This window comes from Streptomyces sp. NPDC050546 (genome assembly GCF_044457425.1).
In the GTDB taxonomy this organism is placed as follows: domain Bacteria; phylum Actinomycetota; class Actinomycetes; order Streptomycetales; family Streptomycetaceae; genus Streptomyces.
The window spans coordinates 1-56702 of the sequence record NZ_JBITGX010000026.1; the positions used below are offsets into that span (position 1 = coordinate 1).

At 70.5% G+C, this 56702-nt stretch carries 51 protein-coding genes, 2 pseudogenes and 1 riboswitch (1 of these 54 running past the window's edge); of the genes and pseudogenes, 34 read left to right on the forward strand and 19 right to left on the reverse strand.

Features of this window, described 5'->3' with window-relative positions; genetic code table 11:
* Positions 1-91: 91 nt before the first annotated feature.
* From ACIBK5_RS40430 to ACIBK5_RS40445, 4 genes are all read right to left on the reverse strand, one after another.
* Positions 92-772, reverse strand: coding sequence for a response regulator (locus ACIBK5_RS40430; protein ID WP_399027971.1), 681 nt, complete (start codon positions 770-772; stop codon positions 92-94).
* Positions 772-2442: an ATP-binding protein gene (locus tag ACIBK5_RS40435; protein WP_399027972.1), complete on the reverse strand. Its 1671-nt coding sequence runs from the start codon at positions 2440-2442 to the stop codon at positions 772-774. The genes ACIBK5_RS40430 and ACIBK5_RS40435 overlap by 1 nt, the downstream gene beginning before the upstream one ends.
* Positions 2443-2580: 138 nt before the next feature.
* On the reverse strand, positions 2581-3525 hold the full coding sequence (locus ACIBK5_RS40440; protein ID WP_399027974.1) for a sucrase ferredoxin: 945 nt from the start codon (positions 3523-3525) through the stop codon (positions 2581-2583).
* 53 nt (positions 3526-3578) lie between these two features.
* A complete protein-coding gene (locus ACIBK5_RS40445) occupies positions 3579-4835 on the reverse strand; it encodes a citrate synthase (protein WP_399027976.1) in 1257 nt (418 codons plus the stop codon).
* A 110-nt stretch (positions 4836-4945) separates the two neighbouring features.
* On the opposite strand from ACIBK5_RS40445, the gene ACIBK5_RS40450 reads away from it, so the two are divergent.
* Together ACIBK5_RS40450 and ACIBK5_RS40455 are read left to right on the forward strand one after the other, a co-directional pair.
* A complete protein-coding gene (locus tag ACIBK5_RS40450) occupies positions 4946-6109 on the forward strand; it encodes a citrate synthase/methylcitrate synthase (protein WP_399027978.1) in 1164 nt (387 codons plus the stop codon).
* 261 nt (positions 6110-6370) lie between these two features.
* The gene (locus tag ACIBK5_RS40455) at positions 6371-6610 is read left to right on the forward strand and encodes a hypothetical protein (protein ID WP_399027980.1); all 240 of its coding nucleotides are present in this window, start codon (positions 6371-6373) and stop codon (positions 6608-6610) included.
* Positions 6611-6684: 74 nt separating this feature from the next.
* Here ACIBK5_RS40455 and ACIBK5_RS40460 read toward each other — a convergent pair whose 3' ends face one another.
* Complete coding sequence (locus ACIBK5_RS40460) at positions 6685-7242, reverse strand: DUF6082 family protein (protein WP_399027982.1); 558 nt, start codon at positions 7240-7242, stop codon at positions 6685-6687.
* A 322-nt stretch (positions 7243-7564) separates the two neighbouring features.
* Here ACIBK5_RS40460 and ACIBK5_RS40465 point away from each other — a divergent pair, with 322 nt between their 5' ends.
* Positions 7565-8623, forward strand: a complete 1059-nt coding sequence (locus tag ACIBK5_RS40465) for a CobW family GTP-binding protein (protein WP_399027984.1) — start codon at positions 7565-7567, stop codon at positions 8621-8623.
* Between the two features lie 29 nt (positions 8624-8652).
* On the opposite strand, the gene ACIBK5_RS40470 is transcribed toward ACIBK5_RS40465, so the two are convergent.
* Complete coding sequence (locus ACIBK5_RS40470; protein ID WP_399027986.1) at positions 8653-11109, reverse strand: DNA topoisomerase (ATP-hydrolyzing) subunit A; 2457 nt, start codon at positions 11107-11109, stop codon at positions 8653-8655.
* Positions 11110-11359: 250 nt separating this feature from the next.
* Here ACIBK5_RS40470 and ACIBK5_RS40475 point away from each other — a divergent pair, with 250 nt between their 5' ends.
* The 4 genes from ACIBK5_RS40475 (at position 11360) to ACIBK5_RS40490 (ending at position 16182) form a co-directional block, all read left to right on the forward strand.
* On the forward strand, positions 11360-12742 hold the full coding sequence (locus tag ACIBK5_RS40475) for a M16 family metallopeptidase (protein WP_399027988.1): 1383 nt from the start codon (positions 11360-11362) through the stop codon (positions 12740-12742).
* Positions 12739-14127, forward strand: coding sequence for a M16 family metallopeptidase (locus tag ACIBK5_RS40480; protein ID WP_399027989.1), 1389 nt, complete (start codon positions 12739-12741; stop codon positions 14125-14127). Before ACIBK5_RS40475 ends, ACIBK5_RS40480 begins: the two co-directional genes overlap by 4 nt.
* 201 nt (positions 14128-14328) lie before the next feature.
* Positions 14329-14493, forward strand: a riboswitch (cyclic di-AMP (ydaO/yuaA leader).
* Between the two features lie 12 nt (positions 14494-14505).
* Positions 14506-15291, forward strand: coding sequence for a M23 family metallopeptidase (locus ACIBK5_RS40485; RefSeq protein ID WP_399027991.1), 786 nt, complete (start codon positions 14506-14508; stop codon positions 15289-15291).
* Between the two features lie 195 nt (positions 15292-15486).
* Positions 15487-16182 carry a GntR family transcriptional regulator gene (locus ACIBK5_RS40490; protein WP_399027992.1) on the forward strand — a complete coding sequence of 232 codons (696 nt, stop codon included), beginning with the start codon at positions 15487-15489 and terminating at the stop codon, positions 16180-16182.
* A gap of 147 nt (positions 16183-16329) precedes the next feature.
* Here the strand turns inward: ACIBK5_RS40490 and ACIBK5_RS40495 are convergent, their stop codons facing one another.
* On the reverse strand, positions 16330-16611 hold the full coding sequence (locus ACIBK5_RS40495) for an HPr family phosphocarrier protein (protein ID WP_071381868.1): 282 nt from the start codon (positions 16609-16611) through the stop codon (positions 16330-16332).
* Positions 16612-16790: 179 nt separating this feature from the next.
* Between ACIBK5_RS40495 and ACIBK5_RS40500 the strand changes: the two genes are divergently transcribed.
* From ACIBK5_RS40500 to ACIBK5_RS40515, 4 genes are read left to right on the forward strand one after another with little or no spacing between them, the layout of a single operon-like run.
* Positions 16791-19613, forward strand: coding sequence for a GNAT family N-acetyltransferase (locus ACIBK5_RS40500; protein ID WP_399027994.1), 2823 nt, complete (start codon positions 16791-16793; stop codon positions 19611-19613).
* 51 nt (positions 19614-19664) lie between these two features.
* Positions 19665-20252 (forward strand): DUF5998 family protein, encoded by a 588-nt coding sequence (locus ACIBK5_RS40505; protein ID WP_382591913.1) that lies wholly within the window; start codon positions 19665-19667, stop codon positions 20250-20252.
* Positions 20252-21448, forward strand: a complete 1197-nt coding sequence (locus tag ACIBK5_RS40510; protein WP_399027997.1) for an alkaline phosphatase family protein — start codon at positions 20252-20254, stop codon at positions 21446-21448. The genes ACIBK5_RS40505 and ACIBK5_RS40510 overlap by 1 nt, the downstream gene beginning before the upstream one ends.
* A 44-nt stretch (positions 21449-21492) precedes the next feature.
* The gene (locus ACIBK5_RS40515) at positions 21493-22143 is read left to right on the forward strand and encodes a thymidine kinase (RefSeq protein ID WP_399027998.1); all 651 of its coding nucleotides are present in this window, start codon (positions 21493-21495) and stop codon (positions 22141-22143) included.
* 71 nt (positions 22144-22214) lie between these two features.
* Here the strand turns inward: ACIBK5_RS40515 and ACIBK5_RS40520 are convergent, their stop codons facing one another.
* Positions 22215-23018 carry a VOC family protein gene (locus ACIBK5_RS40520; protein WP_399028000.1) on the reverse strand — a complete coding sequence of 268 codons (804 nt, stop codon included), beginning with the start codon at positions 23016-23018 and terminating at the stop codon, positions 22215-22217.
* A 252-nt stretch (positions 23019-23270) separates the two neighbouring features.
* Here ACIBK5_RS40520 and ACIBK5_RS40525 point away from each other — a divergent pair, with 252 nt between their 5' ends.
* Positions 23271-24119 (forward strand): sulfurtransferase, encoded by an 849-nt coding sequence (locus ACIBK5_RS40525; RefSeq protein WP_399028002.1) that lies wholly within the window; start codon positions 23271-23273, stop codon positions 24117-24119.
* 82 nt (positions 24120-24201) lie between these two features.
* Here ACIBK5_RS40525 and sepH read toward each other — a convergent pair whose 3' ends face one another.
* A complete protein-coding gene (gene sepH / locus ACIBK5_RS40530) occupies positions 24202-25251 on the reverse strand; it encodes a septation protein SepH (protein ID WP_399028004.1) in 1050 nt (349 codons plus the stop codon).
* A 471-nt stretch (positions 25252-25722) separates the two neighbouring features.
* Here sepH and ACIBK5_RS40535 point away from each other — a divergent pair, with 471 nt between their 5' ends.
* The gene (locus ACIBK5_RS40535; protein ID WP_399028006.1) at positions 25723-26550 is read left to right on the forward strand and encodes a hypothetical protein; all 828 of its coding nucleotides are present in this window, start codon (positions 25723-25725) and stop codon (positions 26548-26550) included.
* Here the strand turns inward: ACIBK5_RS40535 and ACIBK5_RS40540 are convergent.
* Entirely contained in the window at positions 26474-27793 is a 1320-nt protein-coding gene (locus ACIBK5_RS40540) for a D-arabinono-1,4-lactone oxidase (protein ID WP_399028008.1), read from the reverse strand. The two genes, ACIBK5_RS40535 and ACIBK5_RS40540, sit on opposite strands and share 77 nt — an antisense overlap.
* Positions 27753-28994, reverse strand: a complete 1242-nt coding sequence (locus ACIBK5_RS40545; protein WP_399028009.1) for an MFS transporter — start codon at positions 28992-28994, stop codon at positions 27753-27755. Before ACIBK5_RS40545 ends, ACIBK5_RS40540 begins: the two co-directional genes overlap by 41 nt.
* A 161-nt stretch (positions 28995-29155) precedes the next feature.
* On the opposite strand from ACIBK5_RS40545, the gene ACIBK5_RS40550 reads away from it, so the two are divergent.
* Positions 29156-30283 (forward strand): ferrochelatase, encoded by a 1128-nt coding sequence (locus ACIBK5_RS40550; RefSeq protein WP_399028011.1) that lies wholly within the window; start codon positions 29156-29158, stop codon positions 30281-30283.
* 8 nt (positions 30284-30291) lie between these two features.
* Positions 30292-31107: an inositol monophosphatase family protein gene (locus ACIBK5_RS40555; protein ID WP_399028013.1), complete on the forward strand. Its 816-nt coding sequence runs from the start codon at positions 30292-30294 to the stop codon at positions 31105-31107.
* Between the two features lie 120 nt (positions 31108-31227).
* Here the strand turns inward: ACIBK5_RS40555 and ACIBK5_RS40560 are convergent, their stop codons facing one another.
* Positions 31228-31401, reverse strand: a complete 174-nt coding sequence (locus tag ACIBK5_RS40560; protein ID WP_215118091.1) for a hypothetical protein — start codon at positions 31399-31401, stop codon at positions 31228-31230.
* 426 nt (positions 31402-31827) lie between these two features.
* Between ACIBK5_RS40560 and ACIBK5_RS40565 the strand changes: the two genes are divergently transcribed.
* From ACIBK5_RS40565 to ACIBK5_RS40580, 4 genes are all read left to right on the forward strand, one after another.
* Entirely contained in the window at positions 31828-32481 is a 654-nt protein-coding gene (locus tag ACIBK5_RS40565) for a response regulator transcription factor (RefSeq protein WP_003993508.1), read from the forward strand.
* Positions 32482-32486: 5 nt separating this feature from the next.
* Entirely contained in the window at positions 32487-33719 is a 1233-nt protein-coding gene (locus ACIBK5_RS40570; RefSeq protein ID WP_399028016.1) for a sensor histidine kinase, read from the forward strand.
* Positions 33720-34125: 406 nt separating this feature from the next.
* Positions 34126-34422: a DUF4193 domain-containing protein gene (locus ACIBK5_RS40575; RefSeq protein WP_003993510.1), complete on the forward strand. Its 297-nt coding sequence runs from the start codon at positions 34126-34128 to the stop codon at positions 34420-34422.
* Positions 34423-34435: 13 nt separating this feature from the next.
* On the forward strand, positions 34436-35401 hold the full coding sequence (locus ACIBK5_RS40580) for a hypothetical protein (RefSeq protein WP_399028018.1): 966 nt from the start codon (positions 34436-34438) through the stop codon (positions 35399-35401).
* Between the two features lie 41 nt (positions 35402-35442).
* On the opposite strand, the gene ACIBK5_RS40585 is transcribed toward ACIBK5_RS40580, so the two are convergent.
* Positions 35443-35910, reverse strand: a complete 468-nt coding sequence (locus ACIBK5_RS40585) for a DUF3093 domain-containing protein (RefSeq protein ID WP_399028020.1) — start codon at positions 35908-35910, stop codon at positions 35443-35445.
* A 58-nt stretch (positions 35911-35968) separates the two neighbouring features.
* Between ACIBK5_RS40585 and ACIBK5_RS40590 the strand changes: the two genes are divergently transcribed.
* From ACIBK5_RS40590 to ACIBK5_RS40625, 8 genes are all read left to right on the forward strand, one after another.
* Positions 35969-36553 (forward strand): PaaI family thioesterase, encoded by a 585-nt coding sequence (locus ACIBK5_RS40590; RefSeq protein WP_399028022.1) that lies wholly within the window; start codon positions 35969-35971, stop codon positions 36551-36553.
* A 158-nt stretch (positions 36554-36711) separates the two neighbouring features.
* Positions 36712-37263: a dUTP diphosphatase gene (gene dut / locus ACIBK5_RS40595; RefSeq protein WP_382498495.1), complete on the forward strand. Its 552-nt coding sequence runs from the start codon at positions 36712-36714 to the stop codon at positions 37261-37263.
* A 1-nt stretch (position 37264) separates the two neighbouring features.
* Positions 37265-38014 (forward strand): DUF3710 domain-containing protein, encoded by a 750-nt coding sequence (locus ACIBK5_RS40600; protein ID WP_399028024.1) that lies wholly within the window; start codon positions 37265-37267, stop codon positions 38012-38014.
* Between the two features lie 177 nt (positions 38015-38191).
* Entirely contained in the window at positions 38192-39358 is a 1167-nt protein-coding gene (locus ACIBK5_RS40605) for an alginate lyase family protein (RefSeq protein ID WP_399028025.1), read from the forward strand.
* A 130-nt stretch (positions 39359-39488) separates the two neighbouring features.
* Entirely contained in the window at positions 39489-42032 is a 2544-nt protein-coding gene (locus ACIBK5_RS40610) for an ATP-binding protein (RefSeq protein ID WP_399028027.1), read from the forward strand.
* On the forward strand, positions 42029-42712 hold the full coding sequence (locus tag ACIBK5_RS40615) for a response regulator (protein ID WP_399028029.1): 684 nt from the start codon (positions 42029-42031) through the stop codon (positions 42710-42712). The genes ACIBK5_RS40610 and ACIBK5_RS40615 overlap by 4 nt, the downstream gene beginning before the upstream one ends.
* Positions 42713-42799: 87 nt before the next feature.
* Entirely contained in the window at positions 42800-43198 is a 399-nt protein-coding gene (locus ACIBK5_RS40620) for an OB-fold nucleic acid binding domain-containing protein (RefSeq protein WP_382581020.1), read from the forward strand.
* 3 nt (positions 43199-43201) lie between these two features.
* Entirely contained in the window at positions 43202-43933 is a 732-nt protein-coding gene (locus tag ACIBK5_RS40625) for a DUF3159 domain-containing protein (protein ID WP_399028031.1), read from the forward strand.
* A 63-nt stretch (positions 43934-43996) separates the two neighbouring features.
* Here the strand turns inward: ACIBK5_RS40625 and ACIBK5_RS40630 are convergent, their stop codons facing one another.
* Complete coding sequence (locus tag ACIBK5_RS40630) at positions 43997-44674, reverse strand: potassium channel family protein (protein ID WP_399028033.1); 678 nt, start codon at positions 44672-44674, stop codon at positions 43997-43999.
* A complete protein-coding gene (locus tag ACIBK5_RS40635; RefSeq protein WP_215118079.1) occupies positions 44674-45345 on the reverse strand; it encodes a TrkA family potassium uptake protein in 672 nt (223 codons plus the stop codon). The genes ACIBK5_RS40630 and ACIBK5_RS40635 overlap by 1 nt, the downstream gene beginning before the upstream one ends.
* A 284-nt stretch (positions 45346-45629) precedes the next feature.
* Here ACIBK5_RS40635 and ACIBK5_RS40640 point away from each other — a divergent pair, with 284 nt between their 5' ends.
* The 3 genes from ACIBK5_RS40640 to ACIBK5_RS40650 all read left to right on the forward strand — a co-directional run bounded on the left by ACIBK5_RS40640 (position 45630) and on the right by ACIBK5_RS40650 (position 50321).
* The gene (locus ACIBK5_RS40640; RefSeq protein ID WP_399028035.1) at positions 45630-46544 is read left to right on the forward strand and encodes an adenosine kinase; all 915 of its coding nucleotides are present in this window, start codon (positions 45630-45632) and stop codon (positions 46542-46544) included.
* Between the two features lie 265 nt (positions 46545-46809).
* Positions 46810-48861, forward strand: a complete 2052-nt coding sequence (locus ACIBK5_RS40645) for an APC family permease (RefSeq protein WP_399028037.1) — start codon at positions 46810-46812, stop codon at positions 48859-48861.
* A gap of 131 nt (positions 48862-48992) precedes the next feature.
* A complete protein-coding gene (locus tag ACIBK5_RS40650) occupies positions 48993-50321 on the forward strand; it encodes a class I SAM-dependent RNA methyltransferase (RefSeq protein WP_399028039.1) in 1329 nt (442 codons plus the stop codon).
* A gap of 422 nt (positions 50322-50743) precedes the next feature.
* Here the strand turns inward: ACIBK5_RS40650 and ACIBK5_RS40655 are convergent.
* Positions 50744-50998: pseudogene (locus ACIBK5_RS40655) on the reverse strand (hypothetical protein); the annotation flags it as partial.
* Positions 50999-51037: 39 nt separating this feature from the next.
* A pseudogene (locus ACIBK5_RS40660) lies at positions 51038-51845 on the reverse strand (IS5 family transposase); the annotation flags it as partial.
* Positions 51846-52116: 271 nt separating this feature from the next.
* On the opposite strand from ACIBK5_RS40660, the gene ACIBK5_RS40665 reads away from it, so the two are divergent.
* Positions 52117-52323 carry a helix-turn-helix domain-containing protein gene (locus ACIBK5_RS40665; RefSeq protein WP_399028041.1) on the forward strand — a complete coding sequence of 69 codons (207 nt, stop codon included), beginning with the start codon at positions 52117-52119 and terminating at the stop codon, positions 52321-52323.
* A gap of 61 nt (positions 52324-52384) precedes the next feature.
* Entirely contained in the window at positions 52385-53473 is a 1089-nt protein-coding gene (locus tag ACIBK5_RS40670; protein WP_399028043.1) for a tyrosine-type recombinase/integrase, read from the forward strand.
* 89 nt (positions 53474-53562) lie between these two features.
* On the opposite strand, the gene ACIBK5_RS40675 is transcribed toward ACIBK5_RS40670, so the two are convergent.
* Positions 53563-54387, reverse strand: coding sequence for an SDR family oxidoreductase (locus ACIBK5_RS40675; protein WP_399028045.1), 825 nt, complete (start codon positions 54385-54387; stop codon positions 53563-53565).
* Positions 54388-55114: 727 nt separating this feature from the next.
* On the opposite strand from ACIBK5_RS40675, the gene ACIBK5_RS40680 reads away from it, so the two are divergent.
* Together ACIBK5_RS40680 and ACIBK5_RS40685 are read left to right on the forward strand one after the other, a co-directional pair.
* Complete coding sequence (locus tag ACIBK5_RS40680) at positions 55115-55831, forward strand: DUF4839 domain-containing protein (protein WP_399028047.1); 717 nt, start codon at positions 55115-55117, stop codon at positions 55829-55831.
* A 122-nt stretch (positions 55832-55953) separates the two neighbouring features.
* Positions 55954-56562, forward strand: coding sequence for a hypothetical protein (locus ACIBK5_RS40685; protein ID WP_399028049.1), 609 nt, complete (start codon positions 55954-55956; stop codon positions 56560-56562).
* A 75-nt stretch (positions 56563-56637) separates the two neighbouring features.
* On the opposite strand, the gene ACIBK5_RS40690 is transcribed toward ACIBK5_RS40685, so the two are convergent.
* A protein-coding gene (locus tag ACIBK5_RS40690; RefSeq protein ID WP_399028124.1) for a transposase crosses the window boundary here: on the reverse strand, positions 56638-56702 show its 3' portion. Its footprint extends 706 nt past the window's final position; only the last 65 of its 771 coding nucleotides appear in the window; its start codon lies off the right edge, out of view; its stop codon occupies positions 56638-56640.

Below are 56702 nucleotides of genomic sequence, written 5' to 3' on the forward strand. Positions count from 1 at the left end.
TCCTCCACGCCTACAACCACCACCGCTGCCACACCGCACTCGCAGGTCAGCCACCCATCAGCCGTGTGAACAACCCCGCGGGTCAATACACCTAGGCGCGGGTCGCCCACACGTAACGGTGTTCCGGGCGGCCCGCGTCCCCGTACTTGAGGGTCAGTCTGGCCCGTCCCGTGCGCTCCAGGAGCTTCAGATAGCGCTGGGCGGTCTGGCGGCTCACCCCGGTGCGCTCGGCGATCTCCTGGGCCGACAGGGGCCCGTCGGCGTGCATCAGGGACTGACGGACCAGCTCGGCGGTGGTGGGGGAGTGCCCTTTGGGCAGATCGGGCTCCGACGGGGTCGACAGCGCCCCGAAGATACGGTCCACCTCGGCCTGCTCGGCCTCCCCGCCGCCGTCCAGGGTGCGGCGCAGCTCCGCGTACGCCTCCAGCTTGGCCCGCAGGCCGGCGAAGGCGAACGGCTTGACCAGGTACTGCAGTGCGCCCTGCCGCATGGCCGCCTGCACGGTGGACACGTCCCGGGCCGCCGTGACCATGATCACGTCGGTCTGGTGGCCGCGCCGCCGCATCTCGTGGACGACCTGCAACCCCGTCTCGTCGGGCAGGTAGTGGTCCAGGAGCACCAGGTCCAGCCGGGGCAGCGTCTCCAGCTGGAGCAGTGCCTCGGCGGCGCTGTGGGCCTCGCCGGCGACATGGAAGCCGGGCACCTTCTCGACGTAGGCGGCGTTGACCCGCGCGACTCTGGTGTCGTCGTCCACGACCAGGACCTCGATCATCACGACTCCTTCTTGGCGGTCTGCGGAGCTGACGGCACGGTCAGGGCCGGTTCGGGGCCCGGCTCGGCGAGCGCTTCGGGCAGGACGACGGTGAACTCGGCGCCCCCGCCGTACGCCTCGTCGACCGTCGCGCTGCCCCCCTGCCGCTCGGCGAGCCTGCGTACCAGGGAGAGGCCGATACCCCGCTCGCGGTGCGCCGGCGGCTTCTTCGTGGACCATCCGGCGGTGAAGATCAACTCCCGGTGTTCCGGCGGTATGCCCGGGCCCGTGTCGCGCACCCGGAGGATCGCCGTACGCCCCTCGGCGCGCAGTTCGACCTCCACGCGCGCGTGCGGCTTGCCCGCCACGGCGTCGAGGGCGTTGTCCACCAGGTTGCCGACGACGGTCACGAGCCCCTGGGGGTCGATGAGCCGGTCGGGCAGCCGGGTGCGGTCCGACACCCCCAGGGCGACACCACGCTCGGCCGCGACGGTCGCCTTGCCCACCAGCAGCGCGGCGAGCAGCGGGTCTTCGATCCGCTCGGTGACCTGCTCCGCGGTGGCCCGGTGGTCACCGACGACTTCGCCGACGAACTCGACGGCGTCGTCGTACATCTCCAGTTCGAGCAGCCCCAGAAGCGTGTGCATACGGTTGGCGTGCTCGTGGTCCTGGGCGCGCAGGGCGTCGATCAGACCACGGGTGGAGTCGAGTTCGCGGCCCAGTTGCTCCAGCTCGGTGCGGTCGCGCAGGGTGGCCACGGCGCCGCCGTCGTCGGTGGGCATGCGGTTGGCGACCAGCACGCGCTGGCCGCGCACGGTGAGCAGGTCCGTGCCGGTCACGCGCCCGGCCAGTACATCGGCCGTGCGGCCGGCGCCCAGCGCATCGTCGGGGGAGCTCCCCACCGCCGCGTCGCCGATGCTCAGCAGTCGCTGCGCCTCGTCGTTGAGGAGACGGATGCGGCCGGTGCGGTCCAGGGCGACGACGCCCTCCCGGATGCCGTGCAGCATCGCCTCGCGCTCCGACAGGAGTGCCGCGATGTCGGAGAAGGCCAGGTCCCGGGTCTGCCTGTGGACCCGCCGGGAGATGAGCCACGCGGCCAGCGCACCGACGGCCAGGGCACCGCCGGCGTACGCGAACAGTCCCGGGATCGCGTGGATCAGCCGGGCCCGGACGCTGTCGTAGGCGATGCCGACCGAGACGGCGCCGACGACGGAGCCGTCGCTGTCGCGCAGCGGGACCTTGCCCCGGGCGGAGCGGCCCAGGGTGCCGCTGTCGATCTCCATGACCTCCTTGCCGGCCAGGGCCTGGCCGGGGTCGGTCGAGACGATGCCGCCGATCTGCTTCTTGTCGGTGTGCGACCAGCGCACACCGCGCCAGTCCATCACCACGATGTACTCGGCCTGGGTGGCCTTGCGGATCCGCTCCGCCTCCTGCTGCACCGGGCCGGTCGGGGAGGGAGGGGTGTCCCGCAGGTCCTGTGCGAGGTCCGGCTGCTGTGCGGTCGTCTGCGCGATCGCGAGCGCGCGGCGCATCGCCTGGTCGTCCAGCTGGTTGCTCAGAGGCGCGAGGAACAGCCCGGTCGCGAGGACCGCGACTCCCGCGGCGATCGCCACCTGCATCAGCAGCACCTGCGAGAACACCCGCCGTGGGAGGCCGAGGCGCAGGCGGCGAGCGGGGGGAGTGGGGCTCATACCCAAGACGGTACGTGCGGCTGCCTACCTGCCGTAACGGGTGTGGCGTGGATCTCTTGATCAATGCTTGCGACGGCGGGATCGGGCGGAGGTGGCATCAATGCTTGATGGAGACGGCACCTCCCGGAGGCCGGCCGGTCAGCTCGCGAGTGCCGTCGTCACCCTCATCTCGCGCACCGCCACGACGTCCATCCGCGCGGGCGAACCGAGGACGGACGCCCCGCAACTCTCCGGACGGGGCGGCAGAGCCGCGCCCTGGGCCACCTCGACCTGCCAGCGGCGCCCGTCGGTGTGGGCGACGGTCACCTCCCAGCGCGGGGCGGCGCCCGCCGTCCGTACGACGCTCAGCGCCTCCGCGGCATACTCGCCGGTCGCGGTGCGCACGGCGAGTTCGGCCGCCTGACCGGGCCGTTCCCAGGCCGAGCTGCCCCGGCAGCCCTCCACGACGATCCGCCCCTCCCCGGCGCCGTGCAGGACCTCCTTGAGGGTGTGGGCCTCGGCCCGGCCGTACGCGTATCCGTACGGCAGCACGAGCACGGTCGGGGAGAAGCGGTGACCACCCAGATGGGTGACCTCCCAGACGCCCTCGACCCCCGACGTGGCGAGCTCGGCCGCCAGAGGCCGGCCCAGGAGGGCGCAGCAGCGGTCCCGCTTGCCGTTGGTGCAGACGAGGGCGAGCGGATCACCGTCGTGGGGCCGGCCGCCGAGCACCGCGTCGAACGTGTGGTGGTCGCCCCGGCCGAGCGCGGCGAAGTCGAGATCGAGCAGCTGCTCCGGGTCCGGGGTCGTGGCGCCGTGCAGCCACACCTGTCCCGGAACGGTGTGGGCCGCGTACACCCGGCGCGAGGCGGGCATGCGGCGGTCCGCGTGGCGCCCGGGGCGGCGGATGAGCGCGATCCGCACGCCCGTGTCCTTGGCCGCCGCCTCCAGGGCACGGCCCAGCGCGGGGTCCAGGTGGCTCGAGGTGAGCGCCTTGGCACCCCACGGACCTGGCTGTTCCAGCAACAGCCAGGTCCTCGCGGTGGCCGCGGTCGCCGAAACGGGCTCGTCGAAGTCCCGGGAGACGCTCGTGCACGTACTCACACAGGTGAGCCTAACCTGAGTTGGTTCTCGGCGGCGTCCGGGCCCGCCCTGCCCTACTCCGGCAGTGGCCGAGGCGGCTTCGGACCCCCGTAGAGACCGCTCGGACGCATGCGCAGGGGGCGTTCGCCGTACTCCTCCAGGGCGTGAGCGATCCAGCCCGCCGTACGGCCCACGGCGAAGATCGTCTCGCCCGCGGTCGAGGGCATGCCGCAGGACGCGGTGAGCACGGCGAGCGCCAAGTCGACGTTGGCGTGCAGCGGGGCGTGGCGGGCGGCGGTCCCGACGATGTCGCGGGCCGCGAGCAGGGCGGGCTCCGCGCGCGGGATCTGTTCCAGGAGGGTGAACAGGGCACGCGCGCGTGGGTCCTCACCGGGGTAGAGCCGGTGGCCGAGTCCCGGGATGCGGCGGCCGGCGCGCAGTTCGTCCGCGATCACGGGCGCCGCGTCGCCCTGGTCGAGGACGTCGAGGAGCAGCCGGTGGGCGAGCCCGCTGGCCGCGCCGTGCAGCGGGCCCTCGATCACACCCAGCCCCGCGGAGACCGCCGCGTAGGCGTGGGCACGGGCCGACGCGGCGACACGCACCGCGAGCGTGGAGGCGGCCAGATCGTGGTCGACGAGGAGGGCGAGAGCGGCGTCCAGGGCGCGCAGCGACGCCTCATCGGCGTCCCGCCTGGTCAGCCGGGTCCACAGGCGGTGGGCCAGGGGGCCCTCGTCGTGGCGGTCGTGCCTCACGGGTGGCAGAGCGGCGACGAGCGTGGGAATGAGCGTGCGCGCCGTGCCGAGCACGGCCTCCTCGGACAGGTCGAACCGCAGCGGGTCGGCGGTCGCGGCGGCGATCGTGGCGACGCGCAGCAGATCGGTGGGCGCGGCGTGTTCGGGCAGTGCGTCGACGGCGCGACGGGCCACGGCGACGGAGGCGGGGGGCGCGGTGAACGTGCCGCCCGGGTGCATCCGGCCGGTCCACAGCCACTCGGCGACCTCCTCGTAGGTGTGCCGTGCGGCCAGGTCCACCGCGTCGACTCCGCGGTAGTAGTAGCGGTCGCTCTCGATGAGCGTGATGCGGGTCCGTACGGACAGCTCCCCGCCGGATCCGGAACTGCCCGTGCCCTCTCGCCTGTTGCGCCGGGCGAGCGCCTCGACCTCCCCGGCGTCGAAGGTGCTGCCCCGGCCGCCGGCCACCCGCCGGCTGCTGAGCTGACCGCGGCTCACGTACGCGTACACGGTCTCCGGCTTCACGCCGAGCAACTCGGCGGCCTCCTTGGTGCTCAGCCGCCTGTCCGCGTCACGGGTGGCGGGTTCTTGATCGCGCATGGGGGTCACCGTATCCGCCTAGCGGCCCATTGACTGATGTATTGATTGAATCAATATTGACACGACTCAAGTCAATCATGGACAGTCGAATCAAGTCCAGGGAGGAAGACATGTCCGTCAACAGGTCCGCAGCCACTCTTCTCGACGTGCCACGAGGACTCGCCGGGGTCGTCGTCACCGACACCCGGATCGGTGACGTCCGCGGTCTCGAGGGCTTCTACCACTACCGGCAGTACTCGGCCGTCGACCTCGCGCGGGCCCGCGGGTTCGAGGACGTCTGGCACCTCCTCGTGCACGGCGAACTGCCGGACGCCGGGCGCGGCGCGGCCTTCGCCGCCGAGACCGCCGCGCTGCGGCGGCTCCCCGACGAGGTGCGAGCCGCTCTGCCGGCCATAGCGGCGGCCGGCGGGCGCTCCGGCCCACTCGCCGGGATGCGTACGGCACTGTCGCTGCTGGGTGCGGCGAAGGGGTTCCGTCCCGTGTACGACGTCGATGCCGAGCAGCGCCTGCGGGACACGCTCGAGGCGGCCGCCGCCGTACCCACGCTGCTCACCGCGCTGCACCGGCTGGGGCGAGGGCTCGAGCCCGTGGAGCCGCGCGAGGATCTGTCGTACGCGGCGAACTACCTCTACATGCTGACCGGTTCGGTACCGACCGAGCGGCACGCGCGGGCGATCGAGCAATACCTGATCTCAACCATTGATCACGGATTCAATGCATCAACCTTTACGGCCCGGGTCATCGCATCAACCGGCGCGGACGTGGCGGCGTGCCTCGCCGGTGCGGTGGCGGCGCTGTCCGGGCCGCTGCACGGAGGTGCGCCCAGCCGCGCCCTGGACACCCTGGACGCGATCGGCACCCCGGACCGGATCGACTCCTGGGTGCGTCAGCGGGTGCTCGCGGGAGATCGCATCATGGGCTTCGGACACGCGATCTACCGCACGGAGGACCCGCGGTCCCGGATGCTGCGCGAGGTCGCCCAGGCGTTCGGCGGGCCGCGCGTGGAATTCGCCGTGGAGGTCGAGCGTCACGTCGAGGCGATCCTGGCGGAGCTGAAGCCCGGCCGTGAGCTCCACACCAACGTCGAGTACTACGCGGGCGTGGTCATGGAACTCTGCGACCTGCCCCGAGAGATGTTCACCCCGACCTTCGCCGCCGCGCGCGCTGTGGGCTGGAGTGCCAACATCCTGGAGCAGGCGGAGGACACGAAGATCATCAGGCCGGTGGCGCGGTATGTGGGGCCGGAGGCCCCGGTGTCCGTGCCGACTGCATAAACGGCAACAACTGCCTTATACGGGCTGATGATCGATTCTTCGCTGCCTTCCGTCACTCTTGCGGATGTTCTCCAGGATCGCGCGTGGCTCCACCCTCGCGGGTGATAAAACAGGGCCGCATAGATGCCTTGCCTCCTTGGGGCGTGGGGGCGGACTGTGTGCGTGTCGCGCGGCGGCCAGGGCTCCGGCCTGCGAGGATGCCTCCGCTCGCGCGGCCGCGGGCGCAGGCGCTTGTGCCTTGAGAACAGAGGGAATTCAACAGTGAGTCAGATCATCCGCCGCCTTGGTGTCGCACCCCGCTATCGAGGCAGTACCGGTGGCGGGACATGTCCCGACATCTTTGAACTGGCCGACGGGAACTTCGCGGTCATCGGTACGGATGTCACTGACTCCCTCGACGCCCAGCTGCCCGCCGACGCCGGACGCGCCGACTACGAACGCATCGTCGTCATCACCCGGGAGACCCTGGTCAAGGCGAAGAAGGACATCCCCGACGCCTAGTGATGTCGTCGTGATGTCGTCGTCGTGAAGGAGCTGTCCCGTCTCGGCACTGCCGTGTGGGCCGGCTCCTTTCCTCATGGGTCGGTGGGAGGCTCACCGACCACCCACCACTCATCGGTGTCCGCTTCGTCGAGTTGTAGTAGCAGGTCGTCGACGAGCCGGCCGAGTTCCGCCTCCTCGGTGCCTGTGAGGCTCGCGCGCTGTCCCTGGGTCGCGTACCAGTACTCCCTGACGATCGGGTTCTGGAAGATGCCCCGGACGTGCTTGACGAACTCGTCCCTGCCCATGTTGCCGATGCGGTAGTAGCAGAGCAGGTTGGTGTACAGGGCGTTGGCGAAGAGGTACTGCCGACGCCGCTCAGGGGTGACGGGCCTCTCGAAGATGTCCAGGACCTCGGCGAGTTCGGTGTCGTCGATCGCCTTGCTCAACAGCTCCCAGTGCTGACGCTGCTGCCTGGCCAGATTGGAGCGCTGCTGCGTGCGGGCGTGCTGTTCCAGCTGCTCCAGGCGTTCGTGCAGTGTGTCCATCGCCTGCTTCTGTGCCGCCATGGCGACGAGGGCGCCGGCCACCACGCCGAGGCCGGCCGCGGCAGCGGAGCGCAGTCCCTGTATCCCAAAATTTCGTGTGGCCATGTCAACCCCCGAGTCAGGCGGCCGTCCGCCGGTCGTCGGTATGCGGGTCGACTGGAGGGGACCGGCGAGCAGTGGGCGGCGCTTGCCGTCTCCCCAGAGTGCCGAGCGGCGCTGATCGGCGGGGAGGCGGAGAGGCGGCGCACGGAGGGAAGCGAGGGTCGCACGATCCGGCGCCTTGCCGAACGTCTGCCCCGCAAGTGCTGCTAACAATCGTTCACTCAGGCGCGATTCCTGCGGCTCGTATCCTGGTCCGGCATTCATTCTTCGTCCCTGTGCCGAGAACGCGAGCCGGTGCACGCGTCGGCGTGAGAGAGGTCGCACGGTGAGTCAGCCGAGCCCGAGTCCGCGGCAGATCCCGGTCGTGGTGCTGGCCGGATTCCTCGGATCCGGAAAGACCACGCTGCTCAATCATCTCCTGCACCGCAGCGGAGGCAGCCGGATCGGCGCGGTCGTCAATGACTTCGGGGCCATCGAGATCGACGCGATGGCCGTCGCGGGCGCGCTCGGCGATTCGACCGTCTCGCTCGGCAACGGATGCCTGTGCTGTGCGGTCGACGCCGGCGAACTGGATCTCTACCTTGAGCGGCTCACGGAGCCCTCCCTCGGCATCGACGTCATCGTCATCGAGGCCAGCGGTCTCGCCGAGCCGCAGGAGCTCGTGCGGATGGTGCTCGCGAGCGAGGATCCGCGGATCGTGTACGGCGGGCTCGTCGAGGTCGTCGACGCCGCCGAGTTCGACGACACCCGGACCAGGCATCCCGAGATCGACCGGCATCTCGCGCTGGCCGACCTCGTCGTGGTCAACAAAGTCGACCGGGCGGCGGACTGCGAGGGTGTCCTCGGGCTGGTCCGGTCCCTCGTCGACCGCGCGGCCGTCGTCCCGGCCACCTACGGCCGGATCGACCCCGAGTTCCTCTTCGACTGCCGGCCGAGCGAGGAACGCGTCGGGCAGCTGTCCTTCGACGATCTGCACGAGACCGGCGCGGACGGCCATGCCGGGCATCTGCACAGCGCGTACGACAGCCTGTCGTTCGTCTCCCGGGAGCCCCTCGACCCACGCCGGCTGATGGAGTTCCTCGACAGCCGCCCCGAGGGGCTGTACCGGATCAAGGGCTACGTCGACTTCGGCCCCCATGACGTCCGGAACCGCTACGCCGTGCACGCCGTCGGACGGTTCCTGCGCTTCTACCCGGAGCCCTGGCCGGCCGGCGACGAACGCCTCTCCCAGCTGGTCCTCATCGGCTCCGGCATCGACACCGCAGCCCTCGACAAGCAACTCGATGTGTGCCGCAGCGAGGCCCCACACGCCGACGAGCACGGCATGTGGGGCGTCCTGCGGTATGTACCGGGCACCGAGGAGGATCTCGCGGAGCCTGCCTAGGTGTGCTGTCCGGACCCGCCGGAGTCTGCCTAGACCGGGCCTGCCACCACCCACACGGTCTTCGCCAGGGACACCCCCGAGCCGTCCCGCCGCGGGTCGATCTCCGGAAGGTCGACCGGAGTGCCGTTCTTCTGCGCGGCGAGGGCCGGGACCGGGCCCGCCCAGGCCAGGGACAGGCAGTCCTCGCCCTTCAGGAACCGCTGGCAGCGGACGCCGCCCGTGGCGCGGCCCTTGCGCGGGTACTGGTCGAACGGGGTCAGCTTGGCCGTCGTCTGGACGGAGTCGTCCAGCGTGCCGCGTGAGCCCGCGACGGTGAAGACGACGGCCTCAGCGGCCGGATCCACCGCCGTGAAGGAGATGACCTTCGCGTCCTCCGTGAGCTTGATGCCCGCCATGCCGCCCGCCGCGCGGCCCTGGGGACGGACCACCGAGGCCTGGAAACGCAGCAGCTGGGCGTCGTCGGAGATGAAGATCAGATCCTCGTCGCCGGTCCGCAGTTCCACCGCGCCGACGATCCGGTCGCCCTCCTTGAGGGTGATCACCTCGAGCTCTTCCTTGTGGGACGGATAGTCCGGCACCACACGCTTGACCACGCCCTGCGCCGTGCCGATCGCCAGACCCGGCGACGACTCGTCGAGGGTCGTCAGGCAGACCACCGTCTCGTCGTCCTCCAGGGAGACGAACTCCGCCAGCGGGGCACCCCCCGCGAGGTTCGGCGTCGGCATCGACTCCGGGAGCTGGGGCAGATCGATCACGTTCAGCCGCAGCAGCCGGCCCGCCGAGGTGACCGCGCCCACCTCGCCACGGGCGGTGCCGGGCACCGCCGAGACGATCACGTCGTGCTTCACGCGCTCGGCGCCGGCGTCCTCCGTGAACGGCTCGCCGTTCGCCGTACGGGCGAGCAGACCCGTCGAGGACAGCAGCACCCGGCACGGGTCGTCGGCCACCTGGAGCGGCACGGTCGCGACCGGTGTGCCGCCCGCCTCCAGCAGGTCCGTACGCCGGTCCGTGCCGAACTTCTTGGCGACGGTGGCCAGTTCGGAGGAGACCAGCTTGCGCAGCTCGGCGTCCGAGTCGAGGATCCGGGTCAGTTCCTCGATCTCCGCGTTGAGCCGGTCCTTCTCCGTCTCCAGCTCGATGCGGTCGAACTTGGTCAGACGGCGCAGCGGTGTGTCGAGGATGTACTGCGTCTGCACCTCGCTCAGCGAGAACTGCTCCATCAGGCGCTGCTTCGCCTGCGCGGAGTTCTCGCTGGAGCGGATGAGGCGGATGACCTCGTCGATGTCCAGCAGGGCCGTCAGCAGGCCCTCGACCAGGTGCAGTCGGTCGCGCTTCTTGCCGCGGCGGAACTCCGAACGCCGCCGTACGACGGTGAAGCGGTGGTCGAGGTAGACCTCCAGGAGCTCCTTGAGGCCCAGCGTGAGCGGCTGGCCGTCGACCAGGGCCACGTTGTTGATGCCGAAGGACTCCTCCATCGGCGTCAGCTTGTACAGCTGCTCCAGGACCGCCTCCGGCACGAAGCCGTTCTTGATCTCGATGACCAGGCGCAGGCCGTGCTGGCGGTCGGTGAGGTCCTTGACGTCGGCGATGCCCTGGAGCTTCTTCGAGCCGACCAGGTCCTTGATCTTGGCGATCACCTTCTCCGGGCCGACCGTGAAGGGCAGCTGCGTGACGACCAGGCCCTTGCGGCGCGCCGTCACGGTCTCCACGGCGACGGTCGCCCGCATCTTGAACGTGCCGCGGCCCGTCTCGTACGCGTCCCGGATGCCGGGCAGGCCGACGATGCGGCCGCCGGTGGGCAGGTCGGGGCCCGGGACGTGCTTCATCAGCGCGTCCAGATCCGCGTTCGGATACCTGATCAGGTGGCGGGCGGCCGCGATGACCTCGCGCAGGTTGTGCGGCGGCATGTTCGTGGCCATGCCGACGGCGATGCCCGAGGCGCCGTTGACCAGGAGGTTCGGGAAGGCGGCGGGCAGGGCCACCGGCTCCTGTTCCTGGCCGTCGTAGTTGGGGTTGAAGTCGACGGTGTCCTCGTCGATGGAGTCCGTCATCAGGCTCGTCGCCTCGGCCATCCGGCACTCGGTGTACCGCATGGCGGCCGGCGGGTCGTCGTTGCCCAGCGAGCCGAAGTTGCCGTGGCCGTCGACCAGGGGGACGCGCATCGAGAAGGGCTGGGCCATGCGCACGAGGGCGTCGTAGATCGACGCGTCGCCGTGCGGGTGCAGCTTGCCCATCACCTCGCCGACGACGCGGGCGCACTTGACGTACCCGCGCTCGGGACGCAGGCCCATCTCGCTCATCTGGTAGACGATGCGGCGGTGCACCGGCTTGAGGCCGTCGCGTGCGTCCGGCAGGGCGCGGGAGTAGATGACCGAGTACGCGTACTCGAGGAAGGAGCCCTGCATCTCGTCGACGACGTCGATGTCGAGGATCCTCTCCTCGTACGAGTCGTCGGGCGGCGGGGTCTTCGTGCTGCGGCGGGCCATCGCTGCCGGCTCCTTGCCTCTGCGATCCGGATCTGACGCCGACCATTGTGGACCGCCGCACTGACAACCGGGACCAGGACCCGGTCTCTGACGCCCGCCGCGCCGTCCGGCCCGGCACAGCGGGTCACTCGATCTCGCTCTCCGCGTACGCGCCCGGGAACTTCACCAGCGTTCCGCACGCTTGCATACAGTGGCAGGACCGGCAGGAATCCGCGGTCGGAACGACCGCACCGCGATCGAAGGGACGTACATGCCCATGGGTCACACGGCCACAGCCCAGGCAGGCTCCGGGGGCCTGACAGCGACCGAGCACCGCCTGGCCAACGGCCTGCGCGTGGTGCTCTCCGAGGACCACCTGACCCCGGTCGCGGCGGTGTGCCTCTGGTACGACGTCGGCTCGCGCCACGAAGTCAAGGGGCGTACCGGCCTGGCTCACCTTTTCGAGCATCTGATGTTCCAGGGTTCCGCGCAGGTGAAGGGCAACGGCCACTTCGAGTTCGTCCAGGGCGCGGGCGGCTCGCTGAACGGCACGACCAGCTTCGAGCGCACCAACTACTTCGAGACCATGCCCGCCCACCAGCTGGAGCTCGCCCTCTGGCTGGAGGCCGACCGGATGGGCTCCCTGCTGTCCGCGCTCGACGACGAGTCGATGGAGAACCAGCGGGACGTCGTCAAGAACGAGCGCCGCCAGCGCTACGACAACGTGCCCTATGGCACCGCCTTCGAGAAGCTGACCGCCCTCGCCTACCCGGAGGGCCACCCCTACCACCACACCCCGATCGGCTCGATGGCCGACCTGGACGCGGCGACCCTGGAGGACGCGCGGGCGTTCTTCCGGACCTACTACGCGCCGAACAACGCCGTGCTCTCCGTGGTCGGCGACATCGACCCGGAGCAGACCCTGGTCTGGATCGAGAAGTACTTCGGCTCCATCGCCGGCCACGACGGCAAGCCCGCGCCGCGTGACGGCGTGCTGCCGGAGACCATCGGCGAGCAGCTGCGCGAGGTCGTCGAGGAGGAGGTCCCGGCGCGCGCCCTGATGGCCGCCTACCGGCTGCCGCACGACGGCACGCGCGCGTGCGACGCGGCCGACCTGGCCCTCACCGTCCTCGGCGGCGGCGAGTCCTCCCGTCTCTACAACCGTCTCGTGCGGCGGGACCGTACGGCCGTGGCGGCCGGATTCGGCCTGCTGCGGCTCGCCGGGGCGCCCTCCCTGGGGTGGCTGGACGTGAAGACGTCCGGTGATGTCGAGGTGCCGGTCATCGAGACCGCCATCGACGAGGAGCTCGCCCGGTTCGCCGAGGAAGGCCCCACGGACGAGGAGATGGAGCGCGCCCAGGCCCAGTTGGAGCGCGAGTGGCTGGACCGGCTCGGCACGGTCGCCGGCCGCGCCGACGAACTGTGCCGGTACGCCGTGCTGTTCGGCGACCCGCAGCTCGCCCTGACCGCCGTGCAGCGCGTGCTGGCGGTGACGGCCAAGGAGGTCCAGGAGGTCGCCAAGGCCCGCCTGCGGCCCGACAACCGCGCGGTGCTCGTCTACGAGCCCGTCGCGGACGAGACCGGCGAGGACGCCGACAGCACCGAGGGCACCGCAGCCGCGGCCACGAACGAGAACGAGGAGGCGGCCAAGTGACCGAGCTCGCCACGATGGACTTCCACCCGCAGCCGCAGGCGGGCGACGCCAAGCCGTGGGCCTTCCCGGCCCCCGAGCGCGGCACGCTCGACAACGGCCTCACCGTGCTGCGCTGCCACCGCCCCGGCCAGCAGGTCGTCGCCGTGGAGGTGCTGCTGGACGCGCCCCTGGACGCCGAGCCGGCCGGCCTCGACGGGGTGGCCACGATCATGGCCCGGGCCTTCTCCGAGGGCACCGACAAGCACTCCGCCGAGGAGTTCGCCGCCGAGCTGGAGCGCGCCGGCGCCACCCTCGACGCGCACGCCGACCACCCGGGCGTCCGGCTGAGCCTGGAGGTGCCGGCCTCCCGGCTCGCCAAGGGGCTCAACCTGATCGCCGACGCCCTCAGGGCGCCCGCGTTCGCGGACAGCGAGGTCGAGCGGCTGGTCAACAACCGCCTCGACGAGATCCCGCACGAGCTGGCCAACCCCGCCCGCCGTGCCGCCAAGGAGCTCTCCAAGGAGCTGTTCCCGGCGGACGCGCGCATGTCGCGGCCCCGGCAGGGCAGCGAGGAGACGGTCGCCGCGATCGACTCCGCGGCCGTACGCGCCTACTACGAGAAGCACGTCCGCCCGGCGACCGCCACCGCCGTGGTCGTCGGCGACCTCACCGGCATCGACCTCGACGCGCTGCTCGGCGACACGCTGGGCGCCTGGACCGGCTCCTCGGCCGAGCCGCGGCCGGTGCCGCCGGTGACCGCCGACGACACGGGCCGGGTCATCGTCGTGGACCGCCCGGGCGCCGTCCAGACGCAGCTGCTCATCGGCCGGATCGGCTCGGACCGCCACGACCGCGTCTGGCCCGCCCAGGTGCTCGGCACGTACTGCCTCGGCGGCACCCTCACCTCCCGTCTGGACCGCGTCCTGCGCGAGGAGAAGGGATACACCTACGGTGTGCGGGCGTTCGCCCAGGTCCTCAGGTCCGCCCCGGACGGGACCGGTGCCGCGATGCTCGCCATCAGCGGCTCCGTGGACACGCCCAACACCGGCCCCGCCCTCCAGGACCTCTGGACGGTGCTGCGTACCCTCGCCGCCGAAGGGCTGACCGACGCCGAGCGGGACGTCGCCGTGCAGAACCTGGTCGGCGTGGCGCCGCTGAAGTACGAGACGGCGGCGGCCGTCGCGAGCACGCTGGCGGACCAGGTCGAGCAGCACCTGCCCGACGACTACCAGGCCGCGCTGTACCGGCAGCTCGCCGCGACCGGCACCGTGGAGGCCACCGCGGCGGCCGTCAGCGCCTTCCCGGTGGACCGTCTGGTGACCGTCCTGGTCGGAGACGCGGCGCAGATCAAGGGCCCGGTCGAGGCCCTCGGCATCGGTGAAGTCGCCGTGGTCGCCGCCGAGTAGCGGGAGGCGAGCGCCGCGCGCGTAGGGGCCCTGGTTGTCTTCTAAGGCACCAGGGCTCCTTTATGCCCGAATTGGGATGGGAGTTGCCCGTCTGCCCTGTGGGATGCGCTACAAAAGCCGGGATCCGTTTGGGAATTGAAAGTGGCGCCGCTTAGCGTCGTCCGGGCTGTTCGTCAGGCAGTGCGCCGCACCCGCGGCACCGGACAGTCATCGCCGAGTCCCCGTACGGCGCGAGCCAGGGGAGCCGGGGACCCACCGCAGTCCCTGGGGTGAATCGGACGCCCGCGCGAGTCGCGAGGGGGTCCGTAGGAGACCTTCCTGCTCCGAACCCGTCAGCTAACCCGGTAGGCGAGAGGGAAGGAAAGGAACAGCCACCACATGGCGTTCACGCGCGCCACCGGGAAGCACCGTCGTCCCAGCAGGATCCAGCGCCGCACGGCCCACGCAGCGGGCGTCGCGGCTCTCGCCACCACCGGCGTCGTCGGCACCGTGGCCGCCCCGGCCTTCGCCGCGGAGCCCGCCGCCGAGCAGACGGGCCTCACCCCGGTCGTGACCATGGGCGACACCGTGGCCCAGAAGATCGACGCCCAGGCCGTCGCCCAGAAGCAGGCGGCCGAAGAGGCCGCCGCCAAGAAGAAGGCCGAGGAGGCCGCCCGCAAGCGGGCAGCCGAGGCGGCCAAGGAGGCCAAGGAGAGGGCCGAGGAGGCCCGCGAGGCCAAGGAGCGCGCCGCCCGCGAGGCCGAGCGCAAGCGTCTCAACACCTTCGTGTCCCCGATCTCCGGCTCGTACGTCTCCACCGGCTACAAGTCCGGCGGTGCCGTCTGGTCCTCCGGCAGCCACACCGGTGTCGACTTCCACGCCTCCAGCGGCACGGCCGTCCACTCGGTCGGCATGGGTGAGGTCGTCGAGGCCGGCTGGGGCGGTTCCTACGGCAACCAGGTCGTGATCAAGATGAACGACGGGACGTACACCCAGTACGGCCACCTGTCGTCCAGCAGCGTCTCGGTGGGGCAGAAGGTCACGCCCGGCCAGCAGATCGGCCTGTCCGGCGCCACCGGCAACGTCACCGGCCCGCATCTGCACTTCGAGGCCCGCACCGGACCCGACTACGGCTCCGACATCGACCCCGTGGCCTACCTCCGCTCGCACGGCGTGGACGTCTGAGCGTCCGGCGGCGACTGCTCCGCTTCCCGAAAGCCCCGGCTCCCCGAGCCGGGGCTTTCGGCGTTCGCCACGGCCGGCTGTCCAAAAAATATCCCTGGATTCCTGTACGCCGTCGGAAATTCCGGCTCATTGCAATAGAGTCACGGAACACACGTCACCAGTCGACGTTTCACGGGGATTAAGCGGAGGTCGGTCATGCGTATTCCCGCGCACGCGGTGTGCACGGCCATCCGGGACGACATCGTCGCGGGTGTCTACGAGCGCGGCAGTCGGCTCACCGAGGAGCTGCTCGCGCGCCGCTACGGCGTCTCGCGTGTCCCCGTCCGGGAGGCCCTGCGCACGCTGGAGGCCGAGGGCTTCGTGGTCACCCGGCGGCACGCGGGCGCGTGCGTCGCCGAACCCACCGAGCAGGAGGCCGCCGACCTGCTGGAGATGCGCATGCTGCTGGAGCCGCTGGGTGCCGCCCGCGCCGCCCAGCGCCGCACCGAGGCTCATCTGAAGGTCCTGCGCGGCCTGGTCAGGCTCGGCCAGGAGCGCGCCCGCCGGGGCAACAGCGACGACCTCCGCTCGCTGGGCGGCTGGTTCCACGAGACGCTCGCCCAGGCCTCCGGCAGCCCCGCGCTGACCTCGATGCTCACCCAGCTCCGGCACAAGATCGCCTGGATGTACGCCGTGGAGGCACCGGCCGGACCCGTGGAGTCCTGGGCCGAGCACGGGGCGATCGTGGACGCGGTGGCGCGCGGGGACGGCGAGCGCGCGCGGGCGGTCACGGCGCTGCACACCGAGCGCGCGACGGCCGCGCACCGGCTGCGTTTCGGCTCCGCCGGGGAGCGCGCCGAGCGTGTGAGGAACTCGCAACATGCCGTAAACACGGCAAGCCTGCGGCATTAACACGGGAGCCGTATACAAAGAGCGGGGAATTCGTGGGGGATTATTTCCGCTGCCCGCCGACAGGAAATGCACGGAAAAAGCGAAGGGCTCGCCCGGTGAATTCGGACGAGCCCTTCAGGGTGCGCCGGGTCGGGCGCGGGGAAATACTCAGACGGTCTCGGGAAGCTCCTCGAGACCCTCGGAGACCAGCTTGGCGAGCCGGTCCAGGGCGATGTCCGCGCCCTCGGCGTCGGAGGCGAGGACGATCTCCTCGCCGCCCTGGGCGCCCAGGCCGAGGACGGCCAGCATGGAGGCCGCGTTGACGGGGTTGCCGTCTGCCTTGGCGATCGTCACCGGGACGCCTGCGGCCGTGGCGGCTCGGACGAAGATGGAAGCGGGGCGGGCGTGGAGGCCCTCGGCCCAGCCGACGTTGACGCGGCGCTCAGCCATGTGTTGCTGCCCTTCGGTGTTCAGGGTTGTCTAGACCAGTTTCCCATAACGTGAAGCTGTGCCGGAGCGGTCCTGATGACCCGCCCCGGGGTGCCGTCGGATCGCGGCCTCGACCCGACTGACGCCCTCCACAGACTGCCTCGCGCCCGCTGTCGGACGCTAGCCGTACTCTGGGGCCCATGCAGACCTCGCCGGACCGGCACGAGTATCCCGCCCACTGGGAAGCCGACGTGGTGCTGCGCGACGGGGGTACCGCGCGCATCCGGCCCATCACCGTTGATGACGCCGATCGCCTGGTCAGCTTCTACGAGCAGGTCTCCGACGAGTCGAAGTACTACCGCTTCTTCGCGCCGTACCCTCGCCTGTCCGCCAAGGACGTCCACCGCTTCACGCACCACGACTTTGTGGACCGGGTGGGACTCGCGGCCACGGTCGGCGGCGAGTTCATCGCCACCGTACGCTACGACCGGATCGGCGCCGACGGAACGCCCGCGTCGGCACCGGCCGACGAGGCCGAGGTCGCCTTCCTGGTCCAGGACGCCCACCAGGGCCGCGGCGTCGCCTCCGCCCTGCTGGAGCACATCGGCGCGGTCGCCAGGGAGCGCGGCATCCGCCGCTTCGCCGCCGAGGTGCTGCCTGCCAACAACAAGATGATCAAGGTGTTCACCGACGCCGGGTACACCCAGAAGCGCAGCTTCGAGGACGGCGTGGTCCGTCTGGAGTTCGACCTCGAACCCACCGACCGCTCCCTCGCCGTGCAGTACGCGCGCGAGCACCGTGCCGAGGCCCGCTCCGTGCAGCGGCTGCTCGCGCCCGGCTCGGTCGCCGTCATCGGCGCCGGGCGCACACCGGGCGGCGTGGGCCGCAGCGTCCTCGGCAATATCCGCGACGCCGGGTTCACCGGCCGCCTGTACGCCGTGAACAAGGCCCTCCCCGAGGATCAGAAGGAGCTCGACGGGGTTCCCGCCCACCGTTCGGTGCGCGACATCGACGGCCCGGTCGACCTCGCGGTCGTCGCCGTACCGGCCGAGTACGTCCCCGAAGTCGTCACCGAGTGCGGCGAGCACGGCGTGCAGGGGCTCGTCGTGGTCTCCGCCGGGTACGCCGAGAGCGGCCTCGAGGGGCGCGAGAGCCAGCGCGCACTCGTGCGGCAGGCGCGCACGTACGGCATGCGGATCATCGGGCCGAACGCGTTCGGCATCATCAACACCTCCCCGCGGGTACGGCTCAACGCCTCCCTCGCCCCCGAGACGCCCCGCCCGGGCCGGATCGGCCTCTTCGCCCAGTCCGGCGCCATCGGCATCGCGCTGCTCTCCCGGCTGCACCGCCGCGGCGGCGGCGTCACGGGCGTGACCGGCGTCTCCACCTTCGTCTCCTCCGGCAACCGGGCCGACGTCTCCGGCAACGACGTGCTCCAGTACTGGTACGAGGACCCCGACACCGACGTCGTCCTCATGTACCTGGAGTCCATCGGCAACCCCCGCAAGTTCACCCGCCTCGCCCGCCGTACGGCCGCGGCGAAACCGCTGGTCGTGGTCCAGGGCGCGCGGCACGCGGCCGCTCCCCAGGGGCACGCCGTCCGGGCGACCCGGCTGCCGCACGAGACCGTCTCGGCCCTGCTGCGGCAGGCCGGAGTCATCCGCGTCGACACCATCACCGACCTGGTGGACGCGGGCCTGCTCCTCGCCCGCCAGCCCCTGCCGGCCGGGCCCCGGGTGGCGATCCTCGGCAACTCCGAGTCGCTCGGCCTGCTCACCTACGACGCGTGCCTCGCCGAGGGCCTGAGGCCGCACCCCCCGCAGGACATGACCACGGCGGCGTCCGCGGCGGACTTCCACGCGGCCCTCTCGCGCGCACTGGCAGACGACCGGTGTGACGCGGTCGTCGTCACGGCCATACCGGCGGTGGGGGAGGTCTCGGTCGCGGACGCGGCCCTCGCCGAGGCCCTGAGGTCGGCATCGGCCGCCGCCCCGGCCAAGCCGGTCCTGGTCGTGCACGTGGAGCTCGGCGGCCTGGCCGAGGCCCTGTCGGCGGCGGTGAGCACGGCACCCCAGGCAGAGTCGGGCCCCCCACCGCAAACCGCTCCCCGGCCGCCGCTCACCGACGAGCGACCCCCCGCTGTCGAGGCCCCCGAAGGCGCCCATCTCATCCCCGCCTACCCCGCCGCCGAACGCGCCGTCCGCGCCCTCGCCCAGGCCGTCACCTACGCGCAGTGGCGGCGCGACGCCGCCGAGCCCGGCAAGGTGCCCGAGTACGACGACATCGACGAGAGGGGCGCCGCCACGCTGATCGACGGGCTGCTCGCGCGCGGGCAGGGACTCACGCTGGGCACGGAAGAGACCTGCGACCTGCTCGGCCACTACGGCATCCACGTCCACCGCGCCCTGCCCGCCCCGACCCCCGACGCCGCCGCCGAGGCCGCCCGCGCCCTCGGCTACCCCGTGGCCCTCAAGGCCACCGCCCCGCACCTGCGACACCGCGCCGACCTGGGCGGCGTCCGTCTCGACCTCGCGGACGAGGAACAACTGCGGCGCTCGTACACCGAGTTGACCGAGCTGTTCGGCGCACCGGACGAGCTGCGCCCCGTCGTGCAGCGGATGGCGCCACGCGGCGTGGACGTCGTCGTACGGGCCGTCATCGACCCCGCGGCCGGAGCGGTGCTCTCCTTCGGGCTCGCCGGCGCCGCCTCACAGCTGCTCGGCGACACGGCACACCGGCTGATCCCGGTCACCGACCGGGAGGCGGGCTCGCTGGTGCGGTCGATCCGCACCGCACCCCTGCTGTTCGGCTGGCGCGGCTCCGCACCGGCCGACACCCGCGCCCTGGAGGAGCTGCTGCTGCGGGTGTCCCGGCTGGTGGACGACCATCCCGAGGTCGTCGCGGTCACCCTGGAGCCGGTCGTCGTCGCCTCGCACGGCCTGAGCGTCCTGGGCGCCTCCGTCCGCCTGGCGACACCGCCCGCCCGCGACGACCTCGGCCCCCGGACCCTCCCCGCGTACTGACAGGGGGCGAGCTGTGCCTCGCAGTCAGTGGGCCCCCGTAGGATGGGCGTCATGGCCAAGACCAGTACGACGACCCAGGGGCTGCGGGCGGCGATCGAGCGCAGCGGCTACTACCCGGCCCTCGTGGCCGAGGCGGTGGAGGCCGCCGTGGGCGGCGAGCCCATGCGGTCGTACCTGGTCCACCAGGAAACGACGTTCGACCAGAACGAGGTGCGGCGGCACGTGACGGTGCTCGTCCTCACCGACAACCGCTTCATCGTCAGCCACACCGACGAGCAGGCCGCCGACAGCACCTCCCCGACGCCGTACGCCACGACCTCGACGGAGTCCGTGAAGATCGGCCGCATCTCGTCGATCGTGGTCAGCCGGGTCGTCGCCAACCCGGAGTCGTACAAGCCGGGCACCCTGCCCCGTGAGGTCGTCCTCACCATCGGCTGGGGCGCCGTCTCCCGCATCGATCTGGAGCCGGCCGCCTGCGGCGATCCCAACTGCGAGGCGGACCACGGCTACACCGGCAACTCGACGGCGGACGACCTCAGCCTGCGGGTCAGCGAGGCCGGGGACGGACCGGAGACCGTGCGCCAGGCGCTCGCCTTCGCGCAGGCCCTCTCCGAGGCGACCGCGGACGCCACCCGCTGATGGCACAGCCCGACACGGTGTGGGACCACTACCCCGAACCGCTCGCCGTCGCCTCCGCACCGGTCCCCGAGTACGGCAGCGGCTCCCTCGCCGACCTGCTGCCGACCCTGGCCGCCGGCCTCGGCGTGCCGGGGATGAGCGCCGCGATCTCCGAGCTGGCCCCCGCCGACCGGAACTGCGTGTTCCTGATCGACGGCCTCGGCTGGGAGCAGCTGAGGGCGCACCCCGAGGACGCCCCGTTCATGACGTCCCTGCTCGCCACCTCGCGCGGCGGCACCGGGCGCCCGCTCACCGCCGGCTACCCGGCGACCACGGCGACCTCCCTCGCCTCCGTCGGCACTGGCCTGCCGCCCGGCGCGCACGGCCTGCCCGGCTACACCGTGCGCAACCCGGACACCGGCGAGCTGATGAACCAGCTGCGCTGGCAGCCGTGGGCCCCGCCCGGCCCCTGGCAGCCGTACCCGACGGTGTTCCAGCTGGCGCACCAGGCGGGCGTGCACGCCGCGCAGGTGTCGTCCCCGACCTTCGAGAACACCCCGCTGACCAAGGTCGCGCTCAGCGGCGGAACGTTCCTCGGGCGACTGCCCGGCGAGGACCGCGTCGACCTGGCGGCCGAGCAACTCGCCGCGGGCGACCGCTCCCTGGTGTACACGTACTTCGCCGAGGTCGACGGCGCCGGCCACCGCTACGGCGTCGACTCCGACACCTGGCGCGGCCAGCTCATGTACGCCGACCGCCTGGTCCAGCGCCTCGCCGAACAACTGCCGCCCCGCAGCGCCCTCTACGTCACCGCCGACCACGGCATGATCGACGTGCCCTTCGACGAGCAGCACCGCATCGACTTCGACGAGGACTGGGAGCTGAGCGCCGGTGTCGCCCTGCTCGGCGGCGAGGGCCGAGCCCGGCATGTCTACGCGGTACCGGGTGCCGCGAACGACGTCCTGACCTGCTGGCGCGAGGTGCTCGGTGAGCAGTTCTGGATCGCCTCACGCGACGAGGCCATCGCGGCGGGCTGGTTCGGCCCGCGGATCGACGAGCGGGTGTACGGCCGTATCGGCGACGTCGTCGCCGCCGCACGGGACGATGTCCTGATCATCGCCTCCCAGCGGGAGCCCAACGAGTCGGCGATGGTCGGCAACCACGGTTCTATGACCCCTGCCGAGCAGCTGGTCCCCCTGCTCGAAGTACGCTCCTGACGTCCCGCCACATCCCCGCTTGACCGAAAGGTGCTCACCTTCCCATGCCCGAGCTGGTGTTCTTCTCCGGAACGATGGACTGCGGGAAGTCGACCCTGGCTCTGCAGATCGAGCACAACCGCTCGGCGCGCGGCCTGGCAGGCATGATCTTCTCGCGTGACGACCGCGCCGGCGAGGGCAAGCTGTCCTCACGCCTCGGCCTGGTCACGGACGCGGTGGAGGTCGGGGACGGGCAGGACCTCTACGCCTACCTCGTGGACCACCTCTCGCAGGGCGGCCGCGCGGACTACGTCATCGCGGACGAGGCGCAGTTCCTCGTGCCGGAGCAGATCGACCAACTCGCGCGCGTGGTCGACGACCTGGGCCTGGACGTCTACGCCTTCGGCATCACGACCGACTTCCGCTCCAAGCTGTTCCCGGGCTCCCAGCGGCTGGTGGAGCTGGCCGACCGGGTCGAGGTGCTCCAGGTCGAGGCCCTGTGCTGGTGCGGCGCCCGTGCCACGCACAACGCCCGCACGATAGGCGGCGCGATGGTCGTCGAGGGCGCCCAGGTGGTCGTCGGCGATGTCACCCACTCCGCGGACGAGGTCGGGTACGAGGTCCTGTGCCGCCGTCACCACCGCCGCCGGATGACAGCGGCGACCGCCCGTGCGGCGGCCCTGTCACCGGACGTGCTGCCGATGTCGTCCGCGTGACCGCGTGACCGCGTGACCGCGTGACCGCGTGACCCTGTGACGGTCTGACCGCCTGACCGGACGTCGGCACGTCAGCGCTGCCGTTGCAGCAGAGCGAATCGTGCCCCCTCCGGATCCGCCACGGTCGCCACCCGGCCGTGCGCGGTGTCGTGGGCCGGTCTGAGGACGTGCCCGCCCAGGTGGACGAGATGGTCCAGCGTGTCGTCGAGGTCGGCTGCCTGGAAGTACGTCACCCAGTGCGGACCCCGGTCACGGGGCAGGGACTGCCCCAGGCCGTGGATGCCGGCGACGGGCTCGCCGTCGCTGAGCAGGGTCACGTAGTCGAAGTCGGTGGAGACCACCGGCTCCTCCTCGTAGCCGAACACCGTCTGGTAGAACTTCGCGACGCTCGCCGATTCGAAGGTCAGCAGCTCGTTCCAGGCGGGTGTCCCGGGGACGCCCGCCACGGCTGTGCCGAGGTGCGCGGCGGCCTGCCAGATGCCGAAGACCGCGCCCGAGGGGTCGGACCCGATCGCGAGACGGCCGGCGTCGGAGGCGTCGAGCGGGCCGACGCCGATCGTGCCGCCGCGGCTGCGCACCGTCTCGGCCGTCAAGTCCGCGTTCCGGGAGGCGAAGTAGGGCGTCCACGCGATGGGCAGCTGGCGGTCGGGCGGCAGCTGGCCGAGGCCGGCGACCTCGCGCCCGTCGAGCAGAGCACGCACATACGGGCCGAGTTGCTGGGGCCCGGGCCGGAACTCCCAGCCGAACAGTGCCCCGTAGAACTCCTCGGTCGCGGCCAGCCCGTGCACCATCAGGCTCACCCAGCAGGGCGTGCCGGGCTTGTGCCGAGCGGGCGCTTCGCCGTTCGGGCCGGCGGACTCCCGTGCGTCGGTCATTGTCACTCTCTTCTCGGCCTCGCGGTGGCCGTGCTCTCCGCAGCCCTTGTGGGGCCCGCCCTGTGGGGCGACCCGTGTCCGGGAGAATGCCCGATGTGCGGGGCGCTGTCCCTTGCGGCGCGCTTATCGGCACGTGTCGTTCAGCTGTACAGCATGTGCTCGATCCCGTACGCCACGTGATCGTCCCGGTCCGGCCGAGCAGAGTAGCCGGACACGGACGGCTCGGCCACCCCCGTGCGCGAGGATGGGGTCATGAACGCCATCATCTCCGCATCCGACCTCGCGAACGATCTGACGGGCGCCAATCCGCCGGTCCTGCTCGATGTCCGCTGGCAGCTCACCGCGGCCAGGGCAGCGGGGGAGCCGCCGTACGACGGCCGGGCCGACTTTGAGAGGGGGCACCTGCCCGGGGCCGTCTTCGTCGACCTGGACCGGGAGTTGGCCTCCGCACCGGGCGAGGGCGGGCGCCATCCACTGCCCGGTCTCGCGCAGTTCGGCGCCGCGATGCGCCGGGCGGGCGTGTCGTCCGGAACGCCGGTGGTCGTCTACGACGGCGGCCAGGGCTGGGCGGCCGCCCGGGCCTGGTGGATGCTGCGCTGGACGGGTCACCCGGACGTGCGGGTCCTCGACGGCGGGTTGCCGGCCTGGGAGGGGCCGTTGGAGAAGTCCGTGCCCGCCCCGGCGGAGGGCGACTTCGTGCCCGAGCCCGGGGCGGGGCTGCTCGACGCCGACGCCGCCGCGGAGTTGGCACGGTCCGGGGTGCTGCTGGACGCACGGGCGGGGGAGCGCTACCGGGGCGAGGTGGAGCCGATCGATCCGGTGGCCGGTCACATTCCGGGCGCGGTGTCGGCGCCCACCACCGAGAACGTGGGGGCGGACGGGCGCTATCTCCCCGCGCCGGAGCTTCGGGAGCGTTTCAAGGGGCTGGGAGTGTCCGAAGGCTCGCGGGTCGGCGTGTACTGCGGGTCGGGGGTGTCCGCGGCCCATGAGGTCCTGGCACTGGCGGTCGCGGGCATCCCGGCCGAGCTGTACGTGGGGTCGTGGTCGGACTGGTCCTCGGACCCGGACCGGCCCGTCGCGGTGGGGCCGGATCCCCAGTAACCCGGGGCGTACAGAAGGGCCGCGCCCGGAAGGCGCGGCCCTCTCATGACCATACGGTCGGCGTCAATGCCGTGTGGTCCGGCTACTCCTGCTTCTTGCGCCGCGTCCCGAACACGATCTCGTCCCAGCTCGGGACGGCGGCTCTGCGACCCGGACGGACACCGTCGGCCTCGGCCTGGCGGTCGGTGGAACCGATGAGCCGGTCGCGGTGGCTGCCGACGGAGCGCGGCATGAGGACGTCCGCGTAGGCGGAACCGGCCGAGGCGGCGGGGGCCGGAGGCTCCTCCTCCTCGGGCTCGATGACGAGGGGCTCCTCCTCCTCGGGCTCCGGCGCCGGGCGCTCCGGCACGACCAGGTCGCCGCGGAAGCTCGGCACCGCCTCCAGCAGGCTGGTCAGCGAGTCCCGCTCGCCCGTGGCGGCCGTGCTCTCCTCGAGCGGTTCGGACGCCTGCGCGGGCAGGGCGGGCCGCTCACGGTCGGCGGGCCGGTCCAGCGGCCGGTCGCGCGGCAGCCTGGCGATCCGCGGGACGAACGGGAAGCTGGGCTCGGGCGCGGCCAGGTCGTCGGTCTCGCCGATGAGCATGCGCGCCTCGTCGTCGACGGCCTGGACGAGCCGCCGGGGCGGGTCGTAGGTCCAGCTCGCCGAGTGCGGCTCGCTCGCGACGCGGTAGACCAGCAGGACCTCCCATGTGCCGTCGTCGCGACGCCACGAGTCCCACTGGACGGTGTCCTTGTCGACGCCGCGCACCATCAGCCGTTCCTGCACGGCCTCGCCCAGCGGCGGACCGGAGTTCTCGCCGGGGCGGCGGACCGGGGTCTTGCGGGCCCGCTCGGCCATGAACGCACGCTCGGCGAGCACCGGGCCCTCGAAGCGGCGCACCCGGTCGACGGGGATGCCAGCCATCTGCGCGACCTCTTCCGCGGTCGCGCCGGCTCGTATACGCGCCTGGATGTCGCGGGGGCGGAGGTGGCTCTCCACCTCGATCTCGATCTGGCCGAGGCGGGGACGGTCGCCGCGCACGGCGGCACGGAGACGTTCGTCGATCGGAAGCGTGTACTCCGTGCTGTCCGCAGCCTTCAGCACCAGCCGTGTGCCGTCATTCGAGACGGCCACGACACGCAGTTCGGGCATGGGGACCTCCCGGGTGGTGCCTGCCGACGTCACGTGCGTCGCTGCTTCCGCTAGTCGAGTGTGGCCTGCCCGGGTGCAGCCTGCCACAACCTTGCCGAGTTGCCCGGCGTGTCGGGCACGGGCCCTGGATCGCCGTTATGGCACGGTTACCTATTCGCAACGCTAAGTGACGAACTCTGTCACCCTGTGCAACTAGCCCCCTCCCGGCGGTCCTTAAAGGCCCCGTACACCCTGGTGGGAGACCGGACCCAGGGCTCGCCACAGTACTCCATTTGGGCCACGTGCGTGGATTGGCACGCCGCCCAACTTCTGACAAGAGGGGGGACTTGGTCGCCCCATGCCCCCAATTCGTGATCTTGAACGTGGGGAAGTTCACGTAATCACCAGAAACGGAACTATCGCTTTCGGTCAGCCGTCCCCTTCTTGTGCAGTTGAACGACCGTGTACGGGAAAGGCAGGCAAGATCCGGGGATGCGTGAAAGGCCCGATGGTGTCGGTGGAACGAGCGATCCGGAGACGGAGGGGCGCAAGCGGATCGACCTGAACATGCCCCAGGTCGCGGGCGGCGCCCTCGCGGCGGTCCTGGCCGCCAAACTGGCTTCCTGCTTCGGGGTGTACGGCACGATCCTCGGCGCCGGCGTCGTCAGTGTCGTAGCCACCTGCGGCGGCTCCCTCTTCCAGCACTTCTTCAAGCAGACCGGCGAGCAGATCTGCGGCGCCACGACCGTGCCTGCCAGGCCGGCGGCCGGGCCTGCGGGACAAGCACCTCCGGCACCCGGCGAGTTCACCGAGGGCACCGTCTACCGCGCCCGGGTCAGGGGATGGAAGCGGCCGGTGCTCGCGGCGTCCGTGGTCTTCGGCGTCACGATGGCCGGAATCACCACCTACGAGCTGGTCTCGGGCCACAACCTCAGCGGGGGACGCAGCACGACCGTCGGAGACGTCTTCACCGGTGGCGGCAATGCGGCGTCGGGCTCCGGGCGTTCGGGCGGCAGGGGCGTGGGGGACTCCGGGACCGCCGACGACTCCCAGGGCTCCGATTCCGGCGGCGACACCACGACACCCAGCCCGTCAGGCACGGACGAGGCCACCAGCACCCCGCGGGGTGAGGAGGAGGCTTCACCCTCTCCCGGCGAGGACACCGGTACCGCGACCGGACCGGCGCCCACGCCGAGCGACGAGGGGAGTGAGGACCCCGGGAGCACCACCCCCAGTGCGTCGCCTACGCCCCCAGAACCCGCCGCAAGTAGTCGTTCTGGAACCGCCGATCAGGGTCGAGACGGTCCCGCAGCGCCGTGAACTCGCCGAAGCGCGGATACACCCGGGAGAAGTACTCGGCGTCCCTGGAGTGGACCTTGCCCCAGTGCGGACGGCCCTCGTGGGCGGTGAAGATCCGCTCGGCCGCGGTGAAGTACCGCTGGTAGGGCGTGCCCTGGAACATGTGGACGGCGATGTACGCGGTGTCGCGGCCGGAGGCGGTGGACAGCGTGATGTCGTCGGCGGGAGCGGTGCGCACCTCGACGGGGTAGCTGATCCTTAGGCCGGACCGGTCGACCATCGTCCTCAGCTCGCGCAGCGCCTCCACGACGGACGCGCGCGGAAGGGCGTACTCCATCTCCACGAAGCGCACCCGGCGCGGGGACGTGAAGACCTTGTAAGGGGTGTCCGTGTAAGTCCGCGTGGACCATGCCTTGGTGGAGATCCGGGCGATCGCGGGGATCGTGGCGGGCACCGCGCGGCCGACCCAGTTGGCTACCTGCCACGCGCCGTTGGAGACGAACTCGTCCTCGAACCAGCTCTTGAGCTGCGGCACGGGCTTCTCCGGGCCCGCGCTGCGGTTGTTGCGCTTGGTGTTGGTGCTGCTGGTGTGCGGGAACCAGTAGAACTCGAAGTGCTCGTTCTCGGCCCAGAGTTCTTCGAAGTCGGCGAGCACCCTGTCGAACGGCATCGGCTCCTCGCGGGCCGTGAGCAGGAAGATCGGCTCGACGGCGAACGTGATCGCGGTGACGATGCCCAGAGCGCCGAGGCCGATCCGGGCGGCCGCGAAGACGTCCGGATTCTCCTTCTCGGAGCAGCTGAGCACCGAGCCGTCGGCCGTGACCAGTTCCAGGCCCCGGATCTGGGCGGCGATCGAGGCCGAGTCGCGGCCGGTGCCGTGCGTGCCGGTGCTGGTGGCGCCGGAGACGGTCTGCACCATGATGTCGCCCATGTTCGTGAGCGACAGGCCCTCCCGGGCGAGGGCCAGGTTGAGCCTCTTGAGCGGGGTGCCGGCCTCCACCGTGACCGTCATGGCGTCGCGATCGATGTCGCGTATGCCGGTCAACAGTTGAGGGCGGATCAACACACCGTCCGTCGCGGCTATGGACGTGAAGGAGTGCCCGGTGCCGACGGCCTTCACCCTGAGGCCGTCCTCGGCGGCCCGCCGCACGGTGGCGGCCAGCTCGTCGACGGAGGCCGGGGTCACCTGCCGCGCGGGACGCGCGGAGACGTTGCCGCCCCAGTTACGCCACGTGCCGTTCTTTCCGTTCGCTGTGCTGCTCAACGGAGCCTCCCCGACCCGGAGCCGGCCGCTTGAGCCGGCGGAATCCCAGGAAACCCACCGCGACCGCGACGGCCCCGGCCACCGCCGGAACCCCGTACCCGGCACGCGCCCCGGCCGCGTCGATCACCCAGCCGGCCGCGGAGGAGCCGAGCGCGACCCCCACCGCGAGCCCGGTGCTCACCCAGGTCATGCCCTCGGTGAGCTGCGCACGTGGTACGTGCTCTTCGATGAGGGACATCGTCGTGATCATCGTCGGAGCGATGGACAGTCCCGCAACGAACAGCGCCACGGCCAGAAACGGCAAGTTTCCGACCAGTAGGAGGGGGATCATACTCACGGCCATGGCGCACACGCCCAGCAACCACCTACGTTCCGGTGCCCCGGCGAAGTGCAGGAGCCCGAAGATCATGCCCGCCACACAGGAACCCGCCGCGTACAGCGCGAGGACGATGCTCGCGGCCGCCTTGTGCCCTTCCTCGTCGGCGAAGGCCACGGTGACGACGTCGACCGCCCCGAAGATCGCCCCGGTCGCCACGAAGGTGGCCACCAGCACCTGAAGGCCCGGCGCGCGGATCGCCGAACCACCGCCGCCGTGCCGCTCGCGCGGGTGCGGCTCGGGCTCGGTGGCGCGCTGCGCGGTCAGCCAGAACACACCCGCCGCCAGGAAGTAGGCGGCGAGCAGCGGACCGGCCTCCGGGAACCATGCCGTGGAGAGACCGATGGAGACGATCGGGCCGAAGACGAAGCACACCTCGTCCACCACGGACTCGAAGGAGTACGCGGTGTGCAACTGCGGCGTGCCCCGGTACAGGGCCGCCCAGCGGGCCCGGATCATCGCGCCGACGCTCGGCACGCAGCCGATGCCGGCGCACGCCAGGAACAGCACCCAGTCGGGCCATCCGTAGTGCGCGGCGCACAGCAGGAGGGCGGCCGCGGTCAGCGAGACGAGCGTCGCCGGACGCAGCACACGGCGCTGCCCGTACTGGTCGACCAGCCGTGAGACCTGCGGTCCGGCCACCGCGGCGGAGAGCGCGACGGTGGCCGACAGGGCGCCGGCCAGGCCGTACCGCCCGGTGAGCTGGGAGACCATCGTGACCACGCCGATGCCCATCATCGACACCGGGATGCGACCGAGGAAGCCCGCAGTGGAGAAACTCTTGGAGCCGGGTGCTGCGAACAGAGCGCGGTAGGGGCTGGGCAACGGGGTCTCCGAAGGGCTCAGTAAGCTGCGAACGCAGTCGACACAGCTTACGGCCCGGAACACCCCGGTCACACCTGTTCGGCCGAGCCCCGGATCCGGCCGCGGCTCAGGTGTCACCCCGCCGTTTCCCGGGTGTCAGTGCCGGGTGGCAGGATCGACCCATGCCAGACGCGCGCGATGTCACCCCCTATGACGCCCTGCTGCTGCTCTCCTTCGGCGGCCCGGAAGGCCCGGACGACGTGGTCCCGTTCCTGGAGAACGTGACGCGCGGGCGTGGCATCCCCAAGGAACGCCTCAAGGAAGTCGGGCAGCACTACTTCCTGTTCGGCGGGGTCAGCCCCATCAACGACCAGAACCGCGCCCTGCTGGACGCCCTGCGCAAGGACTTCGCCGACCACGGCCTCGACCTGCCGGTGTACTGGGGCAACCGCAACTGGGCGCCGTACCTGACGGACACGCTGCGCGAGATGGTCCGCGACGGCCGCCGCCGCGTTCTGGTCCTCGCCACCAGCGCCTACGCCTCGTACTCGGGCTGCCGTCAGTACCGCGAGGACCTCGCCGCCGCGCTCGCGGCTCTGGAGGCCGAGGGCCTGGAGCTGCCGAAGATCGACAAGCTGCGGCACTACTTCAACCACCCGGGCTTCCTTGAGCCCATGATCGACGGGGTGCTCCGGTCCCTCGCCGAGCTCGGCGAGGACGTCAGGGACGGGGCGCACCTCGCCTTCTCGACCCACTCGATCCCGACGGCCTCGGCCGACACCTCCGGGCCCGTCGAGGACCACGGCGACGGCGGCGCCTACGTCAGGCAGCACCTGGACGTGGCGAAGCTCATCGCGGACGCGGTCCGCGAGCGCACCGGCGTCGACCACCCCTGGCAGCTCGTCTACCAGTCCCGCTCCGGCGCTCCGCACATCCCGTGGCTGGAGCCCGACATCTGCGACCACCTCGAGGAGCGGCACGCTGCCGGTGTCGCGGCCGTCGTGATCGCCCCCATCGGGTTCGTCTCCGACCACATGGAGGTCCTGTACGACCTCGACACGGAGGCCAAGGCCAAGGCCGGGGAGCTGGGGCTGCCGATGCGCCGCTCGGCCACCGTCGGCGCCGACCCGAGGTTCGCCGCCGCGATCCGCGAGCTGGTCGTGGAGCGGGCCGCCGCCGAGCGCGGGCAGGAGGTCACCCCCTGCGCCCTGGGCGCCCTCGGCGCGAGCCACGACCTCTGCCCGGTCGGCTGCTGCCCGGCCCGCGCCCCCCGGCCCGCCGCGGCGGGCGCCGACAGCACCTACGCGTGAGGAGCCCCGTGACCGACCCCCTGCACACGGACCTGCTCGAACTCGCCCAGGAGGCCGCCCGCCGCGCGGGCACGCTGCTGCGGGACGGGCGCCCGGCCGACCTGGCGGTCGCCGCGACCAAGTCCAGCCCCATCGACGTCGTCACGGAGATGGACATCGCGGCCGAGAAGCTGATCACCGGCCTGATCGCCGAGCGCCGCCCGGAGGACGGCTTCCTCGGTGAGGAGGGCGCTTCCAGCGACGGCACGAGCGGCATCCGCTGGGTGATCGACCCGCTCGACGGCACGGTCAACTACCTGTACGGCCTCCCCACCTGGGCGGTCTCCATCGCCGCCGAGCGGGACGGCGAGACCGTCGTCGGAGTCGTCGCGGCCCCGATGCGCGGCGAGACGTTCCACGCCGTGCTCGGCGGCGGTGCCTGGGCCACCGGCGCCTGGGACGGCGAGCGCCGGCTGGCCTGCCGCCCCGCGCCGCCGCTGGACCAGGCGCTGGTCTCGACGGGCTTCAACTACGTCGCCGGGGTCCGTGCCCACCAGGCCGAGGTCGCCCAGCGGCTGATCCCGCTGCTGCGCGACATCCGGCGCGGCGGTTCGGCCGCGGTCGACCTGTGCGACGTGGCCGCGGGACGCCTGGACGGCTACTACGAGCGCGGTCTGCACCCCTGGGACCTGGCGGCGGGTGACCTCATCGCCCGGGAGGCGGGCGCCCTGACCGGTGGACGCCCCGGAGAACGCCCGTCCGGTGATCTGGCGATCGCGGCGACCCCGGGTGTCTTCGAACCCCTCCAGCGCCTCCTGGAGGACTTCGGCGCCTGGCGCGACTGAGGACGGCCCGGACGGGCGTACGACGGACGGTGCTGTGCTGAACACCGGGTGAACAGGCCCGCACGACGACGAAGCGGGCCCCGGCGCTGGATTCGCCGGGGCCCGCTTCGTACGCCCTGATCAGACGCTCGCTGCGCTGACCTCCACACCGTGCTCGGCGGCGAGGCGGCGCAGGTCGTCGAGTTCGCCCTGCTCCACTTCGACGAGGAAGTCGTCGCCCTCGTCGCGAGCCCGGGACAGATCGGACTCGGTCGCCCTTATGCGCTGCAGAAGTCCTGCGGTGAATGCGTCCATGCTGCGCCCCCTCGTCCTGGGTCGTGGGTCGTTGGCACGGGGGTGTGCCGTTCGGAAGGGACGATCACGTCTCCGGTGGATGCCCAGCGCCGCTCAGCTGGGCGGCGACGGTGCCGGACACCCACGCCCGCCCTGCGGAAAAGCGGATTGATGCGCACCGCATGGTGGTGCGGTACCAGCAGAGTGTGATCGTGGGATGTAAAGCCGTCCTCCCCAAGCTCCCTTCCGTGGAAACCTAACCGGAGGAGAAAATCTCCTATTCCCCGCAGCCACACCCGCGTCCGACCTCTCCCTCACCCGCCTTACCTCCGACTTATGGCCGAAAAGGGCAGGATGGAGGGCAACACACCAACAGACCGTCGAAGACCCCTGCCCGCATGCGCCCGTGAAGCGCGGTGCGGGTGGACATGAGGAAGGACCAGGGACGTGCGCGTACTCGTCGTCGAGGACGAGCAACTGCTCGCCGATGCGGTGGCCACCGGACTGCGCCGGGAGGCCATGGCCGTCGACGTCGTGTATGACGGCGCGGCCGCTCTGGAGCGTATCGGCGTCAACGACTACGACGTGGTCGTCCTCGACCGTGACCTCCCGCTCGTGCACGGCGACGACGTCTGCCGCAAGATCGTCGAGCTCGGTATGCCCACGCGCGTGCTGATGCTCACGGCCTCCGGTGACGTCAGCGACCGGGTGGAGGGCCTGGAGATCGGCGCCGACGACTATCTGCCCAAGCCCTTCGCGTTCAGCGAGCTCATCGCGCGCGTGCGGGCCCTCGGCCGGCGCACCAGCGTGCCCCTGCCGCCGGTCCTGGAGCGCGCCGGGATCAAGCTCGACCCCAACCGCCGCGAGGTCTTCCGCGACGGCAAGGAGGTCCAGCTCGCGCCCAAGGAGTTCGCCGTCCTGGAGGTACTGATGCGCAGCGAGGGTGCCGTCGTCTCGGCGGAGCAGCTGCTGGAGAAGGCCTGGGACGAGAACACCGACCCGTTCACGAACGTCGTGCGCGTGACCGTCATGACCCTGCGCCGCAAGCTCGGCGAGCCGCCCGTCATCGTCACCGTCCCCGGCTCGGGCTACCGGATCTGATACCCGTGGCAGCGACTCCCGCGCCCCCGCAGGCGCCCCCGAAGCCCACCTGGGACCCCAGGAGGCCCGCGCCGCCCTTTCCCTGGCTGCGCCCGACCATCCGCATACGGCTCACGCTGCTCTACGGCGGCATGTTCCTGATCGCCGGCATCCTGCTGCTGTCGATCATCTACCTGCTGGCCGCGCAGGCGCTCAACGTGGGCAGCGAGCTGCCGTTCAAGATCGTCGAGGGCAAGGTCACCAGCGACATCTGCAACCTCCCCAGCCAGGCCTCGCCCAGCGAGTTCAACGACGCGATGAACCAGTGCGTCAACGACCAGCGCCAGCACGCCCTGGACAACCTGCTCAGCCGCTCGCTCCTGGCGCTGCTGGGCCTTGCGGTCATCGCCTTCGCCTTCGGCTACGCCATGGCAGGCAGGGTCCTGTCGCCGCTGGGCCGGATCACCCGCACCGCCCGCACGGTGGCCGGCTCCGACCTGTCCCGCCGGATCGAGCTGGACGGGCCTGACGACGAGCTGAAGGAGCTGGCGGACACCTTCGACGACATGCTGGAGCGGCTGCAGCGCGCCTTCACGGCCCAGCAGCGCTTCGTCGGCAACGCCTCGCACGAGCTGAGGACGCCGCTGGCGATCAACCGCACGCTCCTGGAGGTGCACCTCTCCGACCCGGGCGCGCCGGTGGAGCTCCAGCAGCTCGGCAAGACCCTGCTGGCCACCAACGAGCGCAGCGAGCAGCTCGTCGAGGGCCTGCTGCTGCTCGCCCGCAGCGACAACCAGATCGTGGAGCGGGGGCCGGTGGACCTGGCCGAGGTCGCCTCGCAGGCCATCGACCAGGTGCACGGCGAGGCCGAGGACAAGGGCGTGCGGATCCGTGGCGAACAGAAGCCCGCGGTCGTCCAGGGCAACGGCGTGCTGCTGGAGCGGATCGCGCTCAACCTGGTGCAGAACGCCGTGCGCTACAACGTGGCCGAGGACGGCTGGGTCGAGGTCACTACCGACGTCCAGCACGGCCAGGCGGTCCTGGTCGTCTCGAACACGGGCCCGGTCGTGCCGGCGTACGAGATCGACAACCTCTTCGAGCCGTTCCGGCGGCTGCGAACGGAGCGCACGGGCAGCGACAAGGGTGTCGGACTCGGTCTGTCCATCGTCCGGTCCGTGGCCCGGGCGCACGGCGGGCACATCTACGCTCAGCCCCGCGAGGGAGGTGGGCTCGTGATGCGAGTCACGCTGCCCATCTGAGATCATGTCGCCGATCAACTCGGCGGTGCACGGGGATGTTCGCTTTGCGCGGAATTTCTGAGGCCTCACCTCGCGCGCCCCGTGTGTGATCGATCACAGGGGCGTCTTTCCGGCCATCTACTCTCCGTGATCATGAGCCCAGTCGGAAAGCCGGGAAAATCCCGGTTTTCGGGGGTCTTGATCACGGGAAGTACAGGGTGAGACGCCTTTGAGGTGCGGCATTCGGACCGTGTACGGTCCCCATCGCCATCCAAGCCGATCACTCGTGAGGAGTCCGGTTGGGTGTCGATTGAGTAACAGACCTTGATGTGAGGCAAAATCTCCGCCTCAGGTCGGGCACAAGTCCGGCCTCTCACGCGTTACGTGCGCTGGAGACACCGCAGACACCCAGAGGGGGAGAGCGACCATGGCAACCGATTACGACACTCCACGCAAGACCGATGACGACGTTGACTCGGACAGCCTCGAAGAACTGAAGGCCCGGCGGAACGACAAGTCGGCATCCGCAGTGGACGTCGACGAATTCGAGGCCGCCGAAGGCCTCGAGCTGCCCGGAGCCGATCTCTCGAACGAGGAACTGGCCGTCCGGGTGCTCCCGAAGCAGCAGGACGAGTTCACGTGCATGAGCTGCTTCCTGGTGCACCACCGCAGCCAGCTGGCCCGGGAGAAGAACGGTCAGCCGATCTGCCGCGACTGCGACTGAGGACGGGTCGGCCGTGACTGGCTCGACCCCTCCCTGGAAGCGCCGCTTCTCCAAGCGGAAAGCGGACGAAGGGCCGATGGACGGCCCGCAGTACGGCGCGCGTGACGACGAGCGAGGCCCAACCGGTACGGGGGCGGCCTCGCTCGAACCGGCCGCGGACCGGAGTGACCTCCCGGCGTCCGTGGACGTCCCCGCACCCGTCGCCCGACGGCGGGCGGGGACGATCCGGGAAAGGGCCAGGGAGAGCGCCCGCAAGGGCGGCGTCCGGGCCCGTGCGGGGCTCGCGTACCTCGCCGACCGGATCATCGAACTGGCGCCGCGGATCCCCGTACGGGACCTGGCGACGCTCCGCAGGCAGTTCCCGGGCCTCGGACCCGAAGAGCTCGCGGACAAACTCGTGGCGGGCGCGGCGAGCGCGACGGCCACGGTCGGAGCGGGCATCGGCGCGGCCGCGATGCTTCCCGTACCGCCCGCGTTGCCGACGGAACTGGCCGCCGAGGTCACCGGCGTCGCCGCGATCGAGCTGAAGCTGATCGCCGAACTCCACGAGGTCTACGGCGTACGGCCGCCCGGCAACCTCAAGCAGCGCAGCACCGCGTATCTCGACTCGTGGTCGGGGGAGCGCGGGATCGACGCGACCAAGCCGTCGACGCTGAGCGTGGCGCTGAACAGCCGCATGAAGCGGGAGCTGCGGCAGCGGATCATGAAGCGGATGGTCCGCAGCATGCCCAACCTGATCCCGTTCCTGGTGGGCGCCGCCGTGGGGGCGGCCATGAACCGCAGCGAGACGAGAAAGCTCGCCGCGCGGATCCGTGAGGACCTGCGCAAGCTCCAGGTGCCCTGGGAGGCACTCGAGGAGCTTCCCGCCCTGGAACGTCCTGCGGACGCCCTGGAGATGGGCGAGATCACGAACGACCCTCTGGGCCGCGACGCGGACGCGAGACGCGACGACAGGCACAAGCGTGACGACGGACGCTGAAGCCGCCCGTCCGCCGTCGGGTGAGGCCCCGCTCGGATGTGCTACTCCGGCTTCGCCGGCTTCGTGGCCCTCAGCGCCTCCGCCAGCCGCTCCGGCTCGCGCGTGGACAGATACAGGTACGGAGTCGGGTCCTCCGGGTCCGTGACCTCCACGCGCAGGGCCGTGGGGATGTAGGCGCGCAGCAGCAGGAAGGCGCGCGGGTCGGCCTTGTGGGTGCGCCAGGCGCGCGCCCCCTCCGCGTCAAGAATCTCCGCCTCGCCGAGCGCCGCGAGCGGGATCTTCGCCTCGCCCGCGATCAGCGAATCGCCCACCACACGGATACGCACCGAGCCGTACGAACTCGCGGCGACGGCCGCGACCGCGGTGCCTCCGGCCAGGCCGCCGAGCATGGGCAGCGTGCCGAACGGAAGCAGGATCAGGGCCATCGAGACGCCGACGAGGAACGAGATCAGCCACCAGGTCCGGGGGGCGGTGAGACGTTCTTCGTACGGGGCGGCGGAGAGCTGCATGGAGCCAAGCTTGACACGGTGTCCGGAACGGGCCGACGCGCGGGTAAGGTCTCCGGCTGTGAGTCGTACTTCCGCAGCTCTTCAGCCTCCGGCCGACGCCGTGCAACCGGTGCGCCATCCGGACGCTCCGGCGCCCGGTGAGCTCCTCGGCGCGCACTACGGCCAGTGTTTCGGCTGTGGTGGTGACCAGCCGCACGGGCTGCACCTGGAGGCGCGGGCCGGCGAGGGCGTGTCACTCACCGCCGAGTTCCTCGTGCGCCCCGCCCACCAGGGCGCCCCCGGTCTCGCGCACGGAGGGGTGCTCGCCAGCGCCCTGGACGAGGCCCTCGGCTCGCTGAACTGGCTGCTGCGCACGATCGCCGTGACCGGGCGGCTGGAGACCGACTTCATGGGGCCCGTACCCGTCGGCACCACGCTGCATCTTCAGGCGGAGGTGACGGCGGTGGCCGGGCGGAAGATCTACTCGACCGCGACGGGCCGGGTGGGAGGCCCCGACGGTCCCGTCGCCGTGCGCGCCGACGCGCTCTTCGTCGAGGTGAAGGTCGACCACTTCGTCGAGCACGGCCGCCAGGAGGAGATCCAGGCGGCCATGAACGACCCGGACCAGGTCCGGCGCGCCCGTGCCTTCGAGGTGAACCCGTGAGCCTGGAAGGCCCCGTGAGCACCACCGGCGCCATGAGGCCCACCGGACCTATGGGTCCCACCGGCCCCATGAGCCCAACGAGTGCCATGAGCCCCACTGGCCCCATGGACCCTACCGACCCCGCGAGCCCGGACACCCCCATGACTTCCACGAGCCCCGTGAGCCGTCAGCCCCTCGACGTGCTGATCCGGCGCGTCGATCCGGAGGTACCTCTTCCGTCGTATGCGCAGCCCGGTGACGCGGGAGCCGATCTGCGCACCACCGAGGCCTGCCAACTGGAGCCGGGCGAACGGGCCGTGCTGCCCACGGGCGTGTCTGTGGCGCTGCCGGAGGGGTACGCGGCCTTCGTGCACCCGCGCTCCGGTCTGGCCGCCCGCTGCGGCGTCGCCCTGGTGAATGCCCCGGGGACGGTTGATGCCGGGTACCGTGGGGAGATCAAGGTGATCGTGGTGAATCTCGACCCGCGCGAGTGCGTGCGGTTCGAGCGCTTCGACCGGATTGCCCAACTGGTAGTCCAGCAGGTCGAGAAGGTGCGCTTCCAAGAGGTGGCAAAACTTCCCGACTCGGCGCGGGCCGAGGGGGGCTTCGGGTCCACCGGAGGCCATGCGGCGGTGGACGGGACGAGCGGCACAAGCGGTCAGGCCGCCCTGGGCGGTCGGACGGGTGGGAATCGATACGCTTCGGTCGTATCCGACCGGGAAGGACAGTGACGTGTTCGGACGTCGCAAGAATAGGGATGCCGCCGAGGACGCGGCCGGCGAGACCGAGCAGGTCGTCGACGGTGTCGACAGTGAGGCGGATGAGGGTGAGCGCCTGAGGCTCGAGCCGGCGCCGCGGCCCGACGGGCCCTGGGACGACTCCGAGGTCCACGATCCGGCCGAGGGCCGGGTCGACCTGGGCGGTCTGTTCGTGCCGGGCGTCGAGGGCATGGAGCTCAGGGTCGAGGTCGCGGGCGACGCGATCGTGGCGGCGACGGTCGTGCTGCGGGACAGCGCCATCCAGCTGCAGGGCTTCGCCGCACCCAAGCGCGAGGGTATCTGGGGCGAGGTGCGCGAGGAGATCGGCTCGGGCATCACCCAGCAGGGCGGCATCGTCGACGAGGTCGAGGGGCCGCTGGGCTGGGAGTTGCGGGCCCAGGTGCCGGTGCAGCTGCCGGACGGCACCGGCGGCTTCCAGGTCGTGCGGTTCATCGGCGTGGACGGCCCCCGGTGGTTCCTGCGCGGGGTCATCTCGGGCCAGGGCGCGGTGCAGCCGCAGGCCGCCGGGCTGCTCGAGCAGATCTTCCGGGACACGGTCGTGGTGCGTGGCGAGGGCCCGATGGCGCCCCGCGACCCGATCGTCCTGAAGCTGCCGAACGACGCCCAGATGGTTCCCGAGGGCGTCCAGCAGGAGGAAGGCTCCCGCTTCGCGGGCGGAATGGGCCAGCTCCAGCGCGGACCGGAGATCACCGAGGTCCGCTGAGGCTCGTAGCGACAGCAGGGCCGTACCCCCAGGGGTGCGGCCCTTTCTCATGCGTTCTCATGTGCTCTCATGCGTGAAGCCTTGACGGGTTATTGGTCTGTACCTACCGTCTCCGTTCACCGCGTCTGTTCATAAAGGCGCTTCACGTTCACATACAAGAACGGAAGGCTCCTGCGCATGTACAGAACCGCTCTGTTGGCCGCCACGGCCTCCCTCGTCGCCGGCCTCCTCGCCTGGCCCGCGAACGCCGCTCCCAGCAGCTTCGTCCACCCCGGAGTCACCGTCTCCAAGGGGCAGCTGGACTTCGCCCGCTCCAAGGTCGACTCCGGTGCCCAGCCCTGGAAGGGCGCCTTCGACCGGATGATGGCGAGCAAGTACGCCGACCTGAACCGCACGCCCGCGCCCCGGGCCGTCGTCGAGTGCGGTTCGTACTCCAACCCCAACCACGGCTGCACCGACGAACGCGAGGACGCGATCGCCGCCTACACCCAGGCCCTCGCCTGGTACGTCACCCGCGACGAACGGCACGCGCGCAAGGCGATCGAGCTGATGGACGCCTGGTCGGCCGTCATCAGGGACCACACCAACAGCAACGCGCCCCTGCAGACCGGCTGGGCCGGCTCCTCCTGGCCCAAGGCCGCCGAGATCATCAAGTACACCTACACCGGGACCTGGGCGAACTCCGCCCGCTTCGCCACCATGCTCCGCGATGTCTACCTCCCCGAGGTGATCAACGGCTCCCACTCCAACGGGAACTGGGAGCTGTCGATGATGGAGGCCGCCGTCGGCATCTCCGTCTTCCTGGAGGACAAGGCGTCGTACGACAAGGCCTTGGCGAAGTTCCGGACGCGTACGGCCGCCTACGTCTACCTGGCCTCCGACGGTGAGCTGCCGAAGACCGTGCCGAGCCAGAACCTGAACACCCGGGAGAAGATCGTCCGGTACTGGCAGGGGCAGTCGACCTTCGTCGACGGGCTCAGCCAGGAGACCTGCCGGGACTTCACCCACACCGGCTACGGCCTCTCCGCCATCTCGCACGTCGCCGAGACCAGCCGGATCCAGGGTCAGGACCTCTACCGCACCGACGTGGGCGAGCGGCTGCGGCACGGGCTCGGCTTCCACGCCAAGTACGAGCTCGGCGCCGCCGTCCCGGGCTGGCTGTGCGGCGGCTCGCTCAAGCCCGGGCTCGGGCCGGTCCCCGAGGTCGGCCACAACGCCCTGGCCAACCGCCTCGGCCACGCCATGACCAACACCGAGACGCTGACCGTGCGGGGCCGCCCGGCCGCCAGCAACAACCTCTTCGTCGCCTGGGAGACCCTCAGCCACGGCGACAATCCCGCGTGAGGCCCTGACCCGCCGGGCGCGTCAGGGTTCCGTCAAAGACGGTCCGCGGGCACGCCCGGCACCCAAATGCCGCATTTGCTGGCCGTAAGGTCGACGCTGCGCAAGCAGCAGACCGGAAGACAATGAGGCCATGGCACGCGGCAAGTTTCGGATCTACCTCGGTGCGGCACCGGGCGTCGGCAAGACGTACGCGATGCTCTCCGAGGCGCATCGCCGTGTCGAGCGGGGCACCGACTGCGTGGTGGCCTTCGTCGAGCACTACGACCGGCCCCGCACCGAGGTGATGTTGCACGGCCTGGAACAGGTGCCGCGCAGGCGGCTGGAGTACCGCGGTGGCGTCTTCCCCGAGATGGATCTCGACGCCGTCCTGCGGCGCGCCCCCGCCGTCGCCCTGGTGGACGAACTGGCCCACACGAACGTCCCCGGCTCCCGCAACGCCAAGCGCTGGCAGGACGTGGAGGAACTGCTGGCGGCCGGAATCGACGTGATCTCGACCGTCAACATCCAGCACCTGGAGTCCCTCGGTGACGTCGTGGAGTCGATCACCGGGGTGCGGCAGCAGGAGACCGTGCCGGACGAGGTGGTGCGGCGGGCCGACCAGATCGAACTCGTCGACATGTCGCCCGAGGCGCTGCGGCGGCGGATGGCGCACGGCAACATCTACCAGCCGGACAAGGTCGACGCGGCCCTGTCGAACTACTTCCGGCCCGGCAACCTGACCGCCCTGCGCGAGCTGGCGCTGCTGTGGGTGGCCGACCGGGTCGACGCCTATCTCACCCAGTACCGCAGCGAGCACCGGGTGTCGAGGATCTGGGGCTCGCGCGAGCGGATCGTCGTCGGCCTGACCGGAGGTCCGGAGGGCCGGACGCTGATCCGCCGCGCCGCCCGGCTGGCCGAGAAGGGCGCCGGCGGCGAGGTACTGGCCGTCTACATAGCCCGCAGCGACGGGCTGACCTCGGCCTCGCCCAAGGAACTGGCGATGCAGCGGACCCTGGCCGAGGACCTCGGCGGCACCTTCCACCACGTCGTGGGCGACGACATACCGGCCGCCCTGCTCGACTTCGCCCGAGGTGTGAACGCCACCCAGATCGTGCTGGGGTCCTCGCGCCGCAAGACCTGGCAGTACGTCTTCGGGCCCGGTGTCGGCGCGACGGTCGCCCGGGAGTCCGGGCCCGACCTCGACGTGCACATCGTGACCCACGACGAGGTCGCCAAGGGCCGCGGCCTTCCGGTGGCCCGGGACGCGCGCCTCGGGCGCTCCCGGCGGGTGTGGGGCTGGATCGTCGGCGTCGCGGGCCCGCCGGCCCTGGCGGCGCTGCTCAACACCGTCGACCTCGGCCTCGCCAACGACATGCTGCTGTTCCTGGCGCTGACGGTCGCGGCGGCCCTGCTCGGCGGGCTGCTCCCCGCGCTGGCCTCGGCGGCGGTGGGATCGCTGCTGCTGAACTACTTCTACACACCGCCGCTGCACCGGTGGACCATCGCCGACCCGAAGAACATCGTCGCCATCGTGATCTTCGTGGCCGTCGGTGTGGCGGTGGCCTCCGTGGTCGACCTCGCGGCCCGCCGCACCCACCAGGCGGCCCGGCTGCGGGCCGAGTCCGAGATCCTGTCCTTCCTCGCGGGCAACGTGCTGCGCGGCGAGACCGGTCTGGAGGATCTGCTGGAACGGGTCCGGGAGACCTTCGGCATGGAGTCGGCGGCCCTGCTGGAGCGGGCGAGCGACGTCGAGCCGTGGACCTGCGCGGGCCGCGTCGGGCAGGGACCTCCCGTGGAGCGGCCCGAGCAGGCGGACGTGGACATGCCGGTCGGGGACCATATGGCGCTCGCGCTGACCGGCCGCGTCCTGCCCGCCGAGGACCGCCGGGTGCTGGCCGCCTTCGCCGCACAGGCCGCCGTCGTACTGGACCGCCGCCGGCTCCAGGAGGAGGCCGACCGGGCCCGCGCGCTCGCCGAGGGCAACCGCATCCGTACGGCGCTGCTGGCCGCCGTCAGCCACGATCTGCGCACCCCGCTCGCCGGGATCAAGGCGGCCGTGTCCTCCCTGCGCTCCGAGGACGTCGAGTGGTCCGAGGAGGACCGGGCGGAACTGCTGGAGGGCATCGAGGAGGGCGCGGACCGCCTCGACCACCTCGTCGGCAACCTGCTCGACATGTCTCGCCTCCAGACCGGCACCGTCACCCCGCTCATCCGCGAGATCGACCTCGACGAAGTGGTGCCGATGGCGCTCGGCGGGGTGCCCGAGGGCAGTGCCGGCCTGGATGTGCCGGAGACCCTGCCGATGGTCGCCGTGGACCCGGGGCTGCTGGAGCGGGCGATGGCCAACCTGGTCGAGAACGCCGTCAAGTACAGCCCGGCCGGCTCGCCCGTCCTGGTCGCCGCCAGCGCGCTCGCCGACCGGGTGGAGGTGCGGGTGGTCGACCGGGGTCCGGGCGTCCCCGACGAGGCCAAGGACCGCATATTCGAACCCTTCCAGCGCTACGGCGACGCCCCGCGCGGCGCCGGTGTGGGTCTGGGGCTCGCGGTGGCGCGCGGCTTCGCCGAGGCCATGGGCGGCACCCTGAACGCCGAGGACACGCCCGGCGGCGGACTCACCATGGTCCTCACCCTCCGCGCGGCGGGAACACGCCCGGAACCGCTCCACGCGGCAGAACCCGAAAGGCAGGTCTCATGACCCGCGTCCTGGTGGTCGACGACGAGCCCCAGATCGTGCGCGCTCTCGTGATCAACCTCAAGGCACGCAAGTACGAGGTCGACGCGGCCCACGACGGTGCCGGCGCTCTCGAGCTCGCCGCCGCCCGCCACCCCGACGTGGTCGTCCTCGACCTGGGGCTGCCCGACATGGACGGCGTCGAGGTCATCAGGGGCCTGCGTGGCTGGACGCGGGTACCGATCCTGGTGCTCTCCGCCAGGCACTCCTCCGACGAGAAGGTGGAGGCGCTGGACGTGGGTGCCGACGACTACGTCACCAAGCCGTTCGGCATGGACGAGCTGCTGGCCAGGCTGCGGGCCGCCGTGCGCCGGGCCGAGCCGGCCGGAGGAGGTGAGGACGACGTGATCGTGGAGACCGACGAGTTCACCGTCGACCTGGCCGCGAAGAAGGTCAACCGCGCCGGGAAGGACGTGCGCCTGACGCCGACGGAGTGGCATCTGCTGGAGGTCCTGGTGCGCCACAGCGGCCGCCTGGTCGGGCAGAAGCAGCTGCTCCAGGAAGTGTGGGGGCCGTCGTACGGGACGGAGACGAACTACCTGCGCGTGTACATGGCACAACTGCGACGGAAGCTGGAGGCGGATCCCTCGCATCCCAAGCACTTCATCACGGAGCCGGGGATGGGCTACCGGTTCGAGCGGTAGGGCCGTTCGCGGGTGGCTGGGAGGCGCCGATTCGGGCCGTCGTCCCACGGGTACGGAGATGTCAGCACGCCCCGGTACGCTCTAGTCATGAGTGCTGTTCCTCGTTCGCAGAAGCCGGCGGGCCGGTTCCGGCGCATGCTCGACCGGCTCTCCTCGTCGCAGGAGGACCTGGAGTCCGAGGAGCTGCGGGAGGACACCGAGACGGCCGGCTGTATCCGGATCGGAGACTGTCAGGACCGGCAGGTAGTGACGGTTACTGGTACCTTGCGCACGGTCACCCTGCGGCCGCGCGCGGGAGTCCCGGCCCTGGAGGCCGAGCTGTTCGACGGCTCCGCAGCGCTGGACGTGGTGTGGCTCGGCAGGCGCTCCATCGTGGGCATAGAACCGGGGCGCAAGCTGATCGCATCGGGCCGGATCTCGATGAGCCGGGGCCGCCGGGTGCTGTTCAACCCCAAGTACGAACTGAGACCCCTCGGACGGGAGTAGCCGGTGACGTCGCTCGACAAGCCGACCGAAGAGACATCTGCGGACGACAACCGGGCGGTGACCGAGGCCGCCCTGTTCGAGGCGTTCGGCGGCGTCCGGGGCATGGTCGAGACGGTGCTGCCCGGCCTGCTCTTCGTCAGCATCTACACGATCAACAAGGATCTCCATCTGTCGGCGATCGCGGCACTGGCCGTGTCGCTGGTGCTGGTCGTGGTCCGGCTGGTGATGAAGGACACCGTCAAGCACGCGTTCAGCGGTGTCTTCGGCGTGGCCTTCGGTGTCGTCTTCGCGATGATGACCGGCAACGCCAAGGACTTCTACCTGCCCGGCATGCTCTACACGCTGGGCCTCGGACTCGCGTACATCGTCACCACGCTGTGCGGTGTCCCGCTGATCGGGCTGATCCTCGGCCCGGTCTTCAAGGAGAACCTCTCCTGGCGCACGCGGAACCCCGGCCGTAAGAAGGCCTACGCCAAGGCCAGTTACGCCTGGGGCGCGATCCTGCTCGCCAAGTGCGCGATCCTCTTCCCGCTGTACTGGTGGGCCGACACCACACAGCTGGGCTGGGTCCTGATCGCCCTGAAGATCCCGCCGTTCCTGCTTGCCGTATGGCTGACCTGGGTCTTCCTGGCGAAGGCGCCCGCGCCGATCGATGTGTTCGCGGAGATGGAGGCGGAGGAGAAGGCCGCGGAGGAGAGGGAGCGGGAGGCTGCCGCCCGATCCGCCCAGCAGTGAGTCCCCAGAGCTGAGAGAAGGGGCGTCCCGAGTACCGGGGACGCCCCTTCCGGCTTGCTCCGCTCAGCTCTTCGCGCTGTCCTTCCGCACCGACAGCAGGTCCTCCAGCTGTTCCTCGCGTGCCTGCGCGGCCACGAAGAGGAGTTCGTCGCCCGCCTCCAGGGAGTCCTCCCGGGAGGGGGTCAGGACGCGGTTGCCGCGGATGATCGTGACCAGGGACGTGTCCTCGGGCCACTCGACGTCGCCGACCTGCGTGCCGGCCAGGGCCGACTCCTCCGGCAGGGTCAGCTCGACCAGGTTGGCGTCGCCGTGGCTGAAGCGGAGCAGGCGGACCAGGTCGCCCACGCTCACCGCCTCCTCGACCAGGGCGGACATCAGACGCGGGGTGGAGACGGCGACGTCCACGCCCCAGGACTCGTTGAAGAGCCACTCGTTCTTCGGGTTGTTCACCCGCGCGACCACCCGCGGCACGCCGTACTCCGTCTTGGCGAGGAGCGAGACGACCAGGTTCACCTTGTCGTCGCCGGTCGCGGCGATGACGACGTTGCAGCGCTGGAGCGCCGCCTCGTCCAGGGAGGTGATCTCGCAGGCGTCGGCGAGCAGCCATTCGGCCTGCGGGACGCGCTCGACCGAGATGGCCGTCGGCGCCTTGTCGATGAGCAGGACCTCGTGGCCGTTCTCCAGCAGTTCGCCCGCGATCGAGCGGCCGACCGCGCCGGCTCCGGCAATGGCGACCCTCATCAGTGACCGCCCTCCTCTTCGGGACCCTTGGCGAACGCCGCCTCGACCGTGTCGACCTCGTCGGTGCGCATCATCACGTGCACCAGGTCGCCCTCCTGCAACACCGTCTGCGAGGTGGGCAGGACCGCCTCGCCGAGCCGGGTCAGAAACGCCACGCGCACGCCGGTCTCCTCCTGGAGCCGGCTGATCTTGTGGCCGACCCAGGCGGTGGAGGCGTGCACCTCGGCGAGCTGGACGCCGCCGGTGGGGTCGCGCCACAGCGGCTCGGCGCCGGACGGGAGCAGCCGGCGCAGCATCTGGTCGGCCGTCCAGCGGACCGTCGCGACGGTGGGGATGCCCAGGCGCTGGTAGACCTCGGCGCGGCGGGGGTCGTAGATGCGGGCGGCGACGTTCTCGATGCCGAACATCTCGCGGGCCACGCGTGCGGCGATGATGTTGGAGTTGTCACCGCTGGAGACGGCGGCGAAGGCGCCGGCCTCCTCGATGCCGGCCTCCCGCAGGGTGTCCTGGTCGAAGCCGACCCCGGTGACCCGGCGGCCGCCGAAGGAGGATCCCAGGCGGCGGAAGGCGGTGGGGTCCTGGTCGACCACGGCGACCGTGTGGCCCTGCTGCTCCAGGTTCTGGGCCAGGGCGGAGCCCACCCGCCCGCAACCCATGATGACAATATGCATCGCGTCACACCGCGCTTCCTGCAGGCCCTCTGACCTTCATGAATGTCGTGATCATGTCTCTCTTTCGGCTCGCCGGGCATCACATCGCGGCCTGCGTGCGGACCGCCGGGCAACATCATGCCGGTGGAATCAGGCCATGATGCCCTGCGGGGGCGGTGCCGCGTTCGACTGCCCGACTCCAACGTATCGGCAAAGTCGAGGGGGTTGCCCAGGGCCCTGCCCGGGCCGGAGCCGGCTTCGACCGGGGCCCGGGCGGCGGCCCTCGGCGAGGGGAGGAAGAGAGCATGAGTACCGAGATCGACGTGCTGGTCTTGGGCGGCGCGGGCGTGGACACGATCGTGCACGTGCCCGAGCTGCCCGTGCCGCTCGCCGACAGTCACATGATCCGGCCCGGGATCGTGACGCGCGCGGGCCAGAGCGGGGACTTCGTCGCCCTCGGGACGAGCGCACTGGGCCTGCGCACCCACCACCTCGACATGGTGGGCGACGACCCCGAGGGCGACCTCGTCCGGGCCCTGCACCGCGACCGCGGCATCGCGCTCACCGCCGTCCCCCAGCCGCTCGGCACCAAGCGCGCGGTCAACCTCGTCGGCCCGGACGGCAGAAGGCTCTCCCTCTACGACGCCACGCGCTCGGCGGAGACGGACCGGCTGCCCGAGGCCACCCTGCGGGAGCTGGCGGCCGTCAGCCGGCACGCCCACGTCGTCATCACCCAGCCGTGCGGCCACGCGCTGCCCGCCCTGCGCGAGGCCGGCGTGACCGTCTCGACCGACCTGCACGACTGGGACGGGTCCAACCCGTACCACGAGACCTTCGCGCACCAGGCCGACCTGGTCTTCCTGTCCAGCGCGGCCCTGGCCGATCCGGAGCGCACCATGCGGCGGATCACCGAACGGGGCCGGGCCCGGATGGTCGTCGCCACCGCCGGGGCCGACGGTGCCCACCTGCTGGCCGACGGCGAGCTGACCCACGTACCCGCCGCCACACCCCCGGCGCCGGTGGTCGACTCCAACGGCGCGGGCGACGCCTTCGCCGCCGCGTTCCTCTACGCCTGGCTGAACGGTGAGCCGCCCCGCCGCTGCGCCCTGTACGGGACGGTGGCGGGGGCGTACGCCTGCACCGTGCCGTCGACCCGGGCCGGCGGCATCGGGCGGGCGGAACTGTGTGCCCGGGTCGCCGACCTCGTCAGCGGCGGTTGATGCTGCGCACGCTCGCGAGAGTCAGGATTCCGAGGGCGACGACGGCGGCCGCGGCGCCGATCAGTTCTGCGGGCGTGTGCATGGGACCTCCGGGGTCGACAACGGCCGGGTGACGGACGGGGCTTAGTCATATAGGCATGGGAACCGGGTGACCTGCGGAATCCGCAGCCGCGGCGGCCTCCGAATTCACTCGGAGAGCAGATGGGAGGCCGATGAGGGGTGGCGGGTGGGCGAGCCCGCAATCGACCGCTTACGATCCTCTGTTGTGTCCAAACTGACCGACGTGCCCAAGCGGATCCTGATCGGGCGCGCACTGCGCAGTGACCGGCTGGGAGAGACGCTCCTGCCCAAGCGCATCGCACTACCCGTCTTCGCCTCCGACCCGCTGTCCTCCGTGGCGTATGCGCCCGGGGAGGTGCTGCTGGTCCTGTCCATCGCGGGCGTGACGGCGTACCACTTCAGTCCGTGGATCGCCGTGGCGGTCGTCGTACTGATGTTCACCGTGGTGGCCTCGTACCGGCAGAACGTGCACGCCTACCCCAGCGGCGGCGGCGACTACGAGGTGGCGAACACCAACCTCGGCCCCAAGGCCGGCCTCACCGTCGCCAGCGCGCTGCTCGTCGACTACGTCCTCACCGTCGCGGTGTCGATCTCCTCCGGCATCGAGAACCTGGGCTCGGCGATCCCGTTCGTGGTCGAGCACAAGGTGCTCTGCGCGATAGGCGTGATCGTGCTGCTCACGCTGATGAACCTGCGCGGTGTGAAGGAGTCGGGCTCGCTGTTCGCGATTCCGACGTACATCTTCGTCGCGGGCGTCTTCACCATGATCGCCTGGGGTGCCTTCCGCGGACTGGTCCTTGACGACACCATGCGCGCCCCGACGGCGGACTACGTCATCAAACCCGAGCACCAGGGACTGGCCGGCTTCGCCCTGGTCTTCCTCCTCCTGCGCGCCTTCTCCTCCGGCTGTGCCGCCCTCACCGGCGTCGAGGCGATCTCCAACGGCGTTCCGGCCTTCCGCAAGCCCAAGTCCAAGAACGCCGCGACCACCCTCGCGATGATGGGCCTGCTGGCCGTCACCATGTTCTGCGGCATCATCGCGCTGGCCGCGGCGACCGACGTCCGCATGGCCGAGAACCCGGCCAAGGACCTCATCCACAACGGCGTACCGCTCGGCGCGGACTACGTCCAGAACCCGGTGATCTCCCAGGTCGCCGAGGCCGTCTTCGGCAAGGGCAGCTTCCTCTTCATCATCCTGGCCGCGGCCACCGCGCTGGTGCTGTTCCTCGCCGCGAACACCGCCTACAACGGCTTCCCGCTGCTCGGCTCGATCCTCGCCCAGGACCGCTACCTGCCCCGCCAGCTGCACACCCGCGGCGACCGCCTGGCCTTCTCCAACGGCATCGTGCTCCTCGCGGGCGCCGCCGGACTCCTGGTCGGGATCTACGGCGCCGACTCCACGCGCCTGATCCAGCTGTACATCGTCGGCGTGTTCGTGTCCTTCACACTCAGCCAGACCGGCATGGTCCGGCACTGGAACCGCCACCTGGCCACCGAGAAGGACCCGGCCAAGCGCCGCCACATGATCCGCTCCCGCGCGATCAACGCCTTCGGCGCGTTCTTCACCGGCCTCGTGCTGGTCGTCGTCCTCGTCACCAAGTTCACGCACGGCGCGTGGGTCGCCCTGCTCGGCATGGTGATCTTCTACGCGACGATGACGGCCATCCGTAAGCACTACGACCGCGTCGCCGAGGAGATCGCCGCCCCCGAGGGCCCGAGCGACGACAGCGTGCGGCCCTCCCGCATCCACTCCGTCGTCCTGATCTCCAAGATCCACCGCCCGACGCTGCGCGCCCTGGCCTACGCCAAGCTGATGCGCTCGGACAGCCTGGAGGCGCTGAGCGTCAACGTCGACCCGGCGGAGACCAAGGCGCTGCGGGCCGAGTGGGAGCGGCGCGGCATCGACGTACCGCTGAAGGTCCTGGACTCGCCCTACCGAGAGATCACGCGGCCGATCATCGAGTACGTCAAGGGACTGCGCAAGGAGTCGCCGCGGGACGCCGTGTCCGTGATCATCCCCGAGTACGTCGTCGGCCACTGGTACGAGCACCTGCTGCACAACCAGAGCGCGCTGCGGCTCAAGGGCCGGCTTCTCTTCACCCCGGGGATCATGGTGACCTCGGTGCCGTACCAGCTCCAGTCCTCCGAGGCGGCCAAGAAGCGGGCCCGCAGGCAGCAGGACTGGAACGCGCCGGGGTCGGTGCGGCGGGGGCCGGCGCAGGTGCGGTCGAAGGAGTCCTCGGAGCACAAGTCCTGAGCGGGCTGTTCGGGCAGCGGGGGTGATTCGGCCGGGCGGCAGCCACGTAGACTGGTGGGCTGTTGTCCGGCCGCTTCCGTTCGGCCGCACCCCTTTGATCGTTCCCCTCACGCTTTTGGAGTCACCCCGCCATGCAGGCAGAACCGAGGAAGTCGCTGGTGGGGGAGGAGTACGAGGTCGAGGTCGGCCCCGTCGCCCACGGTGGTCACTGCATCGCCCGTACGTCCGAGGGCCAGGTGCTGTTCGTCCGGCACGCGCTGCCCGGTGAGCGGGTCGTGGCGCGGGTGACGGAGGGCGAGGAGGGTGCCCGCTTCCTGCGCGCGGACGCGGTCGAGATCCTGGACGCCTCCAAGGACCGGATCGACGTGCCCTGTCCGTTCGCCGGGCCCGGCCGCTGCGGAGGCTGTGACTGGCAGCACGCCAAGCCGGGCGCGCAGCGGCGCCTGAAGGCCGACGTCATCGCCGAACAGCTCCAGCGGCTCGCCGGGCTCACGCCGGAGGAGGCCGGCTGGGACGGCACGGTGCTGCCCGCCGAGGGCGACAAACTGCCCGCGGGCCAGGTCCCCGCGTGGCGCACCCGCGTCCAGTACGCCGTCACCGCCGACGGCCGGGCGGGCCTGCGCCGGCACCGCTCCCACGAGGTCGAGCCGATCGACCACTGCATGATCGCTGCCGAGGAGGTCAGCGAGCTGGGCATCGAGAAGCGCGACTGGACCGGCATGGACTCCGTCGAGGCGATCGCGGCGACGGGTTCGCAGGACCGCCAGGTGGTCCTGACGCCGAAGCCGGGCGCGCGCCTGCCGCTGGTCGAGCTGGACCGCCCCGTGTCCGTCCTACGGGTGGACGAACGCTCCGGCGGTGTCCACCGTGTCCACGGACGCCCCTTCGTCCGCGAACGCGCGGACGGCCGGACCCACCGGGTCGGGGGTGGCGGCTTCTGGCAGGTCCACCCGAAGTCGGCCGACACCCTGGTGACGGCGGTCATGCAGGGCCTGCTCCCGCGCAAGGGCGACATGGCCCTCGACCTCTACTGCGGCGTCGGCCTCTTCGCGGGCGCCCTCGCCGACCGGGTCGGAGACGGCGGGGCGGTCCTCGGAATCGAGTCCGGAAAGCGGGCGGTGGAGGACGCGCGGCACAATCTCGCCGAGTTCGACCGCGTCCGTATCGAACAGGGCAAGGTCGAGAGCGTGTTGCCGCGTACGGGCATCACGGAGGTCGACCTGATCGTCCTCGATCCGCCGCGGGCGGGTGCGGGCCGGAAGACGGTGGAGCATCTGGCGTCGCTGGGGGCCCGGCGGATCGCGTATGTGGCTTGCGATCCGGCGGCGTTGGCGCGGGACCTGGGGTACTTCCGGGACGGGGGGTATCGGGTGCGGACGCTTCGGGCGTTTGATCTGTTTCCGATGACCCACCATGTGGAGTGCGTTGCCATCCTTGAACCGGCGGCTAAGGGCTCCTGACCTGCTGTTTCGTTCGTGCGCATTATGTGCGGTGTGGGCGTTACGGGCGATATCTTGACGCTGAAATGACGCTCGTGACGCTCATTTGACGCTCGTTCTGATGGGGTGTCAGACACCATTTCGGACAGGTCAAACCTTGTCAGGGTGCCGAGCACCGCTGGTGCGACGAGGGAAGGCGACGCTGGGTGCAGACCGACTGAGTTCTGCTGGTCAAATGTCCCGGGAGAGACCAGGGAACGCGGTGACCTGCCGCGATGAATGACTGATGGTCGCTGACCTGCGCAATTGACCTTTCAGCTGTTTCACACTCGTGCCGGTTGATGGAGCCGGAAGCCCCAGAAAAGTCCCATCCGACCGGGGGCCACCACGAGACCGGCCGGGACAAGCGGCATGACTGACAGTGCGGCACGATGACAGCCGCATCAACATCTGCGCGCCGACCTCCGCCATCGCGATCGACGGCAGGGTACGGATCGATGGATCGACGATCGTGTTATGGACGCCCGCGCGCCGAGGAGATCGCTGAGCACGCGCACCAGAGACGTCGGTGACAGGGCCAGTCGGGCGTCGAGCGCTGTCTCCCACTGCTCGGTCAGCCCGATCATGAGGCGTTCGCGCATGCCTGGGCTGACGTGGGCGTAGCGCGCCGAGACGGAGCCGTCCATGTGGCCCATGCGACCCACTGTGGTGAGCGGAGGCAGCTCGTCAGTCGCCTATGGCCGGCACAAGGCGCCAAGTTGTCGTTGGGTGATCAGGCAACAGGCGAGTTGAGGAACGCTTCGTGGATGTCGGCCCGCCGTTCCCAGCGGATCCGCAGACGTCGGAAGCCGTGCAACCAGGCGAACGTCCTCTCGACCACCCACCGGTAGGTGCCCAGACCAGTGCCGTGCCGGGTACCACGTCGAGCGATCGCCGGCACGATGCCTCGATCGCGGATCTGGTCGCGGTAGATGTCGTGGTCGTAGCCGCGGTCGGCGAACAGCGAATCCGGTTTGCGGCGGGGACGGCCGACCCGGCCGCGAACCGGCGGGATCGCGTCGAGCGACGGCAGTAGCTGAGTGACGTCGTTGCGGTTGCCGCCGGTGAGCACGACCGCGAGCGGGGTGCCGTGCCCGTCGGTGATCAGGTGGTGCTTCGAGCCGGCTCGGCCCCGGTCGACCGGCGATGGGCCCGTGTGGATCCCCCTTTTAGGGCCCTGACGTGGGACGAGTCGACCACGCAACGGGACCAGTCCAGTCGAGAAGCCGCGTTGAGGTCGGCAAGCAGGACTTCATGCAGCGCTTGCCAGACACCCGCCTCGTTCCAGTCCCGCAAACGCCGCCAGCAGGTCATACCCGAGCCGAAGCCCAGCTCCTTGGGCAGGTACTCCCACTGGATCCCGGTGTGCAGGACGTAAAGAATCCCGCACAACACATCCCGGTCAGGCAACGGCTTGCGGCCCGGGTGCCGGAAGCGCCGCTCGCGCTGCGGTAGCAGCGGCTTCAGACGGTCCCACAGCTCATCCGGCACGATCCACGGCAACATCTCCACACGGAACCGAACGCTCAACTCCTGCCGTAGGCACGGCCATCAGCAGCGGTCCATCTCATTGTGTTAGCCGCTGTAACAGCCCATCCTCATCTGCACCCGTGGTCCTCACCCCAACAAGCCGTCAGTGATCAGCGTCCCTTTGGCTGGGGCTCTCCGTGAAGCGGTCCCACTGCCCTGACAGGGCTGGTTGACCGCCTTGGACCGGACGATACTCCGGCTGCCGACTCGCCGGGCGCCCAGCCCACCCCACCTCAAGGTCTCCTTTATGCCCGCACGCTTGCTGTCCATCCCTGCCGTCGCCGCCGCTTTGGACGTCGATCGCCGCACCGTCTACCGCTTCATCGCTGCCGGCGACCTACCTGTCGTCGACCTCCGTACCGGACCAGGCCGGTCCCGTGTACGCGTCCCTGCTGCCGGCCTCGACGAGTTCATCAGCCGCCGCGCCGTCGTACCGCTGGCAGCCCGCCGCTGACCCTGGCCCATCCCGGCCCCGTCACCGTTGAACAGGGAGTAGAGCCTCGTACCTCCGTAAGTTGAAGTCCGGCAAGTGGCAGGCGACCGTACGCAACCGGGCCGGAGACCGGTTCAGCGAGTCGTTCCCCCTAAAGGCGCAGGCACGAGCCTGGGGCAACGAGATGGAGACCCAGTTCGCCCGCGGAGGCATGCGCGACCCGCGTGCCGGTGAAATGTCGCTCCGCGAGTGGCACGACCGGTGGTGGAACGCCCGAATCGTTGAGCCCCACACGCTTCGCGGCGACGCATCCAACATCAAGAACCACGTCATGCTCTACTGGGCGGACTGGGAGATGCGGGCCATCACCCGCATGGACGTCCAGAGCTGGCTCCGGACCCTGGTTGAAAAGGGGGCGGGGGCCGCTGCGATCAAGCGGGCCTACAACCTGACGTCCTCCATGATGCGCGCTGCCGTCGACGACGATGTACTGGCGGTGACCCCGTGCCGCAACATCGACTTGCCCCAGATCGCGGTCAAGCCGCCGCAGTGGTTCACGCTTGACCAGGCACAGAGCATCCTGGACGAACTCCCCGCCGCGTGGCGGACGATGTGCTTGCTCGGCTTCTACACCGGACTCCGATGGGGAGAACTCTCTGGCCTGCATCGGCACCGCATCGACCAACGCCGCTCGCGACTGTTTGTGGTGGAGGTCAACAGCAAGAGCGGCATCAAGGAGTACCCCAAGAGCTCCAAGAGCCGTAGAGAGGTCCCGCTCCCGCCTCACGTCCTGGAGGCCCTCGAACGCCACATTCACCGGCTCGACCGGGAGGCCGTGGTGTTCACCACCATCACCAAGGGCCGTGCCGGACGGCTCCTCGCCGACAGCAACTGGCGTCGGCAGACCTGGTGGCCCACCGTCGAGGCCGCCTACTACTTCGACAGCGACGGCGAGCAGCTACTCGTCCCGCACTACCCGCCGCACTCCATGCGTCACACCTGCGCCTCGTGGCTGGTCCAAAAGGGAGTGTCGCTCTACGAGGTCCAGCACCTCCTGGGCCACGAGAGCTTCCAGACCACCCAGCGCTACGCTCACCTGCAGCCGGACACGCACAAGGCCGTCCTCGGAGCATGGGAGCGGATGGAAGCCCCGCTCACCGTCGCAGCATGAACGTTCCTTCTCCTCTGTCCGCGCCGGACGGGGGAGAAGGCGTTTGACAGCAGGTGACGCCAGAACGGGCTGGGGTCCGCCAGCGGGTGTTACCTCGTATGGAGGAAGTCCCTGGCGCCGCGGAGCCTGATGCCCAGCCGTTGCGCGGCGCGGCTGTCGAGGCGTACGTCCAGTGCCCCCGGTAGCCGGGTGTCCGCCCGACGGCCCGCGGGCAGCAGGGAGGGTGCGATGCCGTCGCGGCGGGCGATGAGCACGCCCAGCGAGTAGCGGCTGAGGGCGTCGGTGCCGGCGAGGTGGAAGACGCCTGCCTCGTTCGAGGCCGCGAGCTTCCACAAACCGGCCGCAAGATCGGCGACGTGGACGGGGCAGCGAATGTCGTCCGTGAACAGGGCTCCCTCCCGCTGGTTGGCAGCCAGTTCGTGCACCACCCGTTCGTGGTGGGATCCTCCGTCGCCGATGATCAGGGAGGTGCGGACGACAATGCCGTCCGGGCACAGCAGTCGCACAGCGGTCTCAGCGGCGGCCTTCGCGGCCCCGTACGGGGTGATCGGGTCTGGGGTGCAGGTCTCGTCGTAACGGGCCTTGCCGATGCCGGAGAACACGGCATCAGAGGAGACATGTACCAGGCGGATTCCGAGCTTCGCGGTGGCCATGGCGATGTGGATGGAGCCGTCCGCAGTGATCGCCCAGTCCGCACCGCCGCTTGTCATGTTGATCACCGCGCGAGGTGCCACCGTAACCAGGAGCGCTTCCACCTGTGCGGGATCACGGACGTCAAGCTGGTGCCAGGCGCCAGCCTGCGCGGCACTGGGGCGGGAGTGGAACGTAGCATCCGCCTCCCAGCCCCGTACTTGCGCTTGGCGCAGCAGCTCCGTCCCTAAGAACCCGCTGCCACCAATGATCAGCATCCTCATGCCGCACACGCTAAGGCATGCTGTCGCGGCGGCGGAGAGTACGGAAAATGCAGCAGGAGGCCGGGCCCGTTCGGCGTGAGCATCCCGCAGGGGACCGCAGCACGGTCGTGCGCTCACCCAAGTTCGAGTCAGGGTCTGTGTGGTGAGTCATCGTGTAACTCCTCAACAGAGAGCATCAGTTAGAACTGAGTCTCCCGCGGAAGAGCGGCATGAAGTAGAACACGTGTGCGAGTTAGTCGGCAGTTGAGGGCGGTCTGCTGGCGCAGTTGACGAAGCTGGTGGTCGAAGGGCCCTAAGGGTGAGCTCAACGATCATCTCGGGCGGGAGAGCAGGGGCGGGCCGACGAAGGACCCGCGACCGTCTTGTCGGCGTCGCTTCCCTGGCTCCGGGTGGGGAGGCTGGTGGAAGTCTTCACGCTCTGTACGTCGATGACACAGGCCGACGGGCTGGAACTGTACGGCCCTCCATCTGCCCCTCCAGCTGCATCAGCAGGCCATGGAGCTGGGCGAACACTTGCGCCGCTCGTGAGGCTACCAACGGTGATCAACTCGTTGCCCGAGGTGTGCCCTTGGTAGTGCGTGCCGACTCCGGTCTCCCGTTACACGCGTTCAGCGTGCTGCGGATCCCCTTGATGAGCCGTCAGTTCGTGACGCCGGGCTCCTCGCGGAGTCATCTATGCTCGCGCCCAGTTGGTATGACCAGTTCGCTTCAGGGGGCGGGGAGCCGCATGGCCGGTGAGGTCAAGTACGAGTACAAGGCCGTGCAGACGGTTCGGGGCACCGACGGTTTGGTGATCTCGAAGATGCAGAAGGACGGATGGGAGCTCGTGGAACAGCTCCCAGGCAGACTTCGCACCACCCTCAACTTCCGTCGGCCGAAGAGGCCACTGCCTTGGCGTCTGATCGGGGCGGGGGCTGCCGGCCTCGTGGTCTTGGCCGCCATCATCGGCACGGGCGTTGCGCTCGGCGACGGCGACGAGGAGAAGGGCGCGTCGGCCAGTTCGACAGCCGCCAGTGAGAAGCCTTCGGCTACGCCGCCCGCAGACGAGCCGACCACCGCTGAGGTGATCACGGCGCAGAACAGTCCCGAGTTCGCTATGTTGTTGAAGGCGGATCCGTGTGGAGAAGGGAACGTGAACTTCGCAACCAAGCACGAGGGGCAGACGGTCGCCTTCGACGGGTCAATCAGGCACATGGCGGCCCACGCGGATGACCGGACCCGCTACGACTTCCTTCTCGGCCCGGGCGACAAGGGGCCGCAGACGACGGACGGCCCGAACTTCAAGTACGAGGACGTCAACACCGGCAACCTCCACCTGACCGGCAAGGAGGTCCCTGCCACCATTGCAGTTGGCGACAAGTTCCGCTTCATCGCCGAGGTGATCGAGTTCAACACGGTCCAGTGCCTATTCCGCCTCGCCCCGGTCTCGACGGAGACCCGGTAGCCGAAATGGGCAGCCTTCCCAGCATGGAGGGAGCTGCCCGATGGAACGGCCCCCTGCTCCATCCATTCGAGAGTTTTGAACTTTCCCACCAGCTTGCCAGACGGCAGCGCCATCCTTGACCCATGCTCGCATCCAGCCCTGCCCAACGGCTCGCCGGCCACGTTCGACACCTCCTTGGCGGCGGACCGTTTCTCCAGCCCGGCGGATGGACCCACATGGGTGCTGTCATCTGCGACGTCAGCTTCCAGCCACGGTGCAACTACGAGAGGACTCTCCGACCGCGGCTCCTCCATTTGCAACTGAGCTGGGCTGATGCAAGAACAGTCCGCGGCTTCCAGCGCCGGCTCGTCACGGAAGACCTTGCCGTGGCCATGAAGTTCAACCACGCACAGAAGGTCGCGACGGCTCACGCCATCACCGACCTCCTCGCTGCCGACGGGGTCGATACCCGCGAGGACCTTTACACCTGGCTCGATCATCAGGCCAATCGCGCCGCTCTGCGCACGGTGAAGGGAGTGGGGCCGAAGAGCATCGACTACATAGGCAATCTCGTCGGCCGTTCGCACGTCGCCGTTGACGTACATCTGCGCGCCTTCGCCGTGGATGCTGGTGTTCCGGACCTCCCATACGACCAGTTGCGTGCAGTGTATGAGGAAGCCGCCGCGCTTCTCGGGCACGACAAAGGCGGACTGGAGCATGCCGTTTGGCGGCATAGGTCGAAGGCCACGTAGCCACCCAGCGGGCCTAAAGGGTGTTGCAGAAGGCTTACTGGCGGGCGCGGTTGAGTGGCGACTGGCGTGCTGTTTTCACCCGGCCAGGGCGAGGTTGTGCATGGTGGCGACGGCCTGGACGGCGTGATGGAGGCCGTCGC

Bases quoted from the DNA above. Each gene is read 5' to 3' on its own strand.
- ACIBK5_RS40430 (WP_399027971.1), bottom strand. From the start codon at position 772: ATGATCGAGGTCCTGGTCGTGGACGACGACACCAGAGTCGCGCGGGTC.
- ACIBK5_RS40435 (WP_399027972.1), bottom strand. From the start codon at position 2,442: ATGAGCCCCACTCCCCCCGCTCGCCGCCTGCGCCTCGGCCTCCCACGG.
- ACIBK5_RS40445 (WP_399027976.1), bottom strand. From the start codon at position 4,835: ATGCGCGATCAAGAACCCGCCACCCGTGACGCGGACAGGCGGCTGAGC.
- ACIBK5_RS40450 (WP_399027978.1), top strand. From the start codon at position 4,946: ATGTCCGTCAACAGGTCCGCAGCCACTCTTCTCGACGTGCCACGAGGA.
- ACIBK5_RS40460 (WP_399027982.1), bottom strand. From the start codon at position 7,242: ATGGCCACACGAAATTTTGGGATACAGGGACTGCGCTCCGCTGCCGCG.
- ACIBK5_RS40470 (WP_399027986.1), bottom strand. From the start codon at position 11,109: ATGGCCCGCCGCAGCACGAAGACCCCGCCGCCCGACGACTCGTACGAG.
- ACIBK5_RS40475 (WP_399027988.1), top strand. From the start codon at position 11,360: ATGCCCATGGGTCACACGGCCACAGCCCAGGCAGGCTCCGGGGGCCTG.
- ACIBK5_RS40485 (WP_399027991.1), top strand. From the start codon at position 14,506: ATGGCGTTCACGCGCGCCACCGGGAAGCACCGTCGTCCCAGCAGGATC.
- ACIBK5_RS40490 (WP_399027992.1), top strand. From the start codon at position 15,487: ATGCGTATTCCCGCGCACGCGGTGTGCACGGCCATCCGGGACGACATC.
- ACIBK5_RS40495 (WP_071381868.1), bottom strand. From the start codon at position 16,611: ATGGCTGAGCGCCGCGTCAACGTCGGCTGGGCCGAGGGCCTCCACGCC.
- ACIBK5_RS40500 (WP_399027994.1), top strand. From the start codon at position 16,791: ATGCAGACCTCGCCGGACCGGCACGAGTATCCCGCCCACTGGGAAGCC.
- ACIBK5_RS40505 (WP_382591913.1), top strand. From the start codon at position 19,665: ATGGCCAAGACCAGTACGACGACCCAGGGGCTGCGGGCGGCGATCGAG.
- ACIBK5_RS40510 (WP_399027997.1), top strand. From the start codon at position 20,252: ATGGCACAGCCCGACACGGTGTGGGACCACTACCCCGAACCGCTCGCC.
- ACIBK5_RS40515 (WP_399027998.1), top strand. From the start codon at position 21,493: ATGCCCGAGCTGGTGTTCTTCTCCGGAACGATGGACTGCGGGAAGTCG.
- ACIBK5_RS40520 (WP_399028000.1), bottom strand. From the start codon at position 23,018: ATGACCGACGCACGGGAGTCCGCCGGCCCGAACGGCGAAGCGCCCGCT.
- ACIBK5_RS40525 (WP_399028002.1), top strand. From the start codon at position 23,271: ATGAACGCCATCATCTCCGCATCCGACCTCGCGAACGATCTGACGGGC.
- sepH (WP_399028004.1), bottom strand. From the start codon at position 25,251: ATGCCCGAACTGCGTGTCGTGGCCGTCTCGAATGACGGCACACGGCTG.
- ACIBK5_RS40535 (WP_399028006.1), top strand. From the start codon at position 25,723: ATGCGTGAAAGGCCCGATGGTGTCGGTGGAACGAGCGATCCGGAGACG.
- ACIBK5_RS40550 (WP_399028011.1), top strand. From the start codon at position 29,156: ATGCCAGACGCGCGCGATGTCACCCCCTATGACGCCCTGCTGCTGCTC.
- ACIBK5_RS40560 (WP_215118091.1), bottom strand. From the start codon at position 31,401: ATGGACGCATTCACCGCAGGACTTCTGCAGCGCATAAGGGCGACCGAG.
- ACIBK5_RS40575 (WP_003993510.1), top strand. From the start codon at position 34,126: ATGGCAACCGATTACGACACTCCACGCAAGACCGATGACGACGTTGAC.
- ACIBK5_RS40585 (WP_399028020.1), bottom strand. From the start codon at position 35,910: ATGCAGCTCTCCGCCGCCCCGTACGAAGAACGTCTCACCGCCCCCCGG.
- ACIBK5_RS40605 (WP_399028025.1), top strand. From the start codon at position 38,192: ATGTACAGAACCGCTCTGTTGGCCGCCACGGCCTCCCTCGTCGCCGGC.
- ACIBK5_RS40610 (WP_399028027.1), top strand. From the start codon at position 39,489: ATGGCACGCGGCAAGTTTCGGATCTACCTCGGTGCGGCACCGGGCGTC.
- ACIBK5_RS40615 (WP_399028029.1), top strand. From the start codon at position 42,029: ATGACCCGCGTCCTGGTGGTCGACGACGAGCCCCAGATCGTGCGCGCT.
- ACIBK5_RS40620 (WP_382581020.1), top strand. From the start codon at position 42,800: ATGAGTGCTGTTCCTCGTTCGCAGAAGCCGGCGGGCCGGTTCCGGCGC.
- ACIBK5_RS40630 (WP_399028033.1), bottom strand. From the start codon at position 44,674: ATGAGGGTCGCCATTGCCGGAGCCGGCGCGGTCGGCCGCTCGATCGCG.
- ACIBK5_RS40635 (WP_215118079.1), bottom strand. From the start codon at position 45,345: ATGCATATTGTCATCATGGGTTGCGGGCGGGTGGGCTCCGCCCTGGCC.
- ACIBK5_RS40640 (WP_399028035.1), top strand. From the start codon at position 45,630: ATGAGTACCGAGATCGACGTGCTGGTCTTGGGCGGCGCGGGCGTGGAC.
- ACIBK5_RS40650 (WP_399028039.1), top strand. From the start codon at position 48,993: ATGCAGGCAGAACCGAGGAAGTCGCTGGTGGGGGAGGAGTACGAGGTC.
- ACIBK5_RS40665 (WP_399028041.1), top strand. From the start codon at position 52,117: ATGCCCGCACGCTTGCTGTCCATCCCTGCCGTCGCCGCCGCTTTGGAC.
- ACIBK5_RS40675 (WP_399028045.1), bottom strand. From the start codon at position 54,387: ATGAGGATGCTGATCATTGGTGGCAGCGGGTTCTTAGGGACGGAGCTG.
- ACIBK5_RS40680 (WP_399028047.1), top strand. From the start codon at position 55,115: ATGGCCGGTGAGGTCAAGTACGAGTACAAGGCCGTGCAGACGGTTCGG.
- ACIBK5_RS40685 (WP_399028049.1), top strand. From the start codon at position 55,954: ATGCTCGCATCCAGCCCTGCCCAACGGCTCGCCGGCCACGTTCGACAC.